Annotated in this window: 37 protein-coding genes and 1 pseudogene; 13 read left to right on the top strand and 25 right to left on the bottom strand. The window is 57.5% G+C overall.

From position 1 onward, the window contains the following. The first annotated feature begins 196 nt into the window (after nt 1-196). Nucleotides 197-391, top strand: coding sequence for a hypothetical protein (locus ASC97_RS34150; RefSeq protein WP_156390424.1), 195 nt, complete (start codon nt 197-199; stop codon nt 389-391). A 187-nt stretch (nt 392-578) separates the two neighbouring features. Here the strand turns inward: ASC97_RS34150 and ASC97_RS22770 are convergent, their stop codons facing one another. Beyond that, nucleotides 579-1,331 (bottom strand): glycosyltransferase family 2 protein, encoded by a 753-nt coding sequence (locus tag ASC97_RS22770; protein ID WP_244481551.1) that lies wholly within the window; start codon nt 1,329-1,331, stop codon nt 579-581. A gap of 138 nt (nt 1,332-1,469) precedes the next feature. Next, the gene (locus ASC97_RS22765; RefSeq protein WP_057470630.1) at nt 1,470-1,853 is read right to left on the bottom strand and encodes a hypothetical protein; all 384 of its coding nucleotides are present in this window, start codon (nt 1,851-1,853) and stop codon (nt 1,470-1,472) included. A gap of 349 nt (nt 1,854-2,202) precedes the next feature. Here ASC97_RS22765 and recX point away from each other — a divergent pair, with 349 nt between their 5' ends. Then, nucleotides 2,203-2,754 (top strand): recombination regulator RecX, encoded by a 552-nt coding sequence (recX, locus tag ASC97_RS22755; RefSeq protein ID WP_057470628.1) that lies wholly within the window; start codon nt 2,203-2,205, stop codon nt 2,752-2,754. Between the two features lie 266 nt (nt 2,755-3,020). After that, entirely contained in the window at nt 3,021-3,191 is a 171-nt protein-coding gene (locus ASC97_RS34750; RefSeq protein ID WP_200959531.1) for a hypothetical protein, read from the top strand. A 127-nt stretch (nt 3,192-3,318) separates the two neighbouring features. Here the strand turns inward: ASC97_RS34750 and lpdA are convergent, their stop codons facing one another. The 7 genes from lpdA to ASC97_RS22720 all read right to left on the bottom strand — a co-directional run bounded on the left by lpdA (nt 3,319) and on the right by ASC97_RS22720 (nt 11,458). Next, nucleotides 3,319-4,710: a dihydrolipoyl dehydrogenase gene (gene lpdA / locus ASC97_RS22750; protein ID WP_057470627.1), complete on the bottom strand. Its 1,392-nt coding sequence runs from the start codon at nt 4,708-4,710 to the stop codon at nt 3,319-3,321. Nucleotides 4,711-4,715: 5 nt separating this feature from the next. Then, nucleotides 4,716-6,008: a dihydrolipoamide acetyltransferase family protein gene (locus ASC97_RS22745; RefSeq protein WP_057470626.1), complete on the bottom strand. Its 1,293-nt coding sequence runs from the start codon at nt 6,006-6,008 to the stop codon at nt 4,716-4,718. Between the two features lie 3 nt (nt 6,009-6,011). Continuing rightward, nucleotides 6,012-7,025: an alpha-ketoacid dehydrogenase subunit beta gene (locus ASC97_RS22740; RefSeq protein ID WP_057470625.1), complete on the bottom strand. Its 1,014-nt coding sequence runs from the start codon at nt 7,023-7,025 to the stop codon at nt 6,012-6,014. Nucleotide 7,026: 1 nt separating this feature from the next. Beyond that, nucleotides 7,027-8,259 carry a 3-methyl-2-oxobutanoate dehydrogenase (2-methylpropanoyl-transferring) subunit alpha gene (locus ASC97_RS22735; RefSeq protein WP_057470624.1) on the bottom strand — a complete coding sequence of 411 codons (1,233 nt, stop codon included), beginning with the start codon at nt 8,257-8,259 and terminating at the stop codon, nt 7,027-7,029. A 68-nt stretch (nt 8,260-8,327) separates the two neighbouring features. Then, a complete protein-coding gene (locus ASC97_RS22730; RefSeq protein WP_057470623.1) occupies nt 8,328-9,455 on the bottom strand; it encodes an acyl-CoA dehydrogenase family protein in 1,128 nt (375 codons plus the stop codon). Between the two features lie 21 nt (nt 9,456-9,476). Continuing rightward, nucleotides 9,477-10,664, bottom strand: coding sequence for an acetyl-CoA C-acyltransferase (locus ASC97_RS22725; protein ID WP_057470622.1), 1,188 nt, complete (start codon nt 10,662-10,664; stop codon nt 9,477-9,479). A gap of 23 nt (nt 10,665-10,687) precedes the next feature. Continuing rightward, nucleotides 10,688-11,458, bottom strand: a complete 771-nt coding sequence (locus ASC97_RS22720; protein WP_057470621.1) for a 3-hydroxyacyl-CoA dehydrogenase — start codon at nt 11,456-11,458, stop codon at nt 10,688-10,690. Nucleotides 11,459-11,637: 179 nt separating this feature from the next. Between ASC97_RS22720 and ASC97_RS22715 the strand changes: the two genes are divergently transcribed. Next, entirely contained in the window at nt 11,638-12,642 is a 1,005-nt protein-coding gene (locus tag ASC97_RS22715) for an AraC family transcriptional regulator (RefSeq protein WP_057470620.1), read from the top strand. Nucleotides 12,643-12,666: 24 nt separating this feature from the next. Here ASC97_RS22715 and ASC97_RS22710 read toward each other — a convergent pair whose 3' ends face one another. Beyond that, the gene (locus tag ASC97_RS22710; RefSeq protein ID WP_057470619.1) at nt 12,667-13,701 is read right to left on the bottom strand and encodes a LacI family transcriptional regulator; all 1,035 of its coding nucleotides are present in this window, start codon (nt 13,699-13,701) and stop codon (nt 12,667-12,669) included. Nucleotides 13,702-14,052: 351 nt separating this feature from the next. Here ASC97_RS22710 and ASC97_RS22705 point away from each other — a divergent pair, with 351 nt between their 5' ends. The 4 genes from ASC97_RS22705 (at nt 14,053) to ASC97_RS22690 (ending at nt 18,409) form a co-directional block, all read left to right on the top strand. Continuing rightward, nucleotides 14,053-15,312 (top strand): ABC transporter substrate-binding protein, encoded by a 1,260-nt coding sequence (locus tag ASC97_RS22705; RefSeq protein ID WP_057470618.1) that lies wholly within the window; start codon nt 14,053-14,055, stop codon nt 15,310-15,312. Nucleotides 15,313-15,398: 86 nt separating this feature from the next. Then, nucleotides 15,399-16,352, top strand: coding sequence for a carbohydrate ABC transporter permease (locus ASC97_RS22700; protein WP_057470617.1), 954 nt, complete (start codon nt 15,399-15,401; stop codon nt 16,350-16,352). Continuing rightward, complete coding sequence (locus ASC97_RS22695; protein WP_057470616.1) at nt 16,349-17,293, top strand: carbohydrate ABC transporter permease; 945 nt, start codon at nt 16,349-16,351, stop codon at nt 17,291-17,293. The genes ASC97_RS22700 and ASC97_RS22695 overlap by 4 nt, the downstream gene beginning before the upstream one ends. A 3-nt stretch (nt 17,294-17,296) precedes the next feature. Then, nucleotides 17,297-18,409: an ABC transporter ATP-binding protein gene (locus tag ASC97_RS22690; RefSeq protein WP_057470615.1), complete on the top strand. Its 1,113-nt coding sequence runs from the start codon at nt 17,297-17,299 to the stop codon at nt 18,407-18,409. Nucleotides 18,410-18,447: 38 nt separating this feature from the next. Here the strand turns inward: ASC97_RS22690 and ASC97_RS22685 are convergent, their stop codons facing one another. Next, nucleotides 18,448-19,701 (bottom strand): D-amino acid dehydrogenase, encoded by a 1,254-nt coding sequence (locus tag ASC97_RS22685; protein WP_057470614.1) that lies wholly within the window; start codon nt 19,699-19,701, stop codon nt 18,448-18,450. A 21-nt stretch (nt 19,702-19,722) separates the two neighbouring features. Beyond that, the gene (gene alr, locus ASC97_RS22680) at nt 19,723-20,841 is read right to left on the bottom strand and encodes an alanine racemase (protein ID WP_057470613.1); all 1,119 of its coding nucleotides are present in this window, start codon (nt 20,839-20,841) and stop codon (nt 19,723-19,725) included. 133 nt (nt 20,842-20,974) lie between these two features. Here alr and ASC97_RS22675 point away from each other — a divergent pair, with 133 nt between their 5' ends. After that, complete coding sequence (locus ASC97_RS22675; protein ID WP_057470612.1) at nt 20,975-21,436, top strand: Lrp/AsnC family transcriptional regulator; 462 nt, start codon at nt 20,975-20,977, stop codon at nt 21,434-21,436. 276 nt (nt 21,437-21,712) lie between these two features. Here ASC97_RS22675 and ASC97_RS22670 read toward each other — a convergent pair whose 3' ends face one another. The 11 genes from ASC97_RS22670 to ASC97_RS22620 all read right to left on the bottom strand — a co-directional run bounded on the left by ASC97_RS22670 (nt 21,713) and on the right by ASC97_RS22620 (nt 35,300). Further along, on the bottom strand, nt 21,713-22,978 hold the full coding sequence (locus tag ASC97_RS22670) for a DegT/DnrJ/EryC1/StrS family aminotransferase (RefSeq protein ID WP_057470611.1): 1,266 nt from the start codon (nt 22,976-22,978) through the stop codon (nt 21,713-21,715). After that, a complete protein-coding gene (locus tag ASC97_RS22665; RefSeq protein ID WP_244481550.1) occupies nt 22,971-23,642 on the bottom strand; it encodes an acetyltransferase in 672 nt (223 codons plus the stop codon). The genes ASC97_RS22670 and ASC97_RS22665 overlap by 8 nt, the downstream gene beginning before the upstream one ends. Continuing rightward, nucleotides 23,639-24,244 (bottom strand): sugar transferase, encoded by a 606-nt coding sequence (locus ASC97_RS22660; RefSeq protein WP_057470610.1) that lies wholly within the window; start codon nt 24,242-24,244, stop codon nt 23,639-23,641. The genes ASC97_RS22665 and ASC97_RS22660 overlap by 4 nt, the downstream gene beginning before the upstream one ends. A 151-nt stretch (nt 24,245-24,395) precedes the next feature. Beyond that, on the bottom strand, nt 24,396-26,858 hold the full coding sequence (locus tag ASC97_RS22655) for an ArnT family glycosyltransferase (protein ID WP_057470609.1): 2,463 nt from the start codon (nt 26,856-26,858) through the stop codon (nt 24,396-24,398). 44 nt (nt 26,859-26,902) lie between these two features. Then, the gene (locus ASC97_RS22650; protein ID WP_057470608.1) at nt 26,903-28,927 is read right to left on the bottom strand and encodes a hypothetical protein; all 2,025 of its coding nucleotides are present in this window, start codon (nt 28,925-28,927) and stop codon (nt 26,903-26,905) included. A 1-nt stretch (nt 28,928) separates the two neighbouring features. Beyond that, nucleotides 28,929-30,260 carry an oligosaccharide flippase family protein gene (locus ASC97_RS22645; protein ID WP_057470607.1) on the bottom strand — a complete coding sequence of 444 codons (1,332 nt, stop codon included), beginning with the start codon at nt 30,258-30,260 and terminating at the stop codon, nt 28,929-28,931. Beyond that, a complete protein-coding gene (locus ASC97_RS22640; RefSeq protein WP_200959530.1) occupies nt 30,257-31,237 on the bottom strand; it encodes a glycosyltransferase family 2 protein in 981 nt (326 codons plus the stop codon). The genes ASC97_RS22645 and ASC97_RS22640 overlap by 4 nt, the downstream gene beginning before the upstream one ends. 27 nt (nt 31,238-31,264) lie before the next feature. Then, nucleotides 31,265-32,365: a DegT/DnrJ/EryC1/StrS family aminotransferase gene (locus tag ASC97_RS22635; protein ID WP_274534166.1), complete on the bottom strand. Its 1,101-nt coding sequence runs from the start codon at nt 32,363-32,365 to the stop codon at nt 31,265-31,267. Then, nucleotides 32,362-32,922, bottom strand: a complete 561-nt coding sequence (locus ASC97_RS22630; protein WP_057470605.1) for an acyltransferase — start codon at nt 32,920-32,922, stop codon at nt 32,362-32,364. Before ASC97_RS22630 ends, ASC97_RS22635 begins: the two co-directional genes overlap by 4 nt. A gap of 1 nt (nt 32,923) precedes the next feature. After that, nucleotides 32,924-33,985 carry a Gfo/Idh/MocA family protein gene (locus tag ASC97_RS22625; protein ID WP_057470604.1) on the bottom strand — a complete coding sequence of 354 codons (1,062 nt, stop codon included), beginning with the start codon at nt 33,983-33,985 and terminating at the stop codon, nt 32,924-32,926. Nucleotide 33,986: 1 nt separating this feature from the next. Then, nucleotides 33,987-35,300 carry a nucleotide sugar dehydrogenase gene (locus tag ASC97_RS22620; protein ID WP_244481549.1) on the bottom strand — a complete coding sequence of 438 codons (1,314 nt, stop codon included), beginning with the start codon at nt 35,298-35,300 and terminating at the stop codon, nt 33,987-33,989. A gap of 668 nt (nt 35,301-35,968) precedes the next feature. On the opposite strand from ASC97_RS22620, the gene ASC97_RS22615 reads away from it, so the two are divergent. Then, nucleotides 35,969-39,013, top strand: coding sequence for a hypothetical protein (locus ASC97_RS22615; RefSeq protein ID WP_156390423.1), 3,045 nt, complete (start codon nt 35,969-35,971; stop codon nt 39,011-39,013). Between the two features lie 1,045 nt (nt 39,014-40,058). Beyond that, entirely contained in the window at nt 40,059-42,422 is a 2,364-nt protein-coding gene (locus ASC97_RS22605) for a hypothetical protein (protein ID WP_162246708.1), read from the top strand. Nucleotides 42,423-42,631: 209 nt separating this feature from the next. Here ASC97_RS22605 and ASC97_RS34145 read toward each other — a convergent pair whose 3' ends face one another. After that, the gene (locus tag ASC97_RS34145) at nt 42,632-42,775 is read right to left on the bottom strand and encodes a hypothetical protein (RefSeq protein ID WP_156390422.1); all 144 of its coding nucleotides are present in this window, start codon (nt 42,773-42,775) and stop codon (nt 42,632-42,634) included. 1,839 nt (nt 42,776-44,614) lie between these two features. Here ASC97_RS34145 and ASC97_RS22590 point away from each other — a divergent pair. Together ASC97_RS22590 and ASC97_RS22585 are read left to right on the top strand one after the other, a co-directional pair. Further along, a complete protein-coding gene (locus tag ASC97_RS22590) occupies nt 44,615-46,021 on the top strand; it encodes an O-antigen ligase family protein (RefSeq protein WP_057470598.1) in 1,407 nt (468 codons plus the stop codon). A gap of 157 nt (nt 46,022-46,178) precedes the next feature. Next, nucleotides 46,179-46,364 (top strand): hypothetical protein, encoded by a 186-nt coding sequence (locus ASC97_RS22585; RefSeq protein ID WP_057470597.1) that lies wholly within the window; start codon nt 46,179-46,181, stop codon nt 46,362-46,364. Nucleotides 46,365-46,475: 111 nt separating this feature from the next. Here ASC97_RS22585 and ASC97_RS22580 read toward each other — a convergent pair. Next, nucleotides 46,476-47,078: pseudogene (locus ASC97_RS22580) on the bottom strand (IS21 family transposase); the annotation flags it as partial. Nucleotides 47,079-47,182: the final 104 nt, after the last annotated feature.

Raw genomic sequence — 47,182 nt, 5'->3', positions numbered from 1 at the left:
GATCATTCGATATCGGTGCGGTCATCAGATGCTGGCCTCCATCCAGCCAACACCAAGGAATCAGAATAAAACTGATTTGGGAATCACATTCGATTCAGAAAAACACGGAAACGCTTTAGCGCGATCGCGTGATGCTCGCAATCCAATTTCGCCTCAGTAACGAAGGCCGCAGGTTTTACGGCTGGATTGTTACGCCTTGATCACGCGCCGTCTTTCAGCGGGAAAAAGCGTTGATGAAGTGGCGCGCCGAGATGGCGCCTCCGCGGGCCGGTTTGACAGGGTTCAGCCATTGCCAATTATTTTCGCCGCAAGGGCGATCGACGGAACGAAAACCGCAGCGGCGAAAAACGCACTGTGGATCATGGCTTTCATGGCAGGCTCCTTTCAATGACCCGTTTGATGTGGCGATGGCTCAAGAGTGCTTCAATGCTCCGGGGAGCAGTAACGACGATTTGATGATCGATGCTCCTTGAGAAGAACGGCGTGCCGCGGTGACAGCACTGCGATCTGTCGGAGATGAGGCGACTCGACAGTGACGCGCTGCGCTCAAATCCCTGGGTGGATGAGTTGATCGGCAGTCAACGCCATACGTTGAAGTGGTCCTGCATATACTCGATGCAGCGGCGGTTTGCCTCGATACGGTCGGCGCCCTCAATCGTGGCGAGGAAGAGCGAAGCAAAGTCGTGGGCTTCGGTGGTTCTTGGCTCTTCAAGTCCGGCGGGCAGCCAGATCGGGACGCCCTTAAGGGCGAGCATGCCGGACAACCACACATCGTCAACCGCCCATATGACGTCGGGAATTGCGTAGGCGATATCATCGAAAAACTCGGGACGAACGACGACGCCGCCGAGCCCCTGGAGCACGTCGACATAGCCGCCTCTGGCTATGAGGCGTGGCATCGGCTTTGGTCGCTCGCCGGGCATTACCCTGGTGGCGACCTTGTGTTTGAGACGGCGCGCGCGCAGCGACAGGTCGATCTTCTGCGAACGAACGGCTTTTGGCAAAAACGCAGAGGACTTCGCGATGTCAGTGGGCACGTCCTTGCCAATCAGCGCAACACACTCTCCCGGCCGCTCGTCCTGAGCAGCAAAGAGTTGAGTGGCCCAATTCGGCGAAAAGGCCTTGTCGTCGTCGCAAAACAGGATGCTGGCGTTTTTGCCGCGGAGTTCGCGAGCGGCAAAGAGCACCTTGGACGCTGGACCCATATCGTCGTCTGGACGCACAATCGTGATCCCATCCGGCACCGATGGCAGTGACCCGTCATAGTCCGGAAACCGGCTATATCGCTTTGGTATGCGGGCGATCGGTGGCCAACCCTGAGCTCCCTGCATGGCAAGAGTTCCAACCCATGCAGTCCTCTTCGAAATGTTCTACAGCAAAAAAAGCCCGCCCCGGCCCAGCCAGGGCGGTCTCGAACCTGGTTCGATGGTTCGTCGGTAGGGTTACCTCGCATGCAATTAGGGGGCCCATTAGTTGCAGGCCGTGGCCGAATCCATGGAACTCGTCTGGTTGTTGGTGGAAGGATTATCGGTTCCACCAGCCGTCCGCCGCTGACAGTCGTTTGAATCGCCGCCCGAGTTTCTAGAACCCTTGGCGTTCGCCCTGTTGTTGTCGCCCTTGTTTTGACTGTCTGAGGACTTTCCGGAAGCGGCGCCGTTGTCTCCCGAGTTCTGCGATCCGTTGTCGCTACCGCTCGAACTGCCGCCGGCGCCCTGCGAGGTACCAGAGCCGCTTGATCCGCCCGAACCGCCGGTACCTGAACCACCGCCACCCGACCCGCCGGATGATTGAGCCATCGCTGATGTGGCAAGGCCGAGCGACAGGAGCGATATTGCAAGGATCTTCGCAAGCATGGGTATTCCTCCGTTTTCTAACGTTGTCACAAGCGAACTTAGAAGGACGGAAGTTGTTCCTGCCCGGTCAGACGATCTGGCAAACGAAAAGCATGGAAAGACATGGAGCCGTTCGCACCAGAATGGGGGGTACCCGGTTGCGGCATTCGTTTCGACGTCCAGGGCAAGGCTTTGTCGGGATCGACAGGGTGCCAATCATCGCGGTCGACCACGTGCTGAGAAAGCGCCCACGTCGTTTTTGCCGGGGGTTCTGTCGGATCGCTGTCGAGCGCTGGCCATACCGGCGCAAACGCCGTTAACTGCGTGCTATAGCGCTCCTGCGATTCTCGAAAATTATCCAGCGACATTCATGGCCGACGACGACGCTCATTCCGACACTCCCACGACCCGCATGCTGAGTTGGGCGAAAAACTCGACCATCTACCGCCTCGGACAAAGGATGATGACAGAAAAGCAACTGTCTGGCGCGATCGCCAGGAAGGCACGGCAGAAGTTCGAAGGGATCACCGAGGCACAGGTCGAGGCTGTTGCGGCCGCGGCAGTCAGGTTCGCCTATGAGATGGGGGGCTTGAACGACGTCGCCTACGCGGAAATCAGCGCTCGATCCGGCGTGCGCAATGGGCGATCGAAGCGGCTAATTGCGCAGAAGCTGTCGGCGAAGGGCATCGACCGCGAAACGGTTGCTGCGACGCTCGAAGAGACCGACGAACTGCCAGCGGCTGTCGTATTTGCCCGGAAGCGCGCATTTGGCCCCTTTCGTCGTGAGGGAGCAGCGGAGGATCGCCAGGCAAAGGAAATCTCGGCGTTCGCCCGCAACGGTTTCAGTTTTGGACTGGCAAAGGCCGTTCTCGCCATGAGCCGGGACGAAGCCGAAGACGTGCTCGCTGTGCGTCCGTTATAGCCGCAACAAGAGATCTGTCGCGAGTGAATAGATTTCTCTTTGTCTTCCAGCGGTTGAGAGCTGCCCGAGCTCATGCGCTACGGATCGGCAGCAGGCCGAAACTTGCTTTGAACACATTCGACATGCAACAATCGGCGGTCGAAATTGCTAGTCGAGCTTTGTTTCACGCCCTCGGGCGTTCAAGCTGACCTTTTCTCTCAAAATCGATTTCCACGTCATCTGGCCTGCGCCAGAGGCGTCATATGTGCGATCGAAGGGATTATCCAATGAGCAAGACCAACGCGGCTGAGATTCAGCGCAGAACAGAGCGCCACGTTGCCAACTCGAGTGGCGGAGGCCATCTCGGAGGAACCAACTTCGGACAGGCAAACGACGCCAAGACCTCGGGTGGCAGCGGCCAGGGTGGCAAGGGTCGCCCCAGCGGCGGCCGCAAGTAAGCCGAGAAGCGGGGGCGGTCTCTCTCGCCCCTGTTGATTACGTGAGCCCCGCCACCGCATTGGTCGGCGGGTTTCATTTTCCTCGTTGTGAGGCGCACCTTCCACCTGCGCGCAACCATTTCACCGATCAGATGTGCAGCGCATGCCCGAGGGCCTTGAGGGCCGCCTCCTGAATGGCTTCGCTGCGTGTTGGGTGCGCATGGATCGTGCCCGCGATGTCTTCCAGACGCGAGCCCATTTCGATCGCCAGTGCGAAATCGGCTGATAGTTCCGAGACGCCTTGCCCGACGGCCTGCAGGCCGAGCACAAGGTTGGTGTCAGCGCGCGCGACGATGCGCACGAAACCTTCCTCCGATTGCATCGTCATGGCGCGCCCGTTGGCGCTGAAGGGGAATTGGCCGACGCGGATGTCGTAGCCCTGCGCCCGAGCCTCGTCGGGCGAGAGACCGGCTGTGACGATCTCCGGATCGGTGAAGCAGACGGCTGGAATGCAGCGCTTGTCCCAGGCGCGTTTGCGTCCTGCAAGGATCTCCGCCACCATCTCACCCTGCGCCATGGCACGGTGGGCAAGCATTGGCTCGCCTGTGACGTCGCCGATAGCGTAAATGCTGCGCATCGATGTCCGGCAGCGATCGTCGATGCGGATAAAACGGCCGGAGCGGTCAAGGTCGAGTTGCTCCAGCCCCGAACCGGATGTGTTCGGCTCACGGCCCACGGTCACGAGGATCCGGTCGGCCGCGAGGTGTTCCTGCTTTCCATCGGCCGTTTCGACACGCAGCCCATGATCATCGCTTGAAAGCGCCTTCGTCATGGTTTGCACGCGGATATTGCGTTCGGCGAGCTTTCTTTGCACCGGACGCACCAGATCGGCATCATATTGTGGCAGGATCTGCGCGGTTGCTTCGATAATCGATACCTCCGAGCCAAGCTTGGAAAAAGCCGTGCCAAGTTCCAGTCCGATATATCCACCTCCGACAACCACAAGCTTCTTCGGCAGCTCTTTCAACGCAAGGGCTTCGGTCGAGGAGATGATTGCCCCGCCGAAGGGGAGGGCGGGAAGTTCGACCGGTTGCGAGCCCGTGGCGATCACCACATTCTCGGCGCGGATGATCTGTGCGCCGGTTTCCGTTGCCACCTCCACCATCTTGCCATCGAGAAAGACCGCGCGGCCGTGGACAATCTTCACCTTCGCCTTGTGAAGCAGCGCCGTGACGCCGCTGGTCAACCGGCCTACGATTCCATCCTTCCAGGCCATGGTCCTGGCGAGATCGATGGCGGCGCCTTCCACGCGAATGCCGGCCGGATGCTTACCCGCTCCCATGAGCCTCAAGGCATCGAATTCCTCAGCGGCATGGATCAGCGCCTTGGAGGGGATGCAGCCGACGTTCAGGCAGGTTCCGCCGGGCTTTTTGTCCTCGACGATGACGGTGTCGATGCCGAGCTGGCCCGCCCTGATGGCGCAGACATAGCCAGCCGGTCCGGCACCGATCACAAGCAGCTTGCAGACGATCTCTTTCATGGATCTCAGCTTTCAATGAAAATGAGTGCCGGCGTCTCGAGGAGAACCCGGATGCGCTGGATGAAGGTCGCCGCGTCCGAGCCGTCGACGATACGGTGGTCGAAGCTCGACGAAAGGTTCATCATCTTGCGTGGCACGAACTGCGTACCGTCCCAGACAGGGCGCACGGCAATCTTGTTCACTCCGATGATGGCGACTTCCGGGTGATTGATAACAGGCGTCGAAACGATGCCGCCGAGCGCACCGAGCGAGCTGATGGTGATGGTCGAGCCGCTCAATTCGTCACGTGTTGCCGTGCCGGTGCGTGCTGCCTGCGCCAGGCGCGCAATCTCGCCGGCACAATCCCATATGCCTCGCGCCTCCGCGTGACGCACGACGGGAACCACCAGCCCGGAAGGCGTCTGGGCGGCAACCCCCACATGCACGGCGCCGTGCCGGGTCACAATGCCCGCGTCGTCATCGAAAGTGGCGTTGACGTCAGGCTGTTCGGAAACCGCCCTCACCAGCGCCCGCATCAGGAAGGGCAGCACCGTGAGCTTTGCCTGTTCGGGCTTGCGATCGCGGTTCATGGTCCCCCGAAGCTCCTCCAGCGCCGTCATGTCGATCTCTTCGACGTAGGTGATGTGAGGAATTCGCGAGGCCGAGAGCGACATCTTCTCGGCAATTCGTCGCCTGAGGCCCGTGAGCTTGATCTCCTCGGTCGCCGTCTTGCGTGCGAGACCAGGCTGCGTGGACAAGGGCAGGGCGCCACGGGCGAGAAACTGTTCGATGTCTTCCCGAAGGATACGACCGGCCGGGCCGCTCGACGCTACCTGCCGGAGGTCGACGCCGTGTTCGCGGGCAAACAGTCGAACGGAAGGCGACGCGAGTGGCTTTTCCACGGGCCCGCTGAGCGACCTTTCGCTGGGCCTGCCGGCGAGGCCGCCGATTGCCTTGGGCGGGGTGCTCGCGGCATCAGGAGAAGCGATCGTTGCCTGCCCCGCAGGGGCGGATGGCTTTGGTGCTTGAACGACGCTCTCGGTGGCTGGGGAAACAACCTTCGGCTCGCCGCCGTCCTCGGCCGTTTCGATCCGCAGGAGCGGTGCCTTGACCGCTATCGTATCGCCAACCTCTCCGCCAAGCCAGACGACGGTGCCCGTGACCGGGGAGGGGATCTCCACGGTTGCCTTGTCGGTCATGACGGCGGCAACGACCATGTCCTCCATGACGGGGTCACCCGCCTTGACATGCCATTCGACAAGTTCCGCTTCGGCAACGCCTTCGCCGACATCGGGCATCTTGATGGTGAATTCGCCCATATCTCAGGCCTCCATGACATCGATCAGGGCGCGCCCGACGCGCGCGGGGCCGGGGAAGTAGTCCCATTCCTGGGCATGCGGATAGGGCGTATCCCAACCAGCCACACGAACCACGGGCGCCTCCAGATGGTAGAAGCAGTGTTCCTGGACAAGCGCGGCCACCTCTGCGCCAAAACCGGAGGTAAGCGTTGCCTCGTGGACGATGACACAGCGGCCGGTCTTCGACACCGATTGAACGATGGTATCAAGGTCTAGTGGCAACAGGCTGCGCAGATCGATCACTTCCGCGTCGATGCCTGTATCCTCGGCGGCCGCGAGCGCCACGTGAACCATGGTGCCGTAGGCGACCACCGTCACCGCCGACCCCGGCCTCCTGATCTCGGCCTTGCCGATCGGGATTGTGTAGTGGCCGTCGGGAACCTCGCCGAGATCGTGCTTCGACCATGGTGTGACTGGACGCTCGTGGTGACCGTCGAAGGGGCCGTTGTAGAGCCGCTTCGGCTCCAGGAACATGACCGGATCCGGATCCTCGATCGCCGATATGAGCAACCCCTTGGCATCATGCGGATTGGAGGGAACCACGACCTTCAAGCCGCAGACATGCGTAAACAGCGCCTCCGGGCTCTGGCTGTGCGTCTGTCCTCCAAAAATGCCGCCGCCCGTCGGCATGCGCAGCACGATCGGGCAGGTGAAATCCCCGTTCGAGCGGTAGCGGATACGCGCCGCCTCCTGGGTGATCTGGTCATAGGCCGGGTACATGTAGTCGGCGAACTGGATCTCGACGCAGGGCTTGAGACCATAGGCCGCCATCCCGATCGCAGTCCCGACAATGCCGGATTCGTTGATCGGCGTGTCGAAGCAGCGCGTCTTGCCGTACTTTGCCTGCAACCCTTGCGTACAGCGGAAAACGCCCCCGAAATAGCCGACGTCCTCGCCGAAGACCACGACATTGTCGTCGCGCGCCATCGACACGTCCATGGCACTGCGAACGGCCTCGATCATCGTCATCCTGGTCATCTCAGTACCCTGCCTTCTGGCGTTGGCGGCGGATGTGCGGCGGCATTTCGGCATAGACACCCTCAAAAATGTCCCGCACCGAGGGCCTGCCGCCTGCGTGCAGCGTCCCGTGCTCCTCCGCCTTTTTCTGCGCGTCCATAACCTCGTCCATGATTTCGGCTTCCGCCTGGATGTGACGCTCGTCGGACCACGCGCCCTTCAGAACAAGGTGCTTCTTCAGCCGCAGCACCGGATCTCCAAGCGGCCAGGCTTCGGACTCGGTCTTCGGCCGGTAGGCGCTCGGATCGTCGGAGGTGGAGTGTGCGCCGACACGGTAGGTGACGTACTCGATCAGCGTCGGGCCGAGATTGCGTCGCGCCCGCTCGGCAGCCCAGCGGGCAACCGCATAGACGGCAAGGTAATCGTTGCCGTCGACGCGCAATGCCGGGATGCCGAAGCCAAGGCCCCGGGCGGCGAACGTGCCGGAACCGCCCCGCGCAATGCCCTGGAAGGTGGAGATCGCCCACTGATTGTTGACGATGTTCAGCACGACAGGTGCCTTGTAGGTCGAGGCAAAGACGAGTGCGGAGTGAAAGTCGGATTCGGCAGTCGAGCCGTCCCCGATCCAGGCAGCAGCAATCTTGCTGTCGTTCTTGATCGCCGAGGCCATCGCCCAGCCGACAGCCTGTACGTACTGTGTGGCGAGATTGCCGGAAATGGTGAAGAAGCCGTGCTCCTTGGAGGAATACATGATCGGCAACTGACGACCACGCAGCGGATCGCTCTCGTTGGAAAAGATCTGGTTCATCATCTCGACCATCGGATAGTCGTCGGCAATCAGGAGGCCGGCCTGCCGATAGGTCGGAAAGTTCATGTCGCCCTTGGTGAGCGCCTTGCGGAACGCACAGGCGACGGCCTCTTCGCCGAGATGCTGCATGTAGAAGGAGGTCTTGCCCTGACGCTGCGCCATCAGCATGCGGGCGTCGAAGGCCCGCAGCTTCATCATGTTGCGAAGGCCGACGAGCAACTCCTCGTCTGACAGCATTCCCGCCCACGGTCCGACCGCCTCGCCTTCCCGATTAAGGACGCGAATGATGGAATAGGCGAGATCGCGGATCTCTTCCGAGGCGACATCGACTTCCGGGCGCGGCACGGCACCGGCCTTGGCGATCTTGACGTTGGAAAAGTCGGGCTGGCCGCCCGGGCGGACGGCGGGTTCAGGGACATGCAGGCTCAATTGAGCGTGTTCCGTCATGTCGTGTCATTCCTCCCTTTGCCGATACCGGTCCTCCTCCAGGAACGGAACGGCCTATTTCATTTGCACTATAAATTGCGCGCGATGACCATGCGCTGGACGTCGCTTGTTCCCTCATAGATCTGACATATACGCACGTCCCGGTAGATGCGCTCGACGGGATAGTCGGCGATATAGCCGTACCCGCCGTGGATCTGGATCGCATCGGAGCAGACACGTTCGGCCATCTCGGACGCGAAAAGCTTTGCCATCGAGGCCTCCGAAAGGCAGGGAAGTCCGCTTTCCCTCAACTGGGCCGCATGGAAAACGAGCTGGCGTGCCGCCTCGATCTGTGTCGCCATATCGGCAAGACGAAAGGCGACGGCCTGATGCTCGATGATCGGTTTTCCGAAGCTGGTGCGCTCGCGGGCATAGTTGCGCGCCGCTTCGAACGCAGCCTGCGCCATGCCGACCGCCTGCGCGCCGATGCCGATGCGCCCGCCTTCGAGATTGGCAAGCGCGATGCGGTAGCCATCCCCTTCGCCGCCCAGCCGGAGCTCTGCCGGAATACGCATCTCGTTAAAGGCAATCTGGCAGGTATCGGACGAATGCAGGCCGAGCTTGTCCTCGACACGGATGACCTCATAGCCCGGCGTATCGGTCGGGACGATGAACGCCGTGATACCCTTCTTGCCGGCCGAGGGATCGGTGACGGCGAAGGCGATGATCATCTGGCCGTTCTTGCCTGAGGTGATGAACTGCTTATTGCCGTCGAGCACGTAGTGATCGCCGTCACGGCGAGCGCGACTGCGAAGGTTGGAAGCGTCGGAGCCCGCCTGCGGCTCGGTCAGTGCAAAGCCGCCAATCCATTCGCCGGTCGACAGCTTCGGCAAGAAGCGCTGCTTTTGCTCGTCGGTCCCGAATTTCAGGATCGGCACGCATCCGACCGAACTGTGGACGCTCATGATTGTCGAGCAGGCGCCGTCGCCGGCGGCGATCTCCTCAAGTGCCGCGGCATAGGCAACCGTCCCGGTGTCTGAACCGCCGAACTCTTCCGGAACAAGCATGCCCAGCAGGCCGAGTTCACCCATCTCCTTCAGTTCGTCGCGCGGAAAGGCGTGCGAGCGGTCACGGGCGGCTGCGCCTGGCGCCAGGCGTTCACGCGCAAAGTCGCGGGCGAGATCGCGTATCTGCTGCTGCAGGTCGGACAGGATCATGTTGCGCTCCTCCCGGTTCCGTCAGTGCCGCTCGACAGCGATCGCGGTTGCCTCGCCGCCGCCGATGCAAAGTGCTGCCATCCCGCGCCTCAGACCGTATTGCTCTAGAGCGGCGAGAAGCGTGACGACGATACGGGCACCCGACGCCCCGATCGGGTGCCCGAGCGCGCAGGCGCCGCCGTGAATGTTGACCTTGTCGCGCGGCAGGTCGAGATCGCGCATAGCGGCCATTGCGACGACTGCAAACGCTTCGTTGATCTCGAACAGGTCGACGCTTGAAAGCGCCCAGCCGGTGCGATCGGACAGCGTCTGCAAGGCCCCGATCGGCGCGGTCGCGAACAGGTTGGGTGCCTGCGAATGGGTGGCATGGCCGAGAATGGTCGCAAGCGGTCGCAGGCCGCGGCGCTCTGCTTCGGAGCGGCGCATCATGACCAGTGCCGCAGCGCCGTCAGAAATCGAGCTGGAATTGGCCGCGGTCACCGTTCCGCCCTCGCGAAAGGCAGGCTTCAGGGTCGGAATTTTTTCGAGCCTTGCCTTGCCTGGCTGTTCGTCGATGCTGACGCGCTCTTCGCTCTTGCCGGACTTCACCATTACCGGTGTAATCTCGGCCTCGAAGGAGCCTCCCTCGATCGCCGCCTGAGCCCGCGTCAACGAGGCAACCGCGTAGGCGTCCTGCGCCTCGCGTGTAAACTGATAGGCCTCGGCGCAGTCTTCGGCGAAGGTCCCCATCAAGCGCCCCCTGTCATAAGCATCTTCCAGGCCGTCGAGGAACATGTGATCGATCATGCGCCCATGACCGAGCCGGTAGCCGCTGCGGGCACGATCAAGAAGATAGGGCGCATTGGTCATGCTTTCCATGCCGCCTGCAACGACCACAGAGGCACTTCCCGCGGCAATCGCGTCGTGGCCGATCATGGCGGCCTTCATGCCGGAACCGCACATCTTGTTGATGGTACTGGCTGACGTCGAGTGGGGGAGGCCGGCGCCGATTGCCGCCTGCCTTGCGGGCGCCTGGCCCTGACCGGCGGAAAGCACGCAACCGAAGACCACATCATCGACGGCATCGGCTGCAAGCCCGCTGCGCTGAAGTGCCGCCCGGATGGCTGCCGATCCGAGATGAGGCGCGGCGGCCTCACGAAGTGAACCCTGAAAGCCGCCGATCGGGGTGCGGGCTGAGCCGACGATCACGATGGGATCTTGTAATGTCATTGCATTTCCTTCCCGGGACAGCGTCAGCGCGCGCCCATCCGCAGTGCGCCATCGAGCCTGATGACTTCGCCGTTCAGCATGCTGTTCTCACATATATGACGCACGAGGGCGGCAAATTCCCCCGGCCGACCCAGCCGGGGCGGGAAGGGCACGCTCTTGCCGAGTGCCTCCTGAACCTCGTGCGGCATGCCGGCCATCATCGGCGTCTCGAATATACCTGGCGCAATCGCCACGACGCGGATGCCATAACGGGCCATTTCGCGGGCTATCGGCAGTGTCATGGCGACAACCCCGCCCTTCGATGCGGCGTAGGCGGCCTGACCGATCTGCCCGTCGAAGGCCGCAGCCGAGGCGGTGTTGACGATGACGCCGCGCTCGCCGTCCGCATCGGGTTCCTGTTGCTGGATTGCGACCGCCGCAAGCCGGATCATGTTGAAGGTTCCGACAAGATTGATAGTGACCGCCCGTGCGAAGCTGTCGAGGTGATGCGGGCCGTCGCGCCCGATGACTTTTTCGGCCGGCGCGATACCGGCGCAATTGACCAGACCGCGCAAGCCGCCAAACTCATTCAGTGCCATGGCTGTCACGCGCGCTCCATCGTCCGCGCTCGTGACATCTGCATGGATGTGGCGGACGACATCTGCCCCGAGTTCCCGGACGATACTCCCGCCTGCTTCGTCATTGAGGTCTGCGACAACGACGCGGCCACCATTTTCCACCAGCATCCGCACGGTCGCTGCGCCGAGGCCTGAACCGCCGCCGGTGACGATAAAGGTCTCTCCACGGATCTGCATGGTTTCTGCTCCCACAGTCCTGCAATAGCCCTTTGGTCAACCGCCAGACGCTCCTCGCCGCGGTTGGCCAAGGCCACAATATCACGGACTCTACGTTGCAGCCCTATTGCAGGCGATGACTGAACTGCTCCAATATATCGGACAGTTTTGCCACTCCTCTGAGGAAGGTGTCATTTGCGATGACAGAAATCGACCGGCGCATGATCGCCCCAGGGTTCGTCGAGGAGGCTCTCGAGAGCCTTCGGCGGTTCGGCAAGCCGACGACGCCGCTTCTCGCAGGCGTTGGCCTGCCGCCAACCGTCGAGCGGCCGATTTCCGCCGAGCGCTACGGAGCGCTGTGGCTGGCAATTGCAGCCGAGCTCGACGACGAATTCTTCGGCATGGGCGCAAGACCGATGCGCAGCGGTAGTTTCACTCTTTTGTGCCACTGCGTGCTGCATGCACCGACGCTTGGCCATGCGTTGGGCCGGGCCTTGCGTTTCCTCGATCTCGTGCTGGACGATCCGCGCGGCGAGCTCGTCGTAGGCGATGGTCTGGCGCAGATCGAACTCCGGGATGCAGGCGCTCCCCGTTCCGCATTTGCCTATCGGACCTACTGGATCATACTCCACGGCATCGCATGCTGGCTCGTTGGCCGGCGCATCCCCATTCGACTGGTCGACTTTCGATGCGTCGAACCGAAGCAGGGCGCGGATTATCGGCTTTTCTTCGGCGCGCCCGTGCGCTTTTCCCAGCCCACAAGCCGTCTCGGCTTTGATAGTGCCATGCTGAACCTCCCGATTTCGCGAACGGAGCAAGCGCTGAAGCAGTTTCTGCGCGCCGCACCGGCAAACATTCTCGTTCGCTACCGCTACGATGCCGGGCTTGCCGCCGATGTCCGCCGACGGCTTGCCAGCGTGCCGCCGTCCGCCTGGTCGACCTTCGAAGAACTGGCGACCGGAATGCGCATGCCCGCATCGACGCTACGCCACCGCCTCCACGACGAGGGGCACAGCTACGCGGCGATAAAGGACGATATCCGCCGCGACCGCGCGATCGATCTGCTGATCAACACCTCGATGACGATCGCCGATATCGCCGCTCAGCTAGGCTATTCCGAGCCGAGTGCTTTTTTCCGGGCATTCCGCAAATGGACGAAGAAGACACCCGAGGCCTTTCGGCGCGAGAGTGCAGAGCGAGCCTAGGCATTCTCGGGGACGGTTCGGGCGTCAGTCTGCGGCTCCTGGATTGGAAAAATGAAACTGCGGCTTGAGCAGCATCTGCAGATTGGCCGTTTCCTCGCCGGCGATACGGGCGAGAAGCAGCCGGCCCATCTGCTCTCCCGTGTCGGTCAGGTCCTCGTAGATCGTCTCGACCTTCGGCTGGATCTGGCTCAGCAGTTGCGACGTGCGCTTGGCGACCACGTCGTATTCGCGGCCGAGCGTCAGCCCGTGATCGCTCATTCCGGTAATGGTCGCAAGTGCGCAGACTTCGCCACCGCAGGCAAAACCATCGGGAGCATCCGGTTGTCCGGCGCGCCAGCTCATATAGCTTCGGATACGCTCGACGGGACAATCGAGGTCGATCTCCTCGGGGATCTCGTAGGCGACGCCTGCCTCCCTGACGGCAGTCATGAAGCCGTGCAGCAGATGCTGCGAGAAGGTCAAACGCTTTGGCGGCAGGATGATCGTCGGCTTGCGCCGGCCTCTCGCAATCAACCACCTCGTTGCCTCATAGGCGAAGGCAAAATTGTCGTAGTCGACATAAGGGTGTTCGGTTGAGAATTCGGTGCGGCCGTGGCTGACGAAAGGAAAGCCGTTTTCCAGGAGCAGTCGTACGCGGGGATCGAAAGGCTCGGTTCGCGAAAAGATCAGTCCATCGGCCATCCCGTTGCGCACGATATGGCGCACCGCGTCGACGTTGTTGCCGTTGACGAGGTTCGGGGTGATGATGAGATGGTAGGGCGTGTCCTTCAATGCCTTGGCAAGGCCATGCATGATCGAAATGCCGTAGCCGAGAATTTCTTCATGCGGGTCCAGAAGCACGCTGATGACGTTCGTTCTGCCGGTCTTCAGGCGCTGGGCGGCCCGATCGGGCAGATATCCGATATTGGCTGCGACCTCATGGACGCGCTTGCGCGTTTCGAGCGAAATCTGCGGTGCGTTGCTGAGCGCACGCGATACGGTCGTCACGGCAAATCCGGTGATCTGCGAGATGGTGCGCAGCGTAGGCTTGCCGCTCTTTGGAATGGCTTGCGGAACCATTCCCCTGGGAGTGTCGCTCACGTGGTCCCTCCCATCCATGATGACAAGACTTTCTAACCTCAGTCACGCTGATAGGCAATGCGCTTGTGAAAACGTTTATGGCGCAGAGTTTGCAAGACTATTTGTATAGTATGCATCACTTAAAACATAAATCTCTCCTGTCATTTCAGCATTTTACTACAGCGTTCCAATCGGCGCCGACCAATGCTTGACTCTGTTCAATTTATATCGTTTTAAATATCCATGCGGTGTAGACGCCGCAGAGGAATTGCTTAACCCCAGGGATGGCGGGTAGGCATTCAACGGCGGAGGGAGGAGCTTCCGTCTCGACTTGCAACCGGGAGGATTACGATGCGCAAGTTTATGATAACGACTGCGATTGCAGCGCTGATGGCAGCGGGCTGCGGTGCAGCGCGCGCTGATGACGTCAAGGAAGTCCAGATGCTTCACTGGTGGACGTCGGGTGGCGAAGCTGCCGCGCTCAACGTGCTGAAGGGCGATCTGGCCAAGGAAGGTTATGCCTGGAAGGACGTGCCGGTCGCCGGCGGCGGCGGCGATGCTGCCATGACGGCGTTGAAGGCGATGGTCGCTGCGGGAACCTATCCGACGGCCTCTCAGATGCTTGGTTATACCGTCCTCGATTACGCCCAGGCTGGCGTCATGGGCGATCTCACCGAAACGGCGAAGAAGGAAGGCTGGGACAAGTCGGTTCCGGCGGCTCTGCAGAAATTCTCCGTCTACGACGGCAAGTGGGTCGCAGCGCCCGTGAACGTACACTCCGTCAACTGGCTGTGGATCAACAAGGCGGTGATGGACAAGATCGGCGGCACCGAGCCGAAGACCTTCGACGACCTGATCGCCCTGCTCGACAAGGCAAAGGCAGCCGGCGTTGTTCCGCTGGCACTCGGTGGACAGAACTGGCAGGAAGCGACGATGTTCGATTCCATCGTGCTGTCGACGGGCGGGCCTGAATTCTACAAGAAGGCGATGAACGATCTCGACGAAGAGTCGCTGAAATCAGATACGATGAAGAAGTCTTTCGACAACCTTGCCAAGATCAAGGAATATGTCGACCCGAACTTCTCCGGCCGTGACTGGAACCTTGCGACCGCCATGGTCATCAAGGGCGATGCTCTCGTTCAGGTCATGGGCGATTGGGCAAAGGGCGAATTCGTGGCGGCCAAGAAGACGCCAGGCACGGACTTCCTTTGCTATCGCTTCCCGGGCACCGACGGCAGCGTGATCTACAACTCTGACATGTTCGGCATGTTCAACGTGCCCGATGATCGCAAGGCAGCTCAGGTCGCGCTTGCCACGGCAACGCTCTCCAAGAGCTTCCAGTCGGCGTTCAACGTCGTCAAGGGCTCGGTTCCGGCCCGCACCGACGTGCCGGACACCGACTTCGACGCCTGCGGCAAGAAGGGCATTGCCGACCTCAAGGCCGCCAACGAAGGCGGCACGCTGTTCGGCTCGCTGGCCCAGGGCTACGGTGCTCCGCCAGCGGTTGCCAACGCTTACAAGGATGTCGTGTCGAAGTTCGTCCATGGCCAGATCAAGACGTCCGATCAGGCCGTTGAAGAGCTCGTCAAGGCAATCAACGACGCCAAGTAAGCTATTATATCGAATGGAAGCCTTCCCCGCGCGAGCGGGGGAGGCGTTATGACACACGTATACGGCCCTGGGAGGGGACGAACTTCATGAGCACCGTCGCGACCCCCGAAATCAACCTGACGTCGGAGCGCAGAACACGCAATTCCATCCGCTCCCGTCTGCAGGATGCCCTGCCGAAAATCGTGCTGGCGCCGAGCTTCGCCATCACCGTGATTTTTGTTTACGGCTTCATCGTCTGGACGGTCTATCTGTCCTTCACCAATTCGAAGACCTTCCCGTCCTATGTGCTGACCGGGCCACGCGCCTATCAGCGGCTCTGGCGATGGACATTCGAGAGTGATCCGCCGTCGAGCTGGTACACCTCGATCACCAACATGGGTATCTTCGGCTTCCTCTATATTGGCATCTGCCTGGCTCTCGGCCTGCTGCTCGCGATCCTTCTAGACCAGAAGATCCGCGGCGAGGGCATGTTGCGGCCTATCTATCTCTATCCGATGGCGCTGTCGTTTATTGTCACAGGCGTTGCCTGGAAGTGGTTCCTAGATCCGGGCCTTGGCCTCGAGCAGACGCTGCATCAGTGGGGCTGGACAAGCTTTCACTTCGACTGGATCAAGAACAAGGATTTCGTCATCTACACCGTCGTGATCGCCGGCGTGTGGCAAGCCTCCGGCTTCGTCATGGCGATGTTCCTTGCCGGATTGCGCGGCATCGACGGCGAGATCATGAAAGCCGCCCAGATCGACGGAGCCACGACCGTGCAGCTTTACAGGCGCATCGTCATTCCGATGCTTCGGCCGGTGTTCCTCTCAGCCTTCATCGTGCTCGCGCATATGGCGATCAAGTCCTACGACCTTGTTGTCGCCCTGACATCTGGCGGCCCTGGCGGCTCGGCCTGGCTGCCATCCAATTTCATGTACGAGTACACCTTCAAGCGCAACGAAATGGCGGTCGGCTCGGCAAGCGCCGTGATCATGCTGATGACGATCACCGCGATCATCGTTCCCTACCTCTATTCCGAACTGCGGGAGAAATCGCGATGAGTGCCGTCGTTTCCGCCGGCAGCGCCCAGCGCCGCACTGCCAACGCAAGAATGCTCAATCGCATCGTCATCTACGGGCTCCTGCTGTTTTTTGCGATCGTCTACCTGATGCCGCTGTTCGTCATGCTGGTGACGTCGTTCAAGACGATGGACGAGATCCAGAGCGGCAACATGCTGTCATTGCCAAAGGCGCCGACGCTCGAGCCCTGGTTCAAGGCCTGGGGCGAGACCTGTGTCGGCCTGACCTGCGCCGGCATCAAGGGCTATTTCTGGAACTCGATCAAGATGGTCGTTCCGGCTGTTGCCATCTCGACCATTCTCGGGGCGCTCAACGGCTACGTGCTCACCAAATGGCGCTTCCCCGGCCACACGCTCGTCTTCGGGCTCATGCTTTTTGCCTGCTTTATTCCGTTTCAGTCGGTGCTGCTGCCGATGGCGACCATCCTCGGTAGTCTCGGCCGGTTCGGGACGACGCTTCAGAACATGACGGGCTCCTCCTTCGGCTTCGGCAATCCGACCGCAAACCTGGTGTTCGTCCACGTCGTCTACGGCCTGGGCTTCACGACGCTGTTCTTCCGCAACTACTACGAAGCCTTCCCGACCGAGCTGGTCAAGGCCGCCCAGGTCGACGGCGCGGGCTTCTTCCAGATCTTCCGGCGGATCATGCTGCCGAACTCGCTGCCGATCATTGTCGTGACCGTCATCTACCAGTTCACCAACATCTGGAACGACTTCCTGTTTGCCTCCGCCTACGCCGGCACCGGAGAATCCATGCCGATGACGGTGGCGCTCAACAACGTCGTCAACACCTCAACCGGCGTTGTCGAATACAATGTCAACATGGCAGCCGCGATGATCGCCGCCTTGCCCACGCTCCTCGTCTACATTCTCGCCGGCCGCTACTTCGTTCGCGGACTGATGGCGGGCGCCGTCAAAGGATAATCAATGGCTTTTCTCGAAATATCCGGCCTCAGGAAACGCTTCGGTTCTGTCGAGATCCTCAAAGGGATCGACCTTGAACTGGAGAAGGGTGGTTTCCTCGTCCTCGTCGGCCCCTCCGGCTGCGGCAAGTCGACCCTGCTCAACACCATCGCGGGGCTGGAACAGATTTCCGAGGGCGAGATCCGTGTCGATGGACGGGCGATTGACGATCTGCATCCCTCCAAGCGTGATATCGCGATGGTGTTCCAAAGCTACGCGCTCTATCCGAACATGACGGTTGCCGGAAACATCTCCTTCGGCATGGAGATGCGCGGCGTACCGGCAGACGAGCGCAAGAAGGCGATCGACAAGGTGGCCAAGGTCCTGCAGATCGGCCATCTGCTCGATCGCAAGCCGAGCCAGCTCTCCGGCGGCCAGCGCCAGCGCGTGGCCATGGGGCGGGCTCTGGTCAGGGATCCCAAGCTCTTCCTGTTCGACGAACCGCTCTCGAACCTCGACGCCAAACTCCGTGTCGACATGCGCATCGAGATCAAACGGCTGCACCAGGCAACGGGAACCTCCATCGTTTACGTCACCCACGACCAGATCGAGGCAATGACGCTTGCCACGAAGATCGCCGTCATGAGGGACGGCGAGGTACAGCAATTCGGCACGCCGGCGGAAATCTACAACAACCCGGCCAACCTCTTCGTCGCCGATTTCATGGGGTCGCCAGCCATGAACCTTCTGACTGCCACCGTCGGCACCGACGGCAAGGGCCTGCATGTGTCGCTGGAAAGACCCCATGCAGCGCCGCTGAGCTTCGCCTTGCCACAGATGAACGGGCTTGCAGACTATGTGGGCAAGCAGATCGTCTTCGGCATCCGGCCGGAAGCATTGACAGACCCTGACGGCGCAGACCGCAATGCTCGATCCTTGGCAGAGGGCGATTGCCTCATCGAGGTCGTCGAACCCGCGGGTTCGGATACGTTCGCGGTGACGAAGCTGGGCGGCAAGGAAGCGGTCGCGCGCCTGCGTGCCGACATCCATATTGCCGCCGGCCAGACCGCAAGGCTTGCCTTTAACCTCGACAAGGCGGTCTATTTCGACCCGCAGAGCCAACAGCGGATCGCATAAAAGACCATGCGGGAGCCGGGTCGGCAACGACCCGGCAACTAGTTCCGATATCGGCCCAGAGCCAGGTCCGCCGTTTCGATGTCGGCCTTCCTGCCGCTGACGATGTCGGTCAGGACGCGCGCCGATCCGGTGCTCATGGTCCAGCCAAGCGTGCCATGACCGGTGTTGAGGAAGAGATTGCGGATCTTGGTTGCGCCGATAACCGGCGTTCCGTCCGGTGTCATCGGCCGCAGTCCGCACCAGTAATTCGCCTTTGTGACATCGCCGCCCGGAAAGAGATCGGTCACGGAATGCTCGAGCGTCCGGCGCCGGGCAGGCCCGAGGTCGTTCGTATAACCCGATATCTCGGCCATGCCCCCGACACGGATGCGGTCGCCAAGACGCGTGATCGCGATCTTGTAGGTCTCGTCCATAACAGTGGATTCAGGCGCCCGCGATGCGTCGGTGATCGGGATTGTGAGCGAGTAGCCTTTCACGGGATAGACAGGCAAGCTTATGCCGAGCGGCTTCAGGAGCAATGGTGAGTAGCTGCCGAGCGCCACGACGACAGCATCGGAGGCAACGACGCCGCGATCGGTAACGACAGCCCGTGCCTCGCCGCCATCGACCTGGATCGCCTTGATCGTGCGCTGATAGTCGAAGACGACGCCCATTTCGACGCACTTTGCGGCGAGCGCACCGGTGAACTTGAAGCAATCGCCGGTCTCATCCTTTGGGGTGAGGAGGCCGCCGACGATGCGATCACTGACGTGTCTCAGTGCCGGCTCGACGCGAAGGCAGCCTTCGCGGTTGAGAACCTCAAAAGGGATGTCGTCTGCGGCCAGCGCCTTAACGTCCTTGGCGCATGCGTCGAGCTGCGCCTGGGTACGGAAGAGCTGCAATGTGCCCTGCATGCGCTCGTCATAGGCAATGCCGGCCTCGGCGCGCAACTCGCCAAGCGAAAGGCGGCTGTAGTCCGCCAGACGCAACATGCGGGACTTGTTGATGGCGTAGCGCTCGGCGGTGCAATTTGCGAGCATCCTCACCATCCAGGAGAGCATGGCGACATCGACCTTTGGCCGCAGCACCAGCGGGGCATGCTCCATGAACAGCCACTTGATGGCCTTCTGCGGGATGCCGGGGGCGGCCCATGGCGAGCAATAGCCGAACGAAACTTCGCCGGCATTGGCAAAGCTCGTTTCAAGTGCCGGTCCGGCCTGACGGTCGACGACCGTGACCTCGTGTCCGGCCTTTGCGAGGTAGTAGGCGCTCGTGACGCCGATAACCCCGGCGCCGAGAACTGTCACTTTCATGGTAGCCCCTGTTATGAATTATCAAATGTATTGGCGGTGATAGCGCTGACCCAGTCCGGTCAGGATTTCGTAGGAAATGGTTCCCGCATCGCGGGCGATATTCTCGAGGGTCTGGTGCTGCCCGATCAGCTCGACCATGCTGCCGAGACCAAGGGCATCCTCCGGCAGGGAACTGATGTCAACCGTCATGCTGTCCATCGAGACGCGGCCGACGATCGGCAGGCGCTGACCGTACGCATAGGCCGCACCGCGTCCGCTGAGGCTACGCGGCAATCCGTCTGCATAGCCAGCCGCCAGGGTGGCCAACCGCATCCGCGAGGGAGCGCGATGACTGCCGCCATATCCAACAAGTGTTCCCTCGGGCACAGTGTGTGTTTGGATGACCCGCACGCTGAGGCTCACGACCGGCTTCGTTGGATTACAGGCTCCATCGCTGGCGATTCCTCCGTAGAGCGCCAATCCGGGCCTTGCCATGGCGCTGTGGAAATCCCGGCCGAGAAAAATCCCGCCCGAATTGGCAAGGCAGACAGGTGTCCCCGGAAAACGCTTCGCAATGGCTCGCATCGATGAGAGCTGGTCACTGTTTTGCAGGTTGAGGCTTTCGTCAGCGCTTGCGAGATGGCTCATGATGAACTGTACGTCGACATTACGCAGCAGCTCGGGATTGCTGCAGAGCGCCGTCGTCTCTTCGCCACTCAATCCCAGCCGGGACATGCCGGTGTCGAACTGCAGGATGGCGGGAAGGGGAGCACCATGGCGCCCGGCCTCCGCCGACCAATTGTTCAACTGCTGCAACGAGTTGATCACGGGAATGAAACCACTGGCCGCTGCGTAAGGTTCGCCGCTTGGAAGCAGCCCGTTCAGGACGACGATCTTTGCCTCGCGCGGCAGGTAGCGCTTGAGGCTTTTTGCCTCGACCAGATGAGCAACGAAGAAATTCAGGCATCCCGCCTCGGCCAAAGTGGCTGCGACCCGATCAGCTCCCAGCCCGTAGGCGTCCGCCTTGACGACAGCGCCGCAAATGGCTGGAGCAACCTGCGCTGCGAGAAGCCGGTAGTTCGTCTTCAGGGCTTCAAGGTCGATCGAGAGGATGCCCGAAAGCGCGCACTCGTCGATATCGTTTGCCGCGCTGGCGTCCATTACTCTTTGCTCCCGAATTCACGATTGCCAGCATAGTGAAACAATCGAGCAATATCCCGTCCAAAAGCTCTTCGATATTGCAAAAAGATGGCTTAAAGAGAATAATCGAGCGTAGAACAGAGGATCAGTGCGCATGTCATTTGATGCGATCGATCGCAATATCGTGCGGCTGCTGCGGCTCAATGCGCGGATTGCGAATACCGCCTTGGCCGCGGAAGTGGGTCTTTCGCCGTCAGCCTGCCTGCGCAGGATCGCCAAGCTTGAACAGTCCGGGCACATACGCGGCTATACGGCGCTGATCGGGACGTCCGAAAGCGACGACGCCCTGGCCGTGATCGTCAACATCACGCTCGACCGGCAGACCGAGGAACACCTCAACCGGTTCGAGGCCGCGATCCGCAAGCACCCTGAAATTCAGGAGTGCTTTCTAATGACCGGGGGATCGGACTATATCCTGAAGGTCGAAGTCGAGAGCGCGCGGGACTTCGAGCGCATTCATAAGGATATCCTCTCGACGCTTCCCGGAGTAGCTCGGATCCATTCGAGTTTCTCCATACGCGACGTGCTGAAGAGAAGGGCGCCGAGGAAGGTGTGAGGAGGGAGCCGAGTTGAATATTTCCTTCCTCAGCCAGATGAGGTGAAGACGAGAATCGTCAACTGGAAAAGATACACGCTTAGATGATTGCAGGCCCATCTGCTCAAAGAGGCACCTAGAAAAAGGTGACACGGACATTTCTTCGGCACAGACGACCTAGTGAACCAGCCTTGTCAGTTCGACAAGGCAACCCGTTCGTGGGAGCACGGAAACAGGAATTTCCCTAAGAATACGACCATGTTCCTGACAATCTTTCCGGGGCACTCAACGCGTCAACTATAGCGGCAATTTATCAAGTTGCCGAAGTCTTGAATCGGCAACAATGCTGGCGCCGCTCAATATTTCGGCCACGCCCGCACCAATACGGCCTATTTCTTCGCTAGTCAGCGTCGGATGAACGAGGAACGCCAAGCTTGTATCGCCAAGCTCGCGAGCGTTTGGAAGTCGCTCCGCTGGCCGATACTCCGTGCTGTCAAACGCTTTTTCCAGATACACTTCCGAACAAGTGCCTTGAAAAACCGGAAGTTTTTGTTTGGCTACTTCCGACAAGATGCGTTCTCGGTTCCAGTCGGGCAATACATTCTCGGGTCGAAGATACGCATACAGTCTGTAATTCGCATGCAGCGAGGTTGACGCGAAATCTCCTGCCGGATCGGTGCCGAGATTGTTGGCCAAAGTCGGAATACGAATTGGACCCAGGTCACCGGTTAAATCGTGAAGTGCCCCTGAAAGAAGGTCGGCGTTCTTTTGACGGAGCCTACTCCAGTCGTCCATGCGCCGAAGCTGAATACGCCCGATGGCTGCCTGAACTTCCAGCATCCGCCAGTTTGTGCCGAAACTCTCGTGGAGCCAGCGAAACCCCGGCGGGTGAGGGCGATTGTAAACCGCGTCATAGCTTTTGCCGTGGTCTTTGTAGGACCACATCCGCGACCACAAATCCTTGTCGTTCGTGGTTACCATGCCGCCTTCCCCACCCGTCGTCATGATTTTATCCTGGCAGAACGACCACGCACCGACGTGCCCGATGCTGCCGACGCGGCGGCCTTTGTAGACTGCACCGTGGGCTTGCGCGCAATCTTCTATAACTTTAAGTCCTCTCTCACGCGCAAGGTCCATGATGGGATCCATGTCGCAGGGCCAGCCAGCCAAATGCACGCATACGATGGCCTTGGTACGAGGCGTTAAAACTTTTTCGATCGTCCTTGCGGATATGTTTCCCGAGTCGAGTTCGACATCGGCAAAAACCGGGGTTGCTCCCGCGTTCACAACACTCGACACCGACGCGAGAAAGGTACGTGGAGTCACCACAACCTCGTCACCCGCGCCAATCTGAAGCGCGTTGAGCGCAAGATCGATGGCAACCGTCCCGTTGGTCAATGCGATAGCATGGTGGGTTCCTGTCCATTCAGCGAACTCGCGCTCGAATATCCGGCAGATGTCACCAGTCCAGTAGTTTACCTTGTTGGACAGCAAAACGTCCCTGACGGCCTCGGCCTCTTCGTCGGTGAAAGACGGCCACGGTGCGAAACAAGGCTCAGTCATGTTTTGTCCCTTTCTGGATTAAGCGTGCAGGATTGCCGACGACAGTGGTGTGAGCGGCAACGTCCTTCGTAACAACGGCTCCCATGCCAATGATCGCACCTTTACCTATGCGTAGTGGCTTGCCCGGTTGCCCCTGTCGAATAGTTGCGCCGGCGCCTATATAGGCATGATCGCCAATTTCGACATTGCCATTGCATTTCACGCCCGGCGCAAATGTTACGAAGTCCCCGATATTGCAGTCGTGCTCGACATAGCTGTAGAGGTTGGCATGAAAATGTTTGCCGATGCGTATGTTCGACGTCAGGGTGACGTACGCACAAATGATGGCACCCTCGCCAATGACAACGTCGTCATATATCTCAGAGACCTCAGCGCGCACCGTCCAGGACAAAAGCGCATCTCTAACGCAACGCGCGGCCAGACGTTCTCTCACGCTGGCGTTGGCGATAGCGAGAGTCGCGTAACGATCCCGGGCTGGAGTAGCTAGGAACTCGGCATAGGATAGGACGGCATGGCCGTTAATTTCAACTTGATGCGGGCTATCGTCGATGAAAACAAGTCGATCAAGCGGCAGTCTGTGCCTCTCGAAAAACTTTCGGGCCAGCGGCATGACGCCACGCCCACAGCCGCTCGCACCATATACGCCGTAGAGATCTTCGGTCACGGTGCTTGATTGTCCTTGCTGCCCTGGAACTTAGAAACAGTGGCAGATCCCGGTGCTGTAACCCCTTCACGCCTGACCACGGCGGCCAGCGTAGCCAGAAGGATCTTCAGGTCAAGCCAGAACGATCGGTTATGAACATACCAAACGTCCAATTCGAGACGCGTTTCCCAGTCGATTGCGTTGCGGCCATTGACTTGTGCCCAACCAGTCACGCCGGGTCGCACAAGATGTCGCTGTGCCTGAAACTGAGTATAAAGCGGGAGGTAGTCCGGCAATAGCGGTCGTGGCCCTACAAGGCTCATCTCGCCTCTAACGACGTTCATGAGTTCGGGCAATTCGTCCAAGCTGGTGCTCCGTAACCACTTGCCGAACGGTGTCAGCCGCTCCGCATCGGGTAAGAGCTTACCTTGCTCGTCCTTCCCGTCTGTCATGGTACGAAACTTGAACATCGTGAAGATTTGGCCGTTGAGCCCCGGTCGCCGCTGTCGGAACAAGACCGGACTGCCCAACTTCGTACGGACCATAAGCGCAATTGCGACCGCCGGAACCGCAGTAATGATAATCATAACAAGCGCACAGCAGACGTCAAACGCGCGTTTCAAGGAATCCCTCCTTCGATGCCGCGAAAAAGGACACAAGGGCGATTGCCGCAAGCCCGCGGTGAGACGTCATGACAGCGCATGCAACGCTAAGACCAGCGGACGCATCAAGATCAGGTAAAGAAAGGCCAAACCGATGGACAATGTTGGGCATCTATTTAGTTCGCTCGAGCTCGGAGTAGGTTACTTTCTCAATCTCTATTTTGCTACTACCCACACTCTCGATCGTCAACGCCATCGTATTTGCGGCTGGATCGGTTAAGAAACGAAACCCATATGTTCTGTGGTCCTGCTTCTCGCTCAACTCGAACCTGACAACTTGCATGCTATTGATTGGTTTGCGTGGGGACGCGTTTTCTGCTCCGGAGAACTGATCCACGGTTACCGTCACGAACCCATTCCCGGCGACACTTAAATCGACAGCGTATTGTGTCGTCGGATTGACGGAAAGTGCAGAGGCCCCTTCAGGCAACAGGCTCAGCGCATTAACGCCCACTTTAACGCCCGTAATCCAATGTCTGTGAAAAAGATCTAAAGGCAACCCGCCGGTGTAAGATGATCCGTTCAACGGGGCGCTGGCGTGTCCCGATCTTGCGAAATCTTTTCTGCCTCCTAACGAAAGCGCGGTTTGCAGAACCCATTGCCGCTTATCGGGCGAAATATCGACCGCTGTCTTCTGCGCCAATTTCTCCGGCGTCAGGGCGTAGACTTGACCCGCTGCATTCTGAAATAACAAACTCGTATAGGTTGGGTCCCTCAACAGAGCGAACAGCTGGCTATTGTAGAGGGGAGGCAATCCATAGTTCGGAACGTGGATATGAGTTACGCCTAGCTTGCGCAATTCCTGGTAGGCTGCACCGATGCCAGTTTGTTCGTAAAATGGCAAGAGACGTACATCAAGGTAGCTGATCATCCTGTCCGACGAGTAATACATATCGGCGGGCTTGATCGAGAGGACGAGACTTCCTTTGGGGGTATTCTTGTTCAGAAAGTCGACAAGTTGAAATTCCGGTGCTTTCTGAAGCTTCTCGCCCATGGACTGAGCGATTTGATCACGACCGCTACCGTATCTTGACATGGAATATTTCGTGAGAGCAAAAAAATGAATAGTAAAAAACGCAGCCAATACAATCAAAAGTAAGGTGTGTATTACATCAAATCGTCGCGAAAATAGGCCAATCACCCTTGTGTATCCGTAGGCGCACAGGACTGCGACGATCGGCAACGTAACGAGCAGGTAACGTTCGTTTTTCACCATGTGTTCTATGCCCAACGCAACGGAGACGACCATTCCAAGCATATAAACAGCGAGTAGGCCCGTCATCAGCCAAAGCGCTGTGTCGCGCCGCTCAAAGGCGCGCGCGCCGTCCTGCACAAGGGTCCTAATCCCTGCCGATCTATTACTCACGGCAAAAACGCCAATGCCGACCGCCATGCCCCAAAAGATGAATCCATAGGATTCAAGGGCGAACCAACCTTTGAATATGCCATACTGTATCATCGCGGTTGTCGTCTCGAGGCCGCGACCGATGGTGAAGTAATCGTCCCAGTGTAAGGATGGGATAGCAAAGACGGCCGGATCATCGCTGACTGGAGTGCCGAATACTTGGATGTTATGAAGATAAGGCCATCCACCGATTAAGAAGGCGACCACCAAAAGGCTCAGTGCAGCGGCGGTGAACCCTTTGATGTCCCGCAGACCCCACTGAATACCGACGGCGGAGAGCGCAAGCGGAATAAAAAGAATGGCTTGGGAGTGTGTCCAAAGCGCCATTCCGAGAATGCCGCCGATCACGCCACCATAGGCGGCGGGCCTGGCATTCAAGCCGACAGCGACGGCAAGAACAAGTGTGAAACCGAGGACCGGAAGCGGATCGAGCAACGCGGAGACTGCGCCGAGAAAAAACAGCGGCGGCGAGAGGAAGAGCAGAGATGCTACCAGACCTGTCACGCGATTGACCAGCGAGCCAAGCGTGTGGACCACGTAGGCACCACAGAGCAGGAACCACGGCGAGATAAGCCTGATGAGGCCGGGTACGTCAGAATTCCCTTGAGTGACATCCGCAATGTAGAGGAGTGCCACATACAGAGGGGGGTGGGTCCAAGGACCATAAAAGCCGGAGAGGTTGGTTTGAGAATTCAAGACTGGATAGGTAAGCAGATCTCGTGTGGCATAAACTTCTCGCGCCGCGGTGGCGTACTCCAGTGCATCATTCTGCGTCAGGGGAATAAAGAATGTAACGAGTAGAAGTTCGAGAACCCCCATGATGATCGCGAGCAAAACAGCCCATTCACCTAAAGAAAAAGACTTCTTCTCACTGAAGCTGTTTCGGTGGGAACCGCGCAGAAAATACGCAACACCGCCGACAAGAAGGGCGAACCCCAAAGTAGTCACGAGGTGGGTCTTGTGGCTTGCTCCGTGCAACAATCCCAGCGAAATGACCGCCCCGAAACCAAGAATAAAGGGACCCAATGCTATACCAGTCGAGCGAACCAGGCCAACACGTCGGGCATCATTAGACCATGGGAATGCAGACGACAGGTAAACGCCAGAGAGGGTGCAAATACTGGCGACCAGTAAAAAGGTTCCGAGGCTAAAAAAGCTGATGTCAATCACATGCTTCCTCCTTCGAGGACAAAAAAATAGGCGTTCTCGAAGCTTCAGATATGCAATCCGACAGTATCCAGCTTGTTGACGGTCGTGATTGTGTCGTTGAAATCCAGATCAATCGTCTCGAGATACCAGCGGAGGCTCTCGGTTCGCGGCCGGTTCTCGACCAGGATAGCGTCCAACGCCTCGGCGCGGTCGATTTGTCCTTCGCGAATCTGGTTGCTGCGGAACGTATCGAACTCCGTGAAACCGCGTGCCGTCATGTAGATATAGTTGTAGAAGGGTGCGGTACCATCGCCAATTCGCCATGTGCTCGGCGAATCTGGTGATCGCTCGAAATCGTACTCGCCTATGATCGTCTGGTTCACGACGTCCTCGTTCCAGACCAAATCGCTGAAGATGAAGAAAAAGTCTCGGCGCGGCTCGAGATAATAAGCTCCGAAAGCCTTTGCCGTATCGACCATCGAGGAGTTGATGTAGCCTGGGTTCGTCGCAAAGCGGCTGGCATAATAGGCCGCCAGCTTCATTTTTCGGCTCAACGACAGATAGTCTAGGCGTGTCTTGTCGAAGTCGGGAGCTACGCCGCAGAAGCCGCTTTTGAAGTCCGTATTCTCAAGCGGATTTGCCGACCAAAGATCGAGCCGGATACCGGTCTGGCGCTTTAGGTCGTTGACGATTTTGAAAAAATGTTTGTCGCCAGCCATGAACAAAGGGATCATGCCAAGGTCGGGCTTTTTCAACCAAGCTGATACATTCTTTCTTACGTTGTCGCGCTTTGTCTTTATATCGGCAGAGACGAGGATGTTCTGCACACCAAGCTCGCCGCACAAGCGTGCAACATTGCGTCTGGCAAGGTCCGTCACCATGCCCCAGTCATATGTAAAAGTGATGGGATTGAACCCGAATTCGCGTTTTATGAGGTGCAAACCATAGCAACTGTCACGTCCGCCGCTAAACGGAACCAATACATCGGGCGATCCGTTCTTGCTGCGGTAGTGTTCGAGCGACGCAATGAACTGCCGCTGTGTTGCCTCAGTGGCACGTCCCTTGTATTTTGGACGGTAGCCATGACAGTAGTTGCATATGCCTTTTGCATCAAATGCAATGAAAGGAAATGTCTCGGGCAACACGCAGGCACTGCATCGGTGGATATCGCGCATTGCCTTCTCGTTGTAGCGCAGGAGACCTTCATTGGCAGTGCGTCGAATGGGGGGGCTTTTGTTTGGTGCGCCTGCAATTTCTGTAAACCCGGATCGTTCCATCCTCTCTACGCCATTCGATGCAGGCGCATCGTCGAAAATGCTGAATTCCGCCGGTGGTGCACCAGCTTGCACGTCGAGGAAAAGTCCGCGTCCAGCCGTCAAAGCGAGGGGCGCCGTCGCACCCTCGTATTCCTTCAACGTCTGTCCAAGGATGTACTTCTCGGATGCAAATATCGTACCTGTATTTCGCGATAGGTTCGCGAAATACAGGTCGCCTGTGTTCGTTGCCAGAGTAAGACTGCCGGTTTCCGAATGAGTCCAGGCAATGGAAGCCGCTCCCTTGAGAACACTGTAAGCGGCACAGGTTGCATATAGAGGGTCAAACCGCTCTGCCATGCTTGCAGATGTAATCGCCGATAAAACTTCCGTGTCGACTTCCGCCGTGCGCTTGAGGGCCGGCCGCTCGTTCCAGAGCTCGTCCACATTGACGACGATTCCGTTGTGGATCATCGTCACTTCGCCCCAGCGCACCGGCTGATTGTTCTCCGGCTTTTCGGCACGTCCATTGGTAACAAGACGAGAATGGGCGATGGCAATGATCGGCTGCGTCGGTCGGTCAGTGCCATTTCTATACGCGGATGAGAGTGCCTGATGGAGTGTTTTTCGGTAATCGGCGCTCTTCAACAACTGGGACGCAGCCATTGCACCCTTGATAACGAAGGATTCCCGGCTATCGGGCAGGTTAATGTGCAGACCTGCCGACTCTTTACCACGACTCTCCGACAACAGATAAAGCCGTTCGAGAAGCTGTTCGATGGCCCGCCGAGAAAAGTTTGCGTCTCTCTGCAGGGCAATTCCGAAAATGCCGCACATATTATTTCACCATCAAGTGGTTCTGGCGAACCGAATTGTTGATTAGGTCCCAGCCAAGGAGGCGGCGTGTGAAGACGACAAGCAAAACTACATTGCAAGCATAGCTCATCGCGGTGCTGATGGCAGCGCCTTCAACACCGATTTGGGGCAGCAGCATCGCTCCGATCGTGGCATTGGCAACGACGGCGCCGATTTGCTGCATGGCTTGATACCCCGGATGGCCGGAGACGACCATCAAATTGTCGAACGGAATAAAGATGCTAGCCAAACTTACACCGAAGAGCAAAATAAGCAGGGACGGGATACCCTCCGTCAAGCCTTTTGAAGGCAGGACAATGACCGCAAGAATCCAGTAGGCAAGGGCGATACAGAGAGCAAGGCTGACGACGGTGACGAATATGTAGCGACGACTCTGCCGCATCAGATTTTGCGCGTCTAGCCATTTCGATTCCTTCACGGCCGTCACAAGAACCGGATTAAAGTTTGTTCGAATCATTGCGATGACATGATAAAGGCCGTCGACCAGCATTGCTGCGAAGCTGTATATTCCCGTTGCGTGATCCGTTAGGAAAAATCCGATCATCAGCACGTCAATGCGGGAATTGAATTCCGCAAACATTCCGCCTGCCAACCCCTTAGTCCCGAATTTAAAGTGCATCCTCATCCAATGGGCGGAGACCTTGATTTTTCCCGCAAGCGAATGACGGTATATTACAAAGCCGACGCCAAGCGCCGTCACGGTTTCTGCGATGAGGAAGCCAAGAGTCGTATATTTTATGGACACGCTGGAGGCAGCAATCGCGGAAACACTCGCCATGACCGTAAGGTACCGAATGGCCTGGAGAACGGAGAAGGCTTTCATTTCTCGAAGGCCATTCAAGAAGGCGAGTAATACCTTATTCAATGGGAACAGAAGAAGGCCGAACGCCGCGAACCCCATCGCTGCGCCCGCATCAGGGCTCTGGAACAGCCGTCCCAGTCCGGGCGCGGCGACGAACAGGATGACGGCGGCTATGGCCCCAAGAACAAGTGCGATTGCCACCGCAGTAAAGAACATCGTGTCCCGTTCCGTCGGGTTATCACGATAGTACGCGGCATACCGCAAGACTGAGTAGTGTATGCCCCAAATCGCCAATTGAGATGCGACAATATAAACCGCATAGGCCAGATTGAAGACACCCAGCGCAGCTGCGTCCCGAAAAGCGGCAACTGTGATATTGATTACAATCCCGCTAATTGCAAGGATGAAGAAGCTTCCCATCGACCAGACGATATCGCGCGTCAGCTTATTGTTCACCAATGCATCGCGTGCGGTCGCCGCCAGCGAGATCATTCGGACCGCTCCCGTAGTTGCCGTCTCTCACGATGTTTGAGCGGTGGATTTAGATGTTTGTTCTCAGAATAGTCGAACCACATCGCAAAAAACATTGAGTTGAAGCCCAATGAGAAAGCAAACAGCCAGCTCAAGAACGTAATTTCAGGAATATGCCCTTGAGCGATCCACAAAAGAATCAGCCGCAAAAAAAGGACTACACTCAGTGCAACTCCAAAGAAACCGAACAGATAGAAGAAAACGAGTGGGTGAAAGCTGCGGATGACGTATTTTTCCTTCAGACGCCAGAAAAACAACCGGATAAGCAGTCCCCCGATGGAAAATATTACCTTGCGAACCTTGATGCCGGATTTTTCGCCGACATTGTAAACCGGCTCAATCGGTACATCGACAACGCGCATTTCTTCAACGTTCAATTTAACCAGAAGATCGTTCGGCTGCCCATAGCGCTTATACATGTTGTCCCAATCAATCGCATGCAGGGCGCTGCGATTGATTGCAGTATAGCCAGTCTGGGAATCAGCTACATGCCAGTAACCTGAGGCTATTTTCGTCAATAACGAGAGCGCGGAGTTTCCGAAGAACCGGATCTTTGGAATCTTTTTGAACGCTTCGCCGGTGACAAGACGATTGCCTTTGGTGTAGTCGGCTTCGCCGTCTACGACAGGGTCGAGAATGGCCGGCAGGTCGTCTGGATCCATTTGACCGTCACCAGCCATGACCACGGATACGTCGTAGTCATTATCCCTAGACCATTTGTAACCGGTTGCGATGGCGCCGCCGACCCCCTGATTCACCTCATGTTCCAACAGTGTCACCCGCCCAGCGGAATAACCGGGATGGTTGCGCACAACTTCAGACGTCGCGTCCTTGCTCCGATCGTTGACGATCACAATCATGTCAACGATATCCGGCATGGATTCGATGACGCGGGCAATCTGGGTTTCTTCGTTGTAGGCCGGAACGACGACCGACACCTTTTGATTTCTATACATAATATTCCTTCAGTCCACCAGAGCGGCCACAATCCGATCCTGTTCGGATTCGTCTAAATAGGGATGCATAGGCAGGCTGAATACGCGTTTCGAAACAGCCTCGGAGCGGGATAGTGGACCCGCCGCACGGCTGAGGTCCTTATATGCGGGTTGCAAATGCAGCGGCACCGGGTAGTGGATCGCTGAGGGGATCTCAGCCTGCTTCAGCTTTTCAAGGAGATCGTCGCGGGAAGCGGATTGCAGCGTAAATTGACCCCATACACATGTACGGTCAGAGCGAACGGTCAACGGCTGGATTGCATTGTTGCCCCTCAGTTTTGCAAGGTAGCCGGCGCCAATGCGAATGCGCTGTTCAATCTCCCAGTTGAGGTTGTCTAGTTTCGCCAGAACAATTGCGCATTGCAAGGTGTCCATGCGGCCCCCAACCCCAATTCGGGTATGGTAGTAGCGCCGTTCTTGGCCATGCACGCGGATTTCACGCATGGCCTTTGCCAGCTCCGCGTCATCGGTGAATATGGCTCCCCCGTCCCCGTAACAACCAAGCGGCTTGCTGGGGAAGAAGCTCGTGCAAGCAATGGAGGAAAGATTGCATGACCGTTTTTCGCGGTAGGTAGAGCCGAAGCTCTGCGCTGCGTCTTCTATGACTGAAATCCCGTGAGAGGCCGCGATCGCATTGATCTCGTCCATGTCTGCCGCCTGCCCATAAAGGGATACCGGAATGATCGCGCGGGTCCGCTTGGTGATGGCCGCCTCAATCAAGCCGACGTCGATGTTGCACGTATCGGTTTCCACATCGACGAAGACCGGTACTGCGCCCAAAAGGGCAATGACCTCGGCAGTCGCAACGAATGTGAAGGGCGTGGTAATGACTTCGTCGCCGGGTTTGACCCCAATCGCCATCAACGCGATCAGCAAAGCCTCGGTCCCGGAGGCGACGGTTACGCAATGGGCAGCGCCCACATACGCCTCAAGCCGGCGCTCCAACTCAGGGACTTCGGGTCCCATAATATACTGGCCATGATCCAGCACCGTTTGTATGCGCCGGTCAATCGCAGTTTTAAGCTGCGCATACTGGGTTTTCAGATCGATGAATTCAATCTTCTTTGTCATGCAGGCACACAGCTCTCGGCGTCGATCTCATAGGTTTCGCCACAAACGCAGGTTATTCTTCCTTTGCCCTGGAGCTTTTCTCCGCAACGACAAGCCCAGCCTATCCGACGCGCTGGAACTCCTACCATCAAGGCGTGAGCGGGTACATCTCGGTTTACGACGGCGCCAGCGCCAACAAAGGCGTGCTCGCCGATGGTGGTCCCGCAAACGATCGTGCAATTGGCCCCGAGAGTTGCGCCCTTTTTCACCAGGGTAGGGCGGTATTCGTCTTTGCGAGCGACTGCAGAGCGCGGATTGTAAACATTGGTGAACACCATGCTCGGACCACAGAACACATCGTCCTCCAGCCGCACCGCATCGTAGACAGACACGTTATTCTGGATCTTTACGTTGTCACCGATCACCACGTCGTTGGAGACGAAAACGTTCTGGCCGAGGGAACATCCCCGCCCAATCCGTGCCCCTCCGCACACGTGCACCCAATGCCACACTCGGCTTCCTTCGCCAATCTGCGCGCCATCATCGACAATTGCTGTTGGATGAATCGAAACGACCATATCAGTAGTCCAACGGCAGTGCGATGCGCTTTGCATCGCGAGCAGAAAGGTAGACGGCCACCAGCGTTTCCAGTGATTTCAGTCCCTCGCGCCCATCAGTCTCCGGTTCGGCTTCGCCCCTTAGGGTGCTAATCACGTTGTTATAGTAAAGGGGATGCCCAAAGCCGTACACGGAGGTCGTCTCATAGGACACATTCTTGACCTCTTCATCATCAGGATCCGGCTCGGCGAACTCCCAATGCTGAATTTCGTTAACTGCCAACCCGCCGATTCGCACCGTACCTTTTTCGCCGATGATTGTAATGCTGCCCTCAAGGTTTTTCGGGTATGTCAGCATTGTAACATTCATCGAACCTAGAGCGCCTGACCGCCAGCGAAGTGAAATGACACCTGTATCCTCAGCTTCGATGTTGCGCGCAAGTGTCGCAGTATAGGCTTGAAGACTTTCGATCGGCCCGATCAGCCAGTCTAGCAAGTCGACGTAGTGGCTCGCCTGGTTCATGAATGCCCCGCCGTCGAACTCCCACGTTCCACGCCAAGCGGCGCTGTCGTAGTATTCCTGTGGACGGGTCCAAAAGACGTTGATGTTGACCATGTAGATGCGGCCGAAGCGCTTCTTCTCGATGGCACGTTTCAACAGCTGCAGCGTTGCATTGCGCCGATTCTGCTTGACCACAAATAGACGCACATTGGCGTCGTCACAGGCTTTCACCATGCGAACACCGTCGTGCCAGCGCGTCGCCATAGGCTTTTCGGTCATCACATGACGACCGCTTCGAGCAATTTCCACGGCCTGTTCTGAGTGTAACCCGCTTGGAGTTGTCAGCACCACAACGTCAGCTTGTGTTTCGCGAAGCATAGACGAGAGGTTTGTGTGCGGTCGGGCGCCGGTTTGCTCAGCCGCAGTCTGCAACGCAACTGGATCCGTATCGCAAACGTCTACCAGTTCGGCGGCATCAGCATGCTTTTGCAGCGAGCTAAAATGGTTGAGCGCAATACGGCCACAACCGACCAGAGCGAAACGGATCTTTCGATCCTTGATTGGGGCAGGGAAATTTCGCATGTCACGCCTTCACGATATGCTCTGCGGGCTCAAGGAATTTACCGCGCGAGTCCACAATCATCTTGGAATGGGCCTTTATTAATTCATAGTCGAAGCGGTCATGATCCGTCGCGATAAGCACGCAATCATAGCGAACGAGCGTTTCCGGGGTTAGGTCTACGCTCTTTAGGTCAAAATGATGTTCGCGCATCTTGGGGAACGCGGGAATATGCGGATCGGAATAAGCGATTTCCGCACCGAGATCGCGCAGTCTTTCCATCAGGACGACAGACGGCGACTCCCGCATGTCGTCGACGTTCTTCTTGTATGCGATGCCGAGAACTAGGACCTTGCTTCCCTTGATCGATTTTTCCGCAGCATTGAGGCCGCTGTTAACCTTCGAAATCACATAGTCAGGCATCGATGAATTGATCTCACCCGCCAGTTCTATGAAGCGCGTGTGGACCCCATATTCCCGTGCTTTCCATGTCAGGTAAAAGGGATCGATTGGAATGCAGTGCCCACCGAGGCCGGGCCCAGGGTAGTACGGTACGAATCCGAACGGCTTTGTAGCCGCTGCTCGGATGACTTCGTGAATGTCGATGCCCATGCGGTCCGCCACGATCTTGATCTCGTTGACAAGGCCGATGTTGACCGCCCGATGGATGTTTTCAAGCAATTTTGTCAATTCCGCTGCACGCGTGGAACTCACTGGGATGACCTGGTCGATCACTTGCCCGTAGAGTGCCATGCCGACTTCAAGACAGTCCGGCGTAGATCCACCGCAAACCTTAGGAATTGTGCGTGTGGAAAAATTCTTGTTGCCGGGATCTTCACGCTCTGGCGAGAATACCAGAAACGCATTCTCCCCGATCGAGAGACCTTGTCGCTCGATCCTAGGGCGTAGTTCTTCATCGGTCGTACCAGGATAGGTTGTGCTTTCAAGGGAGACGATCTGCCCGGCACGCAAATGTGGTGCAAGGGTCTCGACTGTGTTGATGACGAAGCTGAGATCTGGCTCGCGATATTTGTTCAGCGGAGTTGGAACACAGAGGATCAATGCATCGACCTCGCCCGCGCGCGAGAAATCAGTAGTGGCAACAAACCCCGCTTCCTTCGCGTGGCGAACAGCGTCTCCGGAAATATGCTCTATGTAGCTTTGACCGCTATTTAGCTGATCGACTTTCTTGGAATCGATGTCGAACCCCACGACTGCATAACCGACCTCGCTATAGCGCAGCATGAGCGGCAGCCCTACGTATCCGAGGCCCACAATGCCTATAACCGCATCTCTTTGATTTAGTTTGCTAAGCAGTTCGGACTTGACGACCTTCAAGTTTCGATCCTCATTATTGTGACGAATGACCAAGCTGCCGTATACAACTGTTGGGCAATATACACGCACGCGACTGTGGCGTTCGTTTACTTATCTTCCCTGAAAGACGCAAGAGATGGACGTGGGAATGTGTGTATAGTCGCAAACCAAGTTTCGTTTGAGTTGCATATTCGCAACCTGCAGCATCACGGAGCTTGCTGCGCCCAGCTAGGAAATTCGCAAGTGCTCACGTGTTAGAATTTGTGAACGTGGCGTCGACCCGACACCACCCGGACCTCCTGACGACGGAGCCGGCATGCCCCTGCGTTACGAAGCGCTTCTGAAATCCTTGGCTTCGACCTATCGCCACTCATCGCGCGTGCTCGTCAAACGTTCATGAGACAGCGCCTTTTCACGCTCGGCCGCTAGTCAATAAGTGATGTGTCCACAAGAACTAAAGTCCGGGCGCCTCACCACTTCGGCCGTAGCAGTTGACGGCGAATTCCAGCCCATCGTATAGGCCAACGGTCCTTCTGGTAGCAATGGGTCTCACGCCCTTGGCGGGAGGTTCGGAGAAATGCTTCGTTTAGACCTTTTGGGAATATCCGGGCGCTTGAGTCAATATAAGGCGAAATTTAATGCCACATAGCCGGTTCATCTCGCGTCAAAGGTCGCCTGTTCGTGGGCGAGTGCAAGTAGCGATAGCCACGTGTTTTACCGCTCTTCTTCTGCTGCTTCCGTCCGGCTGTACTTCGCCGCCTGCCGGGCCTCTTCTGGATGAACTCTACGCGCGTTTCAATCCTGAACGCCCTGGTTTTGGCGTAGTGGACTATCCGGGCAACCAAGAAGCAGACGTTCCAAAAGCTTACGCAAGGATCCTAATCGCGGAGGTCGACCGCAAGCGAAATGGTTATCGGCCGGATTTGCCTGATCTGTCGAGAGTCGCAGGACGATGGCTGTTGGACCACGCGGACGAGGACGCCGATGGCGTCAAAGGCTGGGGTGTTCCTGTTGCCTGGGACGCTTACGGCGATGGTTCTGTTAATCCGGCGAACTCAGTTTACACGATCTCAACTGCGATCGCTGTGGATGCGCTCTTAAATTGGATGGAGCTAGATCCTGAGGCGCCAGGTGAAGAAATCTTAGCAACGGTTACCGCCTCTCTCCTTCCATTTACTGCGCCGGAGATGCGTTCGCCGTCAGGAATGATTCCCTATTCTGTAGTGGAATCGGACCGCAAATACGACACCTTCAATCCGGCTGCGTACATGGCGGGTCAGATGCAGCGGTTCAGTCGGATAACGCCAAATGTAGAGTTTGCAAAGGTTCTGGCGTCAACGGCAGACGAGACTGTCGAGGTGTTATTGAAGCAAAAGCTGGTCAATCCCAAGACGGGGTCTTGGTATTGGCACTATTCCATTCAGGAGTCTATTGCCAACGACTTGCCACACGCCAGTTACATTATCGACGGCCTAATCAAATACGAGACATACGGAGGACGCCGGTCGGCTGACATTGATCTCAAGGCAACTCTCAGCCACCTGCGGGAGTTCGATGACTCCAAGAGAGATTATGTCAGGGCATGGCCGTGGCTACAGGAAGGCATAGATCGTTCAGCGCGTTCATACGATATCGGGATGGCGATGTCGCTTGCTTGCTCGAACGCCGACACTGTCGACTTGGGGCCGATATTCGAGCGCTACATCCCTCGCTTTAGGGACGGCTCCAAGGGCTATCTCAAGTATCCGGTCGGTGATGAAACTGCCGATCCACTCATCGTGAACGAGTATGAAGCCTATCTCTACCAGGGCGTAATTGCCTGTGATCTGGCTAGAAGCAGGGGAGATACCAAAGTTACGGCCGTAACCCCGCCCAACGATGCCAATGTTCTGCTTGATAAGCCCGTCTTGTTGAGCGCGGAAGTTCCATTTGTCTCTTTTGCTCCCGATGATCAAAGTGGCGCAACCCGTGTAAAAACAACCCCCGGCGATCCGAGCAGTTTTATGATGGTGAAGAGCGGAACCGCCGAAATTTCGTTTGATCCCGGCGAAATACCTATCGCGACAGATGCTTTGGGAGACGGGAAGGTAGTTTTCGTGCGTCACATCGGCCAAAACACGCTGACAATCGAATACCGTGATGCAGAAGGCCGTAGGGTTGATCGGCGACAAGTCGTTCATGCGGCTGGTAGGTCTGAACCAATGTTTCGTGCTGCGACGACCTACGGAAATCGCCTATATCTTGTATACTATGACAATTTTTCGGTTCGCAACTTCGCGACCGCTTACGAATTGAACGCAGGTCGATTGGTTCAGGTCATGAATCCAGTGGAATTGCCCTCGCTCGAAGATCCAGCGGGCGGAACCTATGAGATGATACCTGCGATCTTCCTTCTTCCACGCAAAAACGGCATCGAGATCGTTGGCGGAGTTTTGTCGGCACAGCTTCATGCAGATGGTACCCTTGAATCGACACGCATAAATGATTGCGTGCGTGCGATCGAAGCGGTCTCCACTCCTGACGGCCCCGCAGTTCTTTGTCATCGTCTATCACGCGGTGACAACGTCAGCCGGTATTTCATCTCTGCCCCAAGGAGTTTAACGCTTCCCTCAATTAGCCCCAACGCAGTACCGTTCCATTTGGAATATGATCACGGAGAACTGTCGGTTCAGCACGCCCGGACGCCGGCGGATTTTGCGGCTATGTTCACCTTCGATTTGGAACGCATACAGCAAAACGGCTGGATGGAATTCGGAGTTGGTAATGTAGAAGCCCGCATTCCTTGGTCTCAGATTTACTATCTAAACGGATTCCTCGATCTTCTGAAATTGTCGAAGGAAGATGGTCAGATGCGCAATGCTTTCGAACATCTGGTACCCAAGATCCGTGAAAGACTTGATCTGGAGGTGTACTGGCTCGGACAGCACTGGAAGCGCGGAAATTACCAAACGCGTGCGTTCACGGTCGACCGTAGTCCTGCCTTGTTCGCGGTTCAAACCTCCCGGTTGCTCCTTTTGTTGGACCGCTACCTCAAAGAATTGGACGCTCCTACTGCCATAAGCGCAGATACATTTCAGGATCTGAGGGAGGCTGTTCATTGTCTGAGAGATCATATCGACGTTCTGGCGTACGGTGGAGAGCTGCCACATTGGATGGCCGGCGATCGCGCAAATTTGCGCTGGCCGAAAGGGTCGAAATTCAAGTTTGACGGTCTTGCCGTGCCCTTTAACCATCAAAATGAATGGGCATACTCCGTCATCCGGACGGGAACAGTACAGAAGTGCTCTCAGGCGCCAAAAGCCGCACAAGATATCATCACCCATTTTGTTGACCATATTGCTCCGTCAGGAATCTTGCCCAACAGCGGGATATGGAACTACTGGTGGGGGACTGCTTACGACGGATGGACAAAGGACGAAGGAATATCCGTAAACTACCCTGAATATACTGGTGATAAGAGTCGGGCATGGATTTCGTTCAAGACGATTGATACGATGTCGTTGCTCGGCTCCATCGACGCGCTCCCGGTGAGCGTTAGAGGCAATGTGCTTGCATCCGCCGCCCACCTCATTCAGCTTGGTCGGCTGTATCCGTTTGCGGCCTATGAGCTTCAACGACGTGGATATAAGGTCAATTTAGATCGCGACGTCGCGCTCGACTATTCGAGGGTAAGTTCCCCATGGGAACTCCAGAATGCTGTGTGGGCTTATCGGGCGTTGCTCTCGGAGCAATGATTTTTCGAGTGAGGCGATATCCCTGCCAGAACCGGCAGCGGTGAGCGCACGTGGCGCAGACAGACGTCAGTTGCAAAAGTCGTCCGTCAAAAGATGGAGGAACGCAGCGTTGACTACATCGTACGGAGCCTACTGATCCCCAGAAACTGGACCGATTTGATTAGAGTTTTCCGCGCTAAATTCCCGGCTGGGAACAGGGAATGATCGAGAAGCTGCCTCCTGCCGCCGAGGCGCGCTTGACGCCGGGCTTTTTATGACATCGAAGTTTAATTAGCGGACTACGTCAGGCGCAGACTGCACCGTTGCGCTGCCCCCACGGTTGCCGATGAAGGCTCCCTGCAGACCCGTCACCTTCCCAAGGTCGGCGGTGCTTGGTTGAGCCTCGTAGTGTTGCCCGTTTACACTATTCCAGCTGGTATCTGGCTCGTAGAACAGTGCTGAGGAAGTACGGAGGAAAAGCAGTGGTTGTCTTATCGATCGGTCTTTCAGTCTTGATATTGGCAATAGCAAGCGTGTGTGTCGTCTACTACTGACCGGAACGGTTCTGTTCCATACGGTCGAGACGTCTTGTAATTTCTGCTGCCATTGTTCCTGGGTCACAAAGATGCGATCAAGCTCCTCGCGCGGGGCTACGCTCTCACGAAGCTCCTTGACGACGACGTCGGTCCGCTGACGGTGCTCCGCGCCACGAGCAGTGCGCCATTCTAATTCCTTTTGCGTGACCATATTTTCGGCCATTCCGTCGATAGTCGCCTGCGTGGTTTCCGCCAGCTTCGATATGGACGTCTGTCTGATCGCCGCACTCTGGCGAGAGAACGCGCGAATTCCATTGCGGGGTCGAGGACCTGCATCATTAGGCTCCAGTTATAGGTTCGAAGGGGAAGTATTGGATTTCAGTTAGTCCGGTCACCGGCAGAGCGGGGAGAAAACCTTAAGGTCCTGCAAATGGAAATTGGGGAGAAAGCAAGCTTTTCACCCCTGCACTTCCAGACGCGTTTGCTTTACCAAGTCGCTCTGACTAATGCTTCCGCAACGAAACAATAGCGTGGAAGTCGGCATGTCGGACAAAGTGCATACTATTGACGGTCCCAAGGCCGCGAGCGGTTTGGCTTTCTGGCTGGGTGCCAATGGCTTCAAGGCGGCATTGTTTATGTCGGGATGCGCAGCACTTGCCTACCAAGTCGCTTGGCAGCGCGCCCTGTCGCAGATAATCGGGTCCGATGCCGTATCCACGGTCCTCGTGGTCACCATCTTCATGATCTGTCTTGGTCTTGGTTCTGAACTTGCCAGGATTCTCGTGAAGTCCGGTGAGCGACGAGCGCTGAAGCTTTACGCAGCGATCGAGATCGTCGTCGCACTTTACGGCTTCCTCTCGATCCCAATCATCCGCGGCGTGAATGCTTCCATTGGCACGTCGGACAGCCTGACTGCCGGCTTCTTACTGAATCTCGGCCTTCTGAGCATACCGATCATTGGCATGGGGCTCACAACACCTTTGATTGTCCACGTAGCCAAAGAGTCGTTGAGCAATGTGGGCAGGGTCGCCGGCGGCCTCTATGGCTGGAACATCGCCGGCGCGGCCTTCGGTGCGCTCGTGACGGGCTTGGTACTAATCGAGCTCCTTGGGCTCTCAGGGACGACCTGGGTTGCTGCGTCACTGAATTTCGCGGCGGCGGGGGTGGCAATTGCTGCCCTATCGCATCTACCGCTTCGGTCAAAAAACACCGTGGCGTCGGGCAATAAATCGGCTTCCATCGCATTCAATTCCGCGCTTGCCGCAGTCCTGTTTGGCTTCGGAACGCTTTCAATCCAGATTCTCTACTTCCGCGTCCTCAGCAATTATCTGACCCTCTCGACCATCGTCTTCCCAATGGTGTTGTGTGCCTATCTCCTCCTCATGGCCGGCGGCCAGTGGCTTGGCGGCATGCTGGCGGACAAATACGCCCACGATTTGCGTCGCGTGGTGATTGGCCTTTTTGTCATCGGAGCAGTCCTCTTTATGACCGCTTTGCGTATGCCGCCCTCATGGGCTTCGACCATCGGCGCGCTCCGGTTCACGACCTTCAACGGACAGCTTGTTGATGTCCAGCATACGCCGCTCATCGGCGATGCATCCCCTGTTGCTGTATTCGTATTCTCACTCCTACTGATGCTGCCTGTACTATTCTGGTCTGGCCTTTTCCCCGTCCTGTTTCGCCATGTCATCAGCTCAGTCGATGCCGCAGGTGGCGGTTTTGCGCGGGTATACAGCCTCTATACAGTTGGCAATGTGCTGGGGGCCTTTGTCTCCGGCATGTTCCTTCTCCCCCTTTTGGGAACCGGTGGCAGCGCGGCAGCGACAATTGTCGTCGTCGCTGCCGGCTGTGCCACGTTGATGCTGAGCGGAGGCGCTAGGCGGAAAACATGGGCTCTGCTTGCAGTCGGCGCTGCGGCGGCGGCGCTGGTACCCAGCAACTACTATGAGACCTTCAAGTTTGACCGGTATCGGGTGACCGACGTGTTCGAAGGGCGGACGGGTGTCGCCACCGTCGTTCCGACCGAGACGTTCTACACGATTGTCGATATCAATCGCACAGCGTCGGCATCTGCTCTAAAGCGCGACCCGGGACCCGGCGACCAGTACGAGGCATGGCGCTGGAATCACAGTGACTTAATGGCGCTAGATCCCCAGTTCAGACCGAAGAACGTCCTCGTGATTGGCATTGGGCACGCTTATCTCATCGATGCCATGCTCGATTTCCCGTTCATCGAGAAAATCACAGTTGTGGACATCTCTTCAGAGATCATTTCCGCCGTCAAAGCGCACACGGAGGGTCCCTCGAAGCGGATATTTTCAGACCCCCGCGTTAACATCGTAGTCGCAGACGGCCGCCGGTACATTCAATCCGCTATTAGGCGTGGTGAGAAGTATGACCTTATTCAAAATAAGATCAACGAACCGTGGCACGCGGGCGGAAGCAATCTCTTCACTCGGGAGTTCTTTGCCGAGGAGAAGGCGCTTCTCAACGAAGGTGGATATCTCAGCACCCGCCCGCTCGTTGGGCATCTGTCGGATGGCCTACATGTGTTCGAGAGCGCGATTTTCACGGGCTACTATCATGTCTATTTCCGGAACGGCGCACCTCTCGATCCGGATCGAGCAACTGTCACGACCGACATCCGCAATGCCTGGGAGGCCAAGCTGCCAGGCGGCCGCGGCAGAGAAGAGGCCGGCCGCGCGACATTGAATGTGGTGCTTTTGAATAATATTCCTCCCCTAGCAGTCACCGACGCAAATACCGATGATTGGCCGACGTTCGAGTATTACTGGCTCCGGCAGGTACTTGGTACATGGGCCTCCCCTCGAGTCGGCTTGGGTTCGATCGATCTTTCGAATTCGTCCAGGACCGTCCCCGTGATCCTAAATTAGGCCGTCTCTACGCTGCAGAATAGGTAGTTGAAGGGATCGATGCTCGGTGCCACTGGGTTCAACAGTATGGACCGCGGGGACGGATTGTTACGTTGGCGACCTGCACCAGATTTTGGGACAGGTTCTTGATGGTGGACATTTTGGTGCCTCGCCTACAAAAAACCGACGAAAGTGTCGGTTTTTTGTCCGGGTCCAAAACGTTCGTGACATCATGACGCCAGCTTCTGGTCGATCAGCTCTTTCAGCTTCACGGTCGAGATATCGCCGGCATAGGTGAGACCGAGTTCGGCGGCCTGCGTCTTGAGCTCGTCACGCTCAGAGGGTGCACTGCCTTCGCCCTTGAGCTTTGCCAATTCGGCATCGCGTTCGTCGAGCTGCCTACGGAGCGTCTCGAAGCTTACGCATCGCGTTGAACTCGGCAGGGTATAACACCCTCTTTGCCGTCACCTCTGCGCCGCCTCGCGGGCTCGGCGCCGTTCCTCAGCCAACTGTAAGGCAAGAGATCGCGTTCGAACTGCGCCGACTGGCCGAGCCGAGCCTTGCTCGTCCCTCAAGCGAAAGCTCGCTCCTGTCCGCCCATCCACGCGTTGCGAGAACGCGGAAATCGATCTCCTTGATAGCCTCGTCGGCGATTATCTGAAGCTTGGGATGGAATTTCGCAAGGGCAGCCGAAGCCGCTGCTCCAAGGGTAGGCATGATGAAGGCTTTAGTTGAAATTCAGAATGGTTTGTGGCTATGGTCCGCCGCTGGCCCGATTTTGCGGGTTGATCTGTAGGGCAGCATCCGAAGGAGCGAACCAAGAATGCATCAATTGGTAGAACGCGCAGACTTGGCCTTGGGCTACAATATCGCCATGGCATGTCTGGTGACTGCCTTTGCCGTCGACGTCTTTGAGCAGCACTCTTGGCTCTAAAACGTATCGTCTTTTCTTTCACGGTAGCCGCGCTCCCAATATGTGTCGCGGCGGCCTTCTTCCCGCTTGAGCTGCAGAAGCCCCAAAGTCAGGTCGCGACGCACCCGCATGGCGTCCGAAGAATTCTGAAGCAGGAAGGGTTCGCTATCGGCGGGAAACGAGCGGTAGACTTGGTGAATACCGGCGCTGACGTAGTCCCCGGCTCAACGATAACAGCAGGTCTGCCACTAGACCTTTTTCATCGGATTTGGCGGACTCGACTATCGATCGAACTGACCGGCAGTAACGAGTTCGGGTTGCTACCCGTGATTCCGAACGTGCAATATGCGTACGACGTAAAGCTAGTGGGTCGCGGGCTTGTCGTCTTGCTAGTCGCAGAATCCTCGAAAACCGGCGACTTTCTCCGATTCCGCGCACTTACCTCATTTGAGGTTACCCCAGATCGATCACGTGATTTCGGAATGCGATTCCTACCTTCCGACGACGCTTATGCGGTGCAGCCGGTCATCTGGCTCACCGGTCGAGCAGATCTCACAATCAGTTCGGCAACAGTAACAAGGGTTCGCCTTTGATCGCCCTGAGAAATCCTGCAAACACTCTAAGTGAATAGATACGGCAAGCGCTGCGAAAGTTGCGGAGGCGGGTCCATGTTCGATCCCCCCTTTCTTCATGCTGCCCTTTCGGTCCTGCCGCGGGTGTTCCGACGCCGCCCGAGCCGCTCCAGGATTGCTGAAGCGGGTTAGGTGACCCACACCGTTAGTCGCGGACGCTGCCTTGCAGCTCGCTATCGCGCATGCGCAGGGCAACGATCACCACCCGACCTGCTCGGAAGTCCGCATTGTTCTTCTCCGTGTTACCACGGCATAGTCATCGACCATCACCGCCCGGCTGGCACGCTCTTGAAGTTCTCCAGATTTCAGAGTTGATCAGTGTTCGGTTGCGATGGGCCGAGGGCGCGCGTGTCGGCGCGCGGAGAATGGTTCCAACTCCGATACTTCGCGCGTCCGTCTGTTCGGGCGCGCTAGAACGCCCTTGAGGACGTCTCGATCATTCTGATATTCTGACCGTAACCGCTTGAACCTTAGACAAGCCCTGTCGGCCAGATGCCTGGAACGTGGCACGTGCCCAGCATCGCTTCGCTCCGATTTCGCTTTGTTGATTCTTTCGGTTGCCTGCACGGGAAGGCGAGTCGCTATGGTGACAATTTTCCTAAAGACTAGACGCCGACGCTCTTAGCTGCCATTAAGCGACGGAGACGCACCAGCGGAGGAGGACGAAGATGCTGGGACGAGTAATCCCGAAATGGTGGCCGTCGCGCGGATTCCTTGCCGGCCTTGCACTCAGCGCCCCGTTTGTTGCCAATCCCTATCCAACTTCCGTTGCTGTCCTACTTCTGCTTCCGCTACTCTTTGACCTTGTCTTGCGTGGCATTCATTTCAGGCAACTATTTACTTGGCAGCCGATCCACTTTGTAATCGCTGCATTGGCAACCCTGCATCTGGTCGCGTTGGCAATGAACACCACGCCCTTCTTTACGGAAACGTTCATTTTCCTTGTATGGTCTGGCGGCGTAGTCGGGATCAGTCTTCTAGCCTCATATTCTGATGATCGACCGGACGACATAGTCTGGGGACTATTTGCAGCCCTGGCGGCAACATCGGTGCCGATCGCCGCAGCGGGGCTGGCGAAGTATGGGCTGCAGCAGCATGGAATTCTGTTCGGTTCGATGATCAACAGCTGCTTTGGCAGGTACCCTCAAGGAACAACCTTCTGCGGTGACTACAACCTCTTTGGCTTGTATCTCGGCGGAGCAGCCATCGGTATCTCTGCCTTCATTCTCTGCACGAAAGGCCGCCCGTTCCTCTTGGCAGTGTTGCTGGTGTCGCTTTCGATCGTGCTGGCCGCAGGGTTTTTTGCGGGCTCCCGTCGCTTCCTCGCACTGGCTGCGCTTGTCGCTCTATTCTGGGCCACCCACGCGTTTGTGTCGCCGAAACGCGTGGCTTACACTGCTATTCTACCTGCGTTTCTGTTGGCTGCGATGTATGGATATTTCTCAGCACCCCGAGATAAAGTAGCCGATGAGAACACCGTCACCATCGAACAAATGGTTGCCGGTGCGCTCGGCTTGCCCGCACAACCGTCCCCAATGGAGATTGCGGCATCGAGGCAGCCACCAAGGGGCACCTCCGGTCCGATGAGCACCGATGAAAAAGGACATCCTCGCGTCCTGGCCGCTCGCGATGTTTCACCGACCGCGTTGGCGAGCACTCTAGAAGACGACATGGGTTTTGCTAGCAGAGTTGAGAAGTGGAGTCTGGGTTGGGATATGGTGAAACAGAACGGCTACTTCTGGGGGCAAGGTTTCAACTACCACCGTGTGTTCTCGTGCCGGTTCGTAGATTGCGAGTATATCGACTACCCGCACGCGCCGATCCTATCGGCCTGGATCGGTTTTGGCGTCTTGGGTCTCGTTCTGAGCTTCGCATTCTACGCCATTACCGGTATCAACATCCTCCTTGCGGGAAGGATTGGTTTACTATCTGGCGTTTCTTTCTTCGCCTTGGGCGTGATGCCCTACAGCCTGATATCCGGAGACACCATATTTTCTCTTCCTCATGCTGTCATAGCCGCCGTGCTGGCGTCTATAATTGTTGCTCAGAAGAAAAAAAACAAAAGGAACGCGTGAGGCAGGGTTGGAAGGCAACAGTAGAGGTAGCCACTCTTGTGGTACTAGGGGGTGCGGTCGCGGCGAGCGTCGGAGTCCCCGATAATGATCGGCTATCTCTGAGACATTCTCCGGTAAGGGATCAGAGGGATAGTTAAGGATGAGGGATTTGCCTTAGATGGCCGCCGCGCGGTCGGTCTCGTTGAAGACGACAGACAGGCTTGCCGAAACACCGACAGCGGAGACGGGTTGGTTCCTTGGCCTCTTCCAGCGCGAGCACCGAACCCGCCTTCATTTAATCGTCGACGGCAGCGACGAAAGCGGCTTCATCAAGGTTTACTGCTCGCTATCAATATGGCTTTGACTTTACCTTTCAGGTCATACCAAGCTTGCCGTACACATCGGCTTATATTCTGTCGATGGACCGGTTCTCGACTACTACCTGAGCGTCGGGCCCAGAGGGTACTGCGGCGGGAGTACGGGCATAGATTTGCCCTTCCGCCCGATACAGTTTTTGGCTGAAGCTGGCATAAGAGAACGTCAACTGCGACGCGCTCAGCACCGCCACATAGATCTGCGCCGCCCAGACCTCGCCGGTAGATGATCAATAATCGGGATCGTATGGCCGGCATAGTCGCATTCCATCGCCACGCCACCGACGTGACGGCTGCGATAGGTGGGTTTGGCCCGGCTTTCGTGATTGGCAAACCGGCAGCAGAACCACGTATAGCCGTACCCATCCGGATGGGTTTCCCGGTATTCCTGCCATAGCAGATTGAGCGCCACGCCCTTGCGCTTCAGTTCGCTGGCCACCTTCGGCCAATTCGGTTCGTCGGTATCGCGCGGAGGTCGCCCCATTCGGCGGAATAGTCATTGCTCGAGAACCTCGTCCCCGTCCAGGGGGCCAGACCGTAAGCCCGGCTTCCCGCGCCCGTAGCAGATACGTCGAAACCGACGTCTTGCTCATCTTCAGCCGTTCAGAAACGGCGCGTATCGACAATCTCTGCTCGAACGTCAGCCGCAGGATCGATCGGCTGTCCTTCACGTCAGTATGTCTCGCTTGCTTCCGTCTGGGCATCATGTGTTGGTTTCCACGCGGAACTGAGCCGGTTTTTCCACCGAGAAGTGAGCCACCTCTAAGTATGGTTTTCTGATCAGGGTTTGGTCAAGGGATTGGCTTTT

This window comes from Rhizobium sp. Root1203, assembly GCF_001424945.1.
Lineage (GTDB): Bacteria > Pseudomonadota > Alphaproteobacteria > Rhizobiales > Rhizobiaceae > Rhizobium.
The sequence above is the reverse complement of the archived record's forward strand: the minus strand, read 5'-3'. Positions and strand labels throughout refer to the sequence as shown.

Bases quoted from the DNA above. Each gene is read 5' to 3' on its own strand.
- ASC97_RS22770 (WP_244481551.1), bottom strand. From the start codon at position 1,331: ATGCAGGGAGCTCAGGGTTGGCCACCGATCGCCCGCATACCAAAGCGA.
- ASC97_RS22765 (WP_057470630.1), bottom strand. From the start codon at position 1,853: ATGCTTGCGAAGATCCTTGCAATATCGCTCCTGTCGCTCGGCCTTGCC.
- recX (WP_057470628.1), top strand. From the start codon at position 2,203: ATGGCCGACGACGACGCTCATTCCGACACTCCCACGACCCGCATGCTG.
- ASC97_RS34750 (WP_200959531.1), top strand. From the start codon at position 3,021: ATGAGCAAGACCAACGCGGCTGAGATTCAGCGCAGAACAGAGCGCCAC.
- lpdA (WP_057470627.1), bottom strand. From the start codon at position 4,710: ATGAAAGAGATCGTCTGCAAGCTGCTTGTGATCGGTGCCGGACCGGCT.
- ASC97_RS22745 (WP_057470626.1), bottom strand. From the start codon at position 6,008: ATGGGCGAATTCACCATCAAGATGCCCGATGTCGGCGAAGGCGTTGCC.
- ASC97_RS22740 (WP_057470625.1), bottom strand. From the start codon at position 7,025: ATGACCAGGATGACGATGATCGAGGCCGTTCGCAGTGCCATGGACGTG.
- ASC97_RS22735 (WP_057470624.1), bottom strand. From the start codon at position 8,259: ATGACGGAACACGCTCAATTGAGCCTGCATGTCCCTGAACCCGCCGTC.
- ASC97_RS22730 (WP_057470623.1), bottom strand. From the start codon at position 9,455: ATGATCCTGTCCGACCTGCAGCAGCAGATACGCGATCTCGCCCGCGAC.
- ASC97_RS22725 (WP_057470622.1), bottom strand. From the start codon at position 10,664: ATGACATTACAAGATCCCATCGTGATCGTCGGCTCAGCCCGCACCCCG.
- ASC97_RS22720 (WP_057470621.1), bottom strand. From the start codon at position 11,458: ATGCAGATCCGTGGAGAGACCTTTATCGTCACCGGCGGCGGTTCAGGC.
- ASC97_RS22715 (WP_057470620.1), top strand. From the start codon at position 11,638: ATGACAGAAATCGACCGGCGCATGATCGCCCCAGGGTTCGTCGAGGAG.
- ASC97_RS22710 (WP_057470619.1), bottom strand. From the start codon at position 13,701: ATGGTTCCGCAAGCCATTCCAAAGAGCGGCAAGCCTACGCTGCGCACC.
- ASC97_RS22705 (WP_057470618.1), top strand. From the start codon at position 14,053: ATGCGCAAGTTTATGATAACGACTGCGATTGCAGCGCTGATGGCAGCG.
- ASC97_RS22700 (WP_057470617.1), top strand. From the start codon at position 15,399: ATGAGCACCGTCGCGACCCCCGAAATCAACCTGACGTCGGAGCGCAGA.
- ASC97_RS22695 (WP_057470616.1), top strand. From the start codon at position 16,349: ATGAGTGCCGTCGTTTCCGCCGGCAGCGCCCAGCGCCGCACTGCCAAC.
- ASC97_RS22690 (WP_057470615.1), top strand. From the start codon at position 17,297: ATGGCTTTTCTCGAAATATCCGGCCTCAGGAAACGCTTCGGTTCTGTC.
- ASC97_RS22685 (WP_057470614.1), bottom strand. From the start codon at position 19,701: ATGAAAGTGACAGTTCTCGGCGCCGGGGTTATCGGCGTCACGAGCGCC.
- alr (WP_057470613.1), bottom strand. From the start codon at position 20,841: ATGGACGCCAGCGCGGCAAACGATATCGACGAGTGCGCGCTTTCGGGC.
- ASC97_RS22675 (WP_057470612.1), top strand. From the start codon at position 20,975: ATGTCATTTGATGCGATCGATCGCAATATCGTGCGGCTGCTGCGGCTC.
- ASC97_RS22670 (WP_057470611.1), bottom strand. From the start codon at position 22,978: ATGACTGAGCCTTGTTTCGCACCGTGGCCGTCTTTCACCGACGAAGAG.
- ASC97_RS22650 (WP_057470608.1), bottom strand. From the start codon at position 28,927: ATGTGCGGCATTTTCGGAATTGCCCTGCAGAGAGACGCAAACTTTTCT.
- ASC97_RS22645 (WP_057470607.1), bottom strand. From the start codon at position 30,260: ATGATCTCGCTGGCGGCGACCGCACGCGATGCATTGGTGAACAATAAG.
- ASC97_RS22635 (WP_274534166.1), bottom strand. From the start codon at position 32,365: ATGACAAAGAAGATTGAATTCATCGATCTGAAAACCCAGTATGCGCAG.
- ASC97_RS22630 (WP_057470605.1), bottom strand. From the start codon at position 32,922: ATGGTCGTTTCGATTCATCCAACAGCAATTGTCGATGATGGCGCGCAG.
- ASC97_RS22625 (WP_057470604.1), bottom strand. From the start codon at position 33,985: ATGCGAAATTTCCCTGCCCCAATCAAGGATCGAAAGATCCGTTTCGCT.
- ASC97_RS22590 (WP_057470598.1), top strand. From the start codon at position 44,615: ATGCTGGGACGAGTAATCCCGAAATGGTGGCCGTCGCGCGGATTCCTT.
- ASC97_RS22585 (WP_057470597.1), top strand. From the start codon at position 46,179: ATGGCCGCCGCGCGGTCGGTCTCGTTGAAGACGACAGACAGGCTTGCC.